Source organism: Pantoea sp. S62, assembly GCF_016658625.1.
GTDB classification, from domain to species: Bacteria; Pseudomonadota; Gammaproteobacteria; order Enterobacterales; family Enterobacteriaceae; genus Pantoea; species Pantoea vagans.
In genome coordinates this window covers 1-42,084 of sequence record NZ_JACVVI010000026.1, presented here as the reverse complement: position 1 = coordinate 42,084, position 42,084 = coordinate 1, and the positions used below count along the sequence as shown (strand labels likewise).

Below are 42,084 nucleotides of genomic sequence, written 5' to 3'. Positions count from 1 at the left end.
CGCGACCCCGACCTTGGCAAGGTCGTGCTCTACCAACTGAGCTATTCCCGCGCCTTGTACCGACACTAAATTCTTCACCGGTACGGGGTGCGCATTATACGAGAAATCGTTGCTGCTGCAAGCGTCTGAAAGCAAAATTTTTCGCTTTCCGCGCGTTTGCTGATTAAATCAGCAACCTGGTGATTTCATGCGCACCCGTCGTCGATTAAAGCTGCAAAAAGTGTTCGCGGTAGTAAGCCAGCTCCGCCACCGACTCGCGGATATCGTCCAGCGCCTGGTGCGTACCGCCTTTTTTGAAGCCGGGCAGGATTTCCGGTTTCCAGCGACGAGCCAGCTCTTTCAGGGTACTAACATCCAGATAACGATAATGGAAATACGCTTCCAGCTCAGGCATGTACTTAAACAGGAAGCGGCGATCCTGCCCGATACTGTTGCCACAGATTGGTGACGTGTTAGCCGGCACCCACTGTTTCAGGAATTCAATAGTCGCCAGTTCGGCTGCGCGATCGTCAATCTGGCTTTCCTTCACCCGCGCAACCAGACCGCTGTTGGTGTGGGTGCGGACATTCCACTCATCCATCAGCGCCAGCTGCGCATCGGACTGATGGACGGCCATGACCGGCCCTTCCGCCAGAATGTTCAGGTTGGCGTCAGTCACCAGGGTCGCAATTTCAATAATGCGATCGTGCGTCGGATCAAGTCCGGTCATCTCAAGATCAATCCAGATCAGATTCTGTTCATTTCCAGTAGCCATGCTGTTTCCTGCGGTTGCTGTAGTCGTCATTCACGATGAATAAGGTGTATCATAGACGTTTTGCCCAGCCGGGCGAAATCTGGCTAACGCTGTGAGGGTGAGTGAGTAAAAATAAACTGTCGAAGGGCCAACAACGTCGCGTAAGCGCTAACCACGATCGCCGTCTCAACCAGCGCAGAGAGCGTCCGGAAGCGGATGACAACCTGTTTGGTGAAGCTGCAGATGGGGTCGTTGTGAGCCGTTTTGGCATGCATGCTGATGTTGAGGATAGCGCAGGCGTCGCCCACCGCTGCAATATCCGCCGTACTATCCGTTCGCTGGTTACGGGCGACCGTGTGCTGTGGCGTCCGGCCACCAGCGGCGGCAAAGGCATTGTTGAAGCGGTGCATGAACGCACCAGCGTATTAACCCGCCCCGATTTTTACGACGGCGTAAAGCCGATGGCGGCGAATATCGATCAGATCATCATCGTCTCTGCGATCCTGCCGGAACTGTCGCTGAACATCATCGATCGCTATCTGGTTGCCAGTGAAACGCTGGACATCGAGCCGTTACTGGTCCTGAATAAAACCGATCTGCTGGATGACGAGGCGCGCGGCTTTGTTGATCAGCAGATGGATATTTATCGCGATATTGGCTATCGCGTGGTGATGGTCTCCAGCCGGGCGAAAAACGGCCTGGACGATCTGGAAGCGGCCTTAACCGACCGTGTGAGTATCTTTGCCGGTCAGTCTGGTGTCGGTAAGTCGAGCCTGCTGAATGCCCTGCTCGGCTTCGACAAAGATGAGCAGGTCGCGATTCTGACCAATGAAGTATCAGATGGCTCAGGCCTGGGCCAGCATACCACCACCGCATCCCGCCTGTATCACTTCCCGCATGGCGGCGATGTGATCGATTCTCCCGGCGTGCGTGAGTTTGGTTTGTGGCATCTGGAGCCGGAACAGGTTACGCGTGGCTTTGTCGAATTCCGCCCCTTCCTGGGCTATTGCAAATTCCGTGACTGCAAACATGGCAGCGATCCCGGCTGTGCGATTCGTGAAGCGGTCGAACAGGGAAAAATCAACCGGTCCCGTTTCGATAACTACCACCGTATTCTGGAGAGCATGGCGCAGGTAAAAACGCGTAAAAACTTCCCTGATGGTGAAAGTTAATCGGTGTAACCGCGTCTGAGCGGATGAGCTGCTGCATTTTGCGAGGTGGATTCCGATCAGGCGTCCGGAGCGTGCAGCGTGCCGGAAATCAGGTATAGTCGCCATCTGAACGGGGCACTGCTACAATCCGCCCCCTTTTTTACCATGTCCTGAAATAGCCAGGAGGCTAAGGTGTTTGATCGTTTAAAACTCGGCTTGAATCATATTCTCCCGAAGAAATGGCTGACTGAACTTGCCGGTTGGGGCGCCAGTCGCCGCGGTGGTTGGTTGACCAAACTGGTCATTGACATCTTTGTCTGGTTTTACAAAGTCGACATGGCGGAGGCGCGCAAGCCCGATACCGCCAGCTATCGCACGTTTAATGACTTTTTCGTTCGTCCGCTGAAAGACGATGCGCGTCCGGTGGATGCAGACGCCAGCCTGATCGCCCTGCCCGCAGATGGTGCTATCAGCCAGCTCGGCCATATTCATGGCGATCAGATTTTCCAGGCTAAAGGTCATCACTACACCATCGATGCTCTGCTGGCGGGTGATGAGCGGATGGCCGCTCAGTTTGTGGAGGGTGAGTTCGTCACCACCTATCTGGCTCCGCGCGATTATCACCGCGTCCACATGCCGTGCAACGGTATCCTGCGTGAGATGATTTATGTGCCTGGCGATCTCTATTCAGTTAACCCGCTGACCGCGCGTAATATTCCCAACCTGTTTGCCCGTAACGAGCGCGTCATCTGCTATTTCGAAACGGATATCGGACCGATGGTGCAGATTCTGGTGGGTGCAACGATTGTCGGCAGCATTGAAACTGTCTGGGCGGGCACCATCACGCCACCGCGTGAAGGTGTGATCAAACGCTGGCACTATCCGGCAGCGGATGATGAAGGCGCGGTAGTACTGCTGAAAGGACAGGAAATGGGCCGCTTTAAACTTGGCTCTACCGTCATCAACCTGTTCGCACCTGGCCGCGTCAAACTGGCTGAAAGTCTGGAAGCAGAAAGCAAAACCCGTCTGGGCCAACCGCTGGCGATCGCGCTGCCTGTGGCGACAGACATTTCCGACGTCATCGTCGACTAAATTGAGTGTCCTCTGTGCGTTCGATTCTCCTCCTGCTGCTGAGCCTGTGGCTCAGCAGCCCGGCCTTCGCGGCCAGTCTTCCTGACGCCAGCCAGCTCAAACAGCAGCTGGAAGAGATAAAATCGGCCAAAAGTTCTCCATCCCAGGCGGAACAGATCCAGACGATTGAAGCTGCCTTGAACTTCCTCTCTGAACGCGATGACTCGCTGGAGCGCGCGGCGCAATATCAGCAGGTGATTGATGACTTTCCGCGTCTGGCGCGCGAACTGCGTCAGCAGATCGCCGCGCTGAGCGACAGCGGAAAAACCGTACGCAGCAACATGAGCAGCGCCGAGCTGGATCAGGAGATTCTGCAGGTCAGCAGCCAGCTGCTGGAAGAGGGGCGTCAGGCACGCCAGGAGCAGGATCGGGCGCGGGAAATCAGCGATTCGTTGTCGCAACTGCCGCAGCAGCAGACCGAAGCGCGCCGGGCGATGACGGAGAGTGAACGGCGGCTGCAGGGCGTCAGTACCAGTTCACCGCAGGGCCAGCTGCAACTGGCGGCGCGTCAGGCGGAAAGCGCCGCAAATAAAGCGCTGGTCGATGAACTTGAGCTGGCCCAGCTCTCCGCTAACAACCGTCAGGAACTGGCGCGGATGCGGGCTGAAGTTCACCAGCGTAAAGCGACACAGCTCGATAACTACCTGCAGGCACTGCGCAATCAGCTTAATGACCAGCGGCAACGAGAAGCGGAAGTCGCCTTGGCCCGCACTGAACAGCTGGCGGAAAACAGTGGCGATCTGCCACCAGCAATCAGCGATCAGTTTCGGGTTAACCGCGAACTCTCGGTTGCGCTGAATCAGCAGGCGCAGCGTATGGATCTGGTGGCATCGCAGCAGCGGCTGGCCACCAATCAGATTATTCAGGTCCGTCAGGCGCTCTCTACGTTGAGAGAACAGTCGCAGTGGCTGGGCGCCTCTAATCTGCTGGGCGAAGCGCTTCGGGCGCAGGTCGCACGTCTGCCAGAGATGCCTAAGTCCCAGCAGATTGATAATGAGATGGCACAGCTTCGCGTACAGCGTCTCTATTATGAAGATCTGCTGGAGCGTCAGGAGACGCTGCGCAAAGGACGGCAGGCCGATGGTCAGCCCTTCAGCGCAGAACAGAAGCGCATTCTTGATGCGCAGCTACGCACCCAGCGTGAACTGCTCAATTCCCTGATCTCCGGCTGTGACACCCTGATTCTGGAGATCACCAAGCTCAAGGTCGGCAACACTCAGCTGCAGGATGCGCTGACGGAAGTCAAAGACGCGACGCACCGCTATCTGTTCTGGACCGCTGACGTCAGTCCGATCGGTCTGAGTTATCCGCTGGATCTGGCTAAAGACCTTTCCCGCCTGCTGTCGCTGGATACGCTGGGTCAGCTCGGCAAAGCGATGGCGATGATGTTTACCAGCCGCAACTCGGTGCTGCCGATTATTGGTGCGCTGCTGCTGGTCGGTTTCAGCATCAGCTCGCGCCGCCACTTCAATGCCTTTCTTGAACGTTCTGCCAGTAAAGTCGGCAAGGTCACCCAGGATCGTTTCCGTCTGACCATCCGTACCGTGTTCTGGTCGATTCTGGTGGCGCTGCCGCTGCCGGTGTTGTGGGGTGCACTGGGTTATGGCCTGCAGAACGCCTGGCCCTACCCTATCGCCGTGGCGATTGGCGATGGCATTACCGCCACGCTGCCGCTGCTGTGGGCATTTATGATCAGCGCCGCCTTTGCCCGTCCGAATGGCCTGTTCATTGTGCATTTCCGCTGGCCGCAGAACCGGGTGGCGCGCGCCATGCGCTACTACTCGCTGAGCATCGGGCTGATTGTGCCGCTGATTATGCTGCTAATCGCCTTTGGCAATCTGGAAGATCGGCAGTTCTCCTCGTCGCTGGGTCGCCTCTGTTTCATCCTGATCTGCGGAGCAATCAGCATTGTTACCGTCAGCCTGAAGCGGTCCGGTATTCCGCTCTATCTCGATAAAGAGGGAAATGGCGAGAACATAGTGAACCGGATGCTGTGGAACCTGATGATCGCCATGCCGCTGATGGCTGCCCTCGCCTCCGCTGTAGGGTATCTGGCAACCGCGCAGGCGCTGCTGGCGCGACTGGAAACCTCCGTCGCCATCTGGTTTCTGCTGCTGGTTATCTATCACATTATCCGACGCTGGATGCTGATTCAGCGTCGCCGTCTTGGATTTGACCGCGCCCGTCAGCGCCGTGCCGATATGCTGGCTAACCGGGCGCGCAGTGAAGAAGAAAAAGAGCAAAGCGCGCTGAATACCGACGCGATTGAAATCGAAGAACCGGTGATTGATCTGGATGCGATCAGTGCGCAGTCGCTGCGGCTGGTGCGTTCTATCCTGACGCTGATTGCCCTGGTCTCGGTGATCGTGCTGTGGTCAGAAATTCACTCGGCCTTCGGCTTCCTGGAGAATATTCAGCTGTGGGATGTCAGTACATCTGTACAGGGCGTGGAGTCGATTCAGCCAATTACCCTGGGTTCGGTGCTGATTGCTATTCTGGTGTTTATCATCACCACTCAGCTGGTGCGCAATATGCCCGCGCTGCTTGAGCTGGCACTGTTGCAGCATCTTAATCTGACGCCGGGTACCGGTTACGCCATTACTACACTGACCAAATATCTGCTGCTGCTGATTGGCGGGCTGATTGGTTTCTCGATGATTGGTATTGAATGGTCGAAACTGCAGTGGCTGGTTGCTGCGCTGGGTGTGGGACTGGGGTTTGGCTTGCAGGAGATTTTTGCCAACTTTATCTCTGGCCTGATTATCCTGTTCGAAAAGCCGATTCGTATCGGCGATACCGTGACGATCCGCGACCTGACCGGCAGTATTACCCGGATCAACACGCGTGCGACCACGATCACCGACTGGGACCGCAAAGAGATCATCGTGCCAAACAAGGCCTTTATCACCGAGCAGTTTATTAACTGGTCGCTGTCCGATTCCGTAACGCGGGTGGTACTCACTATCCCTGCCCCGGCCAAAGTCAGCAGTGAGCAGGTAACCACCATTCTGGTGCAGGCGGCCGAGCGCTGCAGTTATGTGCTTGATACGCCACCGCCGGAAGCGTTCCTTGTCGATCTGCAGCAGGGGATTCAGTTGTTTGAGATCAGGGTACATGCTGCAGAGATGGGGCACCGTATGCCGCTGCGCCATGAACTGCACCAGCTGATTCTGCTCGGATTTGAGCAACACGGTATCGAGATGCCGTTCCCACCGTTCCAGATGCGCATGGAAACGCTGGGTAAGAAGCTGCCTGCCAGCAACGGTGCGCCCGCGGCCCGCGCCTACAAATCTGGCGGCCTGTAATGCAAAACGCCCGGCAAAGCCGGGCGTTATTTCAGATCTGAGCCATCAGTTACTGTTTAACGAACTCTTCACCCTGAGCGATATCTTTATTCAGCGTATTGAGCATGCCTGACAGCGCCTGCTGTTCGTAAGCGCTAAGTGTGCCAATTGGCCTGCGTTCAGCAATGCCATTTTTACCGAGCAGCAGCGGCTGAGAGAAGAAGCGGGCATATTCGCCCTCGCCTTCCACGTAAGCACACTCTACAACATTCGCCTCACCCTTCAACGCGCGTACCAGCGACAAACCAAAACGCGCGGCCGCCTGGCCCATCGACAACGTAGCCGATCCGCCACCTGCTTTAGCTTCCACGACTTCTGTGCCAGCATTCTGAATGCGTTTGGTTAAATCAGCCACTTCCTGATCGCTGAAGCTGACGCCTTTGACCTGTGACAGCAGCGGCAGAATGGTTACGCCAGAGTGGCCGCCAATCACCGGGACTTCCACCTGATCCGGCTGCTTGCCTTTCAGCGCGGCCACAAAGGTGTTAGCACGAATAATGTCCAGCGTGGTCACGCCAAACAGACGATTTTTGTCATAGACGCCGTGCTTTTTCAGCACTTCTGCCGCAATGGCAACAGTGGTATTGACCGGATTGGTAATAACGCCAATCAAGGCTTTAGGGGCCGTTGTGGCAACCTGTTCAATCAGATTACGAACAATGCCTGCGTTCACATTAAACAGGTCAGCGCGATCCATACCAGGTTTACGTGCGACGCCCGCAGAAATCAGTACCACATCGGCACCCTGTAAGGCAGGCGTGGCGTCTTCTCCACTAAAACCTTCAATAGAGACAGCAGTAGGAATATGGCTGAGATCAACGGCGACGCCAGGCGTAACCGGCGCAATGTCATACAGTGAGAGTTCTGAACCTGCGGGAAGCTGGGTTTTGAGCAGAAGTGCGAGCGCCTGGCCTATGCCGCCAGCGGCACCGAGAACGGCAACTTTCATTCTTAACTCCTTATTAAGGTGGGGCAGAGATGGGCCGAAATTCTATCTGTGTCAGACCTTAATCAACTGCTCAGGCGATGATAAATATCCGCTGTTAATTCTACGTGTTTTCACACTTGCTCGCCGGATTCAAAAGTTACTTATCATTGCGCCTGAATGACCGACAACTTTGCCGTCGTCAGACAGAGAACGGCTATGTGCGTTTTCTGTTACTACTTCTGATACTACACCACCAATAATATAACAACTTTGCAACCTTCGCCTTTCGGGGCTGTGACGGGGGTTTTGGTCTGAGCGGATTTATTTGCTATTATCGCCGCCCGCTAGCCGCCCGAACTCTGCTCATCAATCGACCGATTGCATAAAAATGCATTTAAATGCATAATCACTACTCTGCCGCGGGCGGATGCGCGGTTATTCTCTCTATTTATTGGTAACCTATGCGAAACCCATCGAAACAAGACGATCTGATCAAGGCTTTCAAAGCCTTATTAAAAGAAGAAAAATTCAGTTCTCAGGGCGAAATTGTTCAGGCGCTTCAGGATGAGGGCTTTGAAAATATCAATCAGTCCAAAGTCTCGCGGATGCTGACCAAGTTTGGCGCAGTGCGCACCCGTAATGCCAGGATGGAAATGGTCTATTGCCTGCCCGCTGAACTGGGCGTGCCGACCACCACCAGCCCGTTAAAAAACCTGGTACTGGATATCGACTACAACGATGCGCTGGTGGTGATTCATACCAGTCCGGGTGCAGCACAGCTGATTGCACGTATGCTGGATTCGCTGGGCAAAGCACATGGGATTCTTGGCACGATCGCTGGCGATGACACGATCTTTATTACCCGTGCGCGCGACTTTACGGTTAAGCAGCTGCACAGCGCGATCCTCAACCTGTTTGAACAGGAACTCTGATCGCTGACTGACGGCCTGCTATCCTGCCCCGGGTCGTCAGTTTGTTCTTTCTACCCATCGTTTTGCGGCACACTGCCCCGCTGTTTAATACTAATAAGCCAGTTTTAATACACCTGACTCCTGGTCAGATCGCTTACTCTGCTTAACCTTCTGCGCTATTTTACACTGCTTTACATCAGTGATCCGGCACCATTGCCCGGATCCAGATCAAACTCCAGTCCAATACGCCTCATAGTTTCGCACTAAACGTTAAAGTGATCTATCTCACTGTTTTTCTGATTAAAATCACCGTAAAGGCTATTTTTTATGCTGTTTTTATAACGTTAAGTTATTAAAAGTAGGCATAAGGATAAAGAATCACAAAAAAACATTATTAGCCGGGTATTAATTTCTCTCGTTATTAGTTCTATACTTCTTTTCGTGATGCAAATCACACTAACTAGAAAGATAAAAATAGACGACGAGGAAATATCTATGAACGTAAAAACTACCATCGCTACCCTGAGCATTTTCTCTGCACTCTCATTTGGTGCAGTAGCAGCAGAATCTATCGATGCCGCACAGGCACAGGATCTGCAGGCTATTGGCACCATCAGTGTCAGCGGCGTCGCGGGTTCCCCGATGGATATCAAACAGAAGCTCAGTGACAAAGCGGATCAGCAGGGCGCAAAAGCCTATCGCGTGATCGAGGCTTACAACAACGGCAATTATCACGCTACCGCCGCGCTGTATAACTAAACCCAATAATGCCAGCGGCTCTCTGTCTGACGCGCCTTTTTGCGCTCCGGAGGACCGAAGCAAAATCTTCAGGAGAGTTGACCATGAAAATGAAATTAGCGATTGCTGCTCTTAGTCTGGCGTCCCTGTTCTCAGTGGGTGCCAGCGCCGCCAGCCTGATATCAAATGAACAGGCGCAGGGTTTGCAGCCCATGAATCAGACCATCAGCATTGGTGGACGTAACGGCGACCAGACGCATATCCGTCAGGTGCTGTCAGAGAAAGCGGATGCACAGGGCGCAAGCCATTATCGCATCATCGAAAACAACCAGGACAACACCTGGCATGTCACCGCTGAGCTTTATAAATAATTAACCGTGATGACGCCTGAAGGCGCATAACAAATATCGACGACCGGCCCTTACGAGTAACCGCAGGTTGTTGAATGTATTGAGGAGATAATCATGAATATCAAAACAACCATCGCTACAGTCAGTCTGCTTTCCGTTATGGCGTTCGGCGCATCAGCCGCACAGCTGGTCACCAGCGAACAGACGCAGAACCTGCAGCCTGCGGGCACCGTAAGCATCAGTGGAACCGGGGGATCCCCAATGGATTACCGCGCTGAGCTTTCACAGAAAGCGGATGAACAGGGTGCCAGCGCCTATAAAGTCATTGAAGCGCGCACCGGTGATAGCTATCACATCACTGCACAGCTTTATAAGTAATTCCTCGTCAGATCTATGACGAACCCTTTGGCCCCGCTCGCCGGGGCCTTTTTTCATCTGATGTATTATCTGACGTTAAAGTGCAGCCGGCCTTCCAGCTCCTCTTCCGCTTCATCAAATAACAGAATCAGCGCGCCATAGCGTCGTCGCTGTCCCCTGCCCAGATTGACAAACTCAATCTCCAGCGGCATCGGTAACAGATCCCCTGTCACGACATCCCACAATCCATCCAGATCGCAGATGCGGCGCTCCTCCAGTGCAAATCGCTCGCTGAACTGGCGAAAGAAATGGGACTGGTCGACTATTTCATTAAAATCAAAACGCTCGATTTTCATGCTGACGGCTCCCATGCTCCGTCTGCGGGCGACCTCTGCCGCCCGTTCATGACCGTTAGCTCAAACCGCCCAGGTGCAGCGCTTTGACCTCCAGATACTCTTCCATACCGAGTACCGAACCTTCGCGGCCCAGACCCGACTCTTTCACACCACCAAACGGCGCCAGCTCGGTGGAAACGGCGCATTCGTTAATGCCAATCATGCCGCTTTCCAGCGCCGCTGAAACGCGAAACACCCGTTGCAGATTCTGGGTATAAAAGTAAGCGGCAAGGCCGAATGGCGTATCATTGGCGCGGCGGATGACGTCATCTTCATCATCAAAGCGGAAACAGGCGGCTACCGGACCAAAGGTCTCTTCCTGCGCGAGCTGCATACCTTCGTGCGCCTCGGTAATGACGGTCGGCTGCCAGAAGTTGCCACCCAGCGCATGTCGCTCGCCACCCGCCAGTAATTTGCCGCCTTTGGCTACTGCATCTTTTACGTGCTGCTCAACCTTTTCCACCGCCGACGCTTCAATCAATGGCCCGACAATCACGCCTTCGTCCATGCCGTTGCCCACCTTCAGCTTGTTCACTTCGGCAGCCAGTTGCTGAGTAAACGCATCATAGACAGCGTTATGAATATAGAAGCGGTTAACACTGACGCACACCTGACCCGCATTACGGAATTTGTTGGCAATCGCACCCTGTACAGCGGCATCAATGTCGGCATCGTCGAACACGATGTATGGGGCATTTCCGCCTAATTCCATCGACACTTTTTTCATGGTTTCGGCAGCATTACGCATCAGCAGCTTGCCTACCTGGGTGGAGCCGGTGAACGAGATTTTACGCACCGCTTTGCTGGCCATGATCGCATCGCTGATGGCATGGGTATCACCCGCCACCGCATTCAGCACGCCATCCGGCACGCCCGCCTGCTTCGCCAGCGCCAGCAGGGCAAAGGCGGAGAGTGGCGTGTTATTAGCGGGTTTGATAATGCCGGTGCAGCCTGCCGCCAGAGCCGGACCCAGCTTGCGGGTCAGCATCGCCATCGGGAAATTCCACGGCGTAATGGCAGCCACTACGCCAATCGGTTCGCGGGTCGCCAGAATGCGGGATCCAGGTTTTGCCGGCGGAATGATCTCGCCGTTCGCCCTCTTCGCCTGCTCGGCGAACCACTGAATAAAGCTGGCGGCATATTCAACCTCTCCCTCCGCCTCCTTCAGGGGTTTGCCCTGTTCGGTCGTCATCAGCTCGCCCAGCCAGCGCTTGTTCTCAATGATCAGCTGGTACCAGCGAGTGAGAATTTCAGCACGCGCTTTTGCGGTCTGCGCCCGCCAGGCGGGAAAGGCGCGTTCCGCGGCGGCGATCGCCTGTTCCGTTTCCGCCTTACCTGCTTTTGCCACCTGCGCAATCACCTCGCCGGTTGCCGGATTGGTCACGTCAAAGGTGGACGCCGCCTGATGCCATTGGCCGTCCGCTAAATAGCCGGTCCGAAACAGTTCGCTCTCTTGCAGTGATTTCATTGATTCGCTCCTGTCAGTTTTGCTCTTCCGTCTGGAGAGTATAGTTGGCAAAAGCGACAGATTTTGTGATGGATGGGGATTGCACAGGCCGCTGCAGGTCGCAGCGGCCAGATTCAGATTTGGATGAGCGTGTTCTGGTATTTATCCAGCATCGTCGCCAGTCGTTTGACCGGTTCCGTTACGCTGACAGGAGCCTCGTAATGGACCAGTTTTTCCTGATAGACATCCAGCTCTTTGAGCAGACGTTCAAAGTAGTAACGGCGCTTGTCGTCGCTGCTGGCGGAGATCACCCGGTCGGCGGTGTAACGCAGCTGTCGGTGATACGCAGAGAGATCGGCGTTAACGGGCACTTCTGCGTCGCGTAATCGCTGATGACCGATAATCAGCGTCAGGGCGATGCGATATTTATTGATGTCGCCAGGAAACAGGTTCAGCAGCAGAAACAGTTGCTGATAGAGCGCCGGCAGATGATTTTCGCGCCGACGCGCCTGATTGGTGGTCATGGCCGAGACCGCTGCATACATAAAGCGGTTCAGCAGTTTGCGGCCGGTGCGCGCCTTCGATTTATCCCGAATCAGCAGAATAACCATCATCGCGACAAAGCAGCCGATAACCTGACCGAGCACATTATCGAGGAAAACGTTAATGTGAAACTCCATCGGATTATCAAGGACCAGAACGTTAAGCGTACCAATCAACGCACCCAGCGTGCCGAGCTGACGCCGCTGAATGAAGATGCCGCCGATAAATCCCAGTATGCCGATGGCGATGCAGAGCAGTAGCGCGCTCTGCTGCGTCGCGGGCAGAACATACATAAAATAGAGCGCCCCGAGTGGAACCGCGACCGTCATGCCGTAGAGAAAATCTTTGGCCATCATCAGCGGATTAGGCATACGCATCGCCAGCGCGGTAATAACGGCCAGCATGACCATACAGCCACTGCCAGACGTCCAGCCCGTATAGAGCCAGAACAGCGAACCCAGCGCGGTTGCAACGAAGGTACGGATGCCGTTAATCATTGCATGATGTGTTTCAGCCGAACGCGCCTGAATCACCACTTCGCGCTGCAGAATCTCCTCTTCCAGCGAGGTTATCCGGCTGTTGCTTTTGATGCCTTTAAGTAGCAGCAGATATTCGGTGGCGCTGCTTACCCAACTGGCCAGCGTGACCGGCGTTATTTTGCCCGTAGCGCCAATCACCCGCCGCATCACTTTCATCCGCTTATGCACCTCTTCAACCGTCGAGGCCGGTTTTTCAACCATCAACCGATACTGGGGCGGAATGTAGTCCGGACGGGAATTCTGAATGAGGAAGGTTTCGGCAGCCTGCGTTATCAGCGTCAGTGACAGGGTATTAAGCATCTGCAAACGGCGGTTGCTGTTCTTCCAGCGTGACGACTCCATCATCAGCTGGCTGCGCATGCTGTTCAGCGCCGTGGTGCGCCGTACCAGCGCGCTCCAGGCTTTATCGACCTCTTCCTTATCACCATGGGCGACGCAGAGTTGCAGCAACTGGTAGTGGGCCACCAGCAGCGAATCAACTTCCGCGTCGATCACTTTTTTAATCGAACGTGGCGAGAAGATCATGTCGGCCAGAATAGCGCACAGAATACCGAGTACGATTTCACTGCAGCGCTCAACCGCATATTGCGGCACCAGCGTCAGACCGCCGCTGGCGTTAGCCGTCACCACAATAATCAGCGCGGTATAGCCCGCCAGTCCCAGCGCATAGGAGTTTTCTACCTTAATCAGCGAAGAGAGCCAGACGCAAAGCCCTGCCCAGATGCAGCACAGCAGCAGCATCACAACCGGCGCACGCACGGTGGCGATCATGATGGCGAGTGCAGCGATACAGCCGATGAATGTCCCGATAATACGTAAAACGCCGCGATAGCGCAGTGCGCCGGAATAGGGATCGCCACCCGCTGCAAACGCGGTGCCGCCCGCCACGATCCCGGCGGTCATGACTGCCCAGCGTGGTGTTTCAAGGTTAAAGTGAAACCCTACCATCAGCGCTAACACCAGCGCGAAGGTCAGCTTTACCGGGAAACGCAGGAACTCGATCATATCGCCCTCTTAACCAAACTCACGCAGGCGATTGAACAGTCGGATCATGGGTGAAACCTGTTCAGGCTGGCGATCGGCCTGACCGGTAATCACCACGGTCGCGGTGGTTCCCGCCGGGAAGCGATTACCGGGCTGCTGATCAAGCCGGATGCGCACCGGCACACGCTGTGCCAGACGGACCCACTCCAGATTGGAATCTACCGTTGCCATGCCTTTACTGTCGACCGAGCTGCTGCTGTTGGTGACGCCCGCCGCGACGCTGTCGACGGTGCCACGCAGCACAATGTTGCTGCCAAGTGGCGTCACTTCCGCGCGGAAGCCCTTCTCAACGCCGTGCAGTTTGGTCTCTTCCAGGTAAGCCAGCACATAGAAAGAGTGCTGCTGAACCAGCGCCACCGCCACAGAACCACGGGTAATAAATTCGCCCTGATAGACGTTGAGGTTGGTGACCCAGCCATCGGATGGCGCTTTCACGGTGGTGCGCTCAAGATCGATCTTCGCCAGATCGCGCGTCGCCACCGATTTTGCCAGCTGATGCTCGCTGGTTTGCAGATCGTTGTTAGATTGCTCGATCGCCTCGCGCGACATTGCAGAGGTACCAAGCTGATTACGGCGGCCGGCTTCGCGACGTTTCTCACTCACCAGGGCCTGGTAATATTCAACATCCGCCTGTGCCTGATCGAGCGCCTTCTGATAGCGAGGGCGGTCAACCACAAACAGCGTATCGCCCTTCTTCACCAGCTGGTTGTCGTGTACCGGGACCTCAGTAATCAGGCCAGTGACGTCAGGCGAGATCGCCACCACGTCAGCTGCAAAACGTGCATCACGAGTCCAGGGTGATTCGGTATAGAACACCCAGGCGCGGAAGATGATAACCACTGCGATGATGACCAGCAGAATAGTGATCGCGTAGCGCGCGATTTTTCTTATGAGTGCTTTCACTTCAACCTCAGACTAATAAACGGGAGACAAGGTAAAACACACAGCAGTAAAGCGCTGTATTAAAAAGTGCCGGATGCCAGACAAGATCGTAGATGCCGCTCGGCGTCAGCACGCGTTTCACTAACCAGAACAGCATCAGTGAAATAATCAATTCGATGAAAACGGGCGGAAAAGAGAGCCCAAACATGACAAATACCGGAAGCACACTCATCACAAATCCTTAGTTCGACCTTGCCGGGATACTTCGTTGCCCTTTCAGATGTTGCAGGAAAACCCTCTGGCAGCGCTATCCGAACCGCAGCTGGCTTAATAATAGCGTATCATCGAAGAGTTTAAGGCAATGAAGAATCACCGGGAAATACCCCGGCGCGCTTATAATAACGCGCCTGACTATAAGTTTTCTACAGAATGTGATCTAAATCACTTTTAAGCCAGAGTAAATAATGGAACGACTGAAAGGTATGTCTGTCTTCGCCAGAGTGGTCGAACTCGGTTCGTTTACTGCTGCGGCGCGTCAGCTCCATCTGAGCGTCTCATCCATCAGCCAGATCGTCGCGAAACTGGAGGATGCATTGCAGGTTAAGCTGCTGAATCGCAGTACCCGCAGTATCGGGCTGACCGAAGCGGGTAAAATCTATTATCAGGGCTGCCGCCGTATGCTGGCGGAAGCGACGCAGGTGCATGAACAGCTCTACGCATTTAACAATACGCCGATTGGCGTGTTGCGGATTGGCAGCTCCTCGACCATGGCGCAGAATGTGTTAGCCGGTATGACCAGCAATATGCTGCGGGAGTATCCGGGGCTAAGTGTGAATCTGGTTACTGGCGTTCCGGCCCCGGATTTGATTGCGGATGGTCTGGATCTGGTGATTCGGGTGGGCGCATTAAAAGATTCCAGCCTCTTTTCGCGTCGTCTTGGCGCGATGCCGATGGTGGTGTGCGCCGCAAAAAGCTATCTGGCCCAGCACGGCACGCCGGAGAAGCCGGGCGATATCGATAATTTTTCCTGGCTGGAATATAGCGTACGGCCCGACAACAATTTTGAGCTGATTGCGCCAGAAGGCTTAGTCACCCGCCTCGCGCCACAGGGGCGTTTCGTGACCAACGATTCGCTGACGCTGATTCGCTGGCTCAAGTCGGGCAATGGCATCGCCTATGTGCCGATGATGTGGGTGATTGATGAGATCACCGCAGGCGAGATCGATATTCTGTTTCCGCACTATCAGTCCGACCCGCGTCCGGTGTATGCGCTCTATACCGAGAAGGATAAACTGCCGCTGAAGGTGCAGGTCTGCATCGATTATCTGACCGACTATTTTGAACAGGTGGCTGAACAGTATCAGCAGCACCGTAAAAGCTAACAACCCGCCGGGCGGCGGGTTGTTGAGGTCACATCAGGCGGTGCCGCCGATGGTCAGTTTATCCAGCTTCAGGGTCGGCTGACCGACACCGACCGGCAGGCTCTGGCCCTCTTTACCGCAGACGCCGACACCTTTATCCAGCGCCAGGTCATTACCCACCATTGAGATCTGCTGCATCGCTTCAATGCCGGAGCCAATCAGCGTCGCGCCTTTAACTGGTTTGGTGATTTTGCCCTTCTCAATCAGATAAGCCTCTGAGGTGGAGAAGACAAATTTGCCGGAGGTGATATCCACCTGACCGCCACCAAAGTTCGGCGCATAGATGCCGTACTCAACGCTCTCAATAATATCCTGCGGCGATGATTTGCCTGCCAGCATATAGGTGTTGGTCATGCGCGGCATCGGCAGATGCGCGTAGGATTCACGGCGTCCGTTACCGGTCGGGCTGACGCCCATCAGTCGCGCATTCAGCTTGTCCTGCATGTAGCCTTTCAGCACGCCGTTCTCAATCAGCATGTTGTACTGACCGGGAACGCCTTCATCATCGACCGCCAGTGAGCCGCGCAGACCTTCGAGGGTGCCGTCATCCACCACGGTACAGAGTTCAGAGGCAACCTGCTGACCGATTTTACCGCTGAACACCGAGGTGCCACGGCGGTTGAAGTCGCCTTCCAGACCATGACCGACTGCCTCATGCAGCAGCACACCAGGCCAGCCAGCACCCAGCACCACCGGCAACGCGCCAGCAGGTGCCGCCACGGCTGAGAGGTTAACCAGCGCCATACGCACCGCTTCACGCGCCCATGCATCAGCACGTACGTCGCCATTTTCATCTTCAAGGAAGAACGCATAGCCGGTACGTGCACCGCCGCCGCTTGCGCCGCGCTCACGCTTGCCCTGATCTTCAACCTGGACGCTGATAGAGAGGCGAACCAGCGGACGAACGTCTGCCGCCAGCGTGCCATCAGTGGCCGCCACCAGCACCTGCTCGTAAACACCGGTCAGGCTGGCATTGACTTCCTGCACGCGCGGATCAGCCGCACGGGCGACTTTATCGACGCGATGCAGCAGGGCAATTTTGTCTTCACGCGTCAGGCTGCTCAGCGGATCGACCGCCGAATAGAGCGAACGGTTCATCACGGCAGAAAGCGTATGGGCCTTGCCGTTTCCCTGTTCGCGTACAATGCTGCGAGCCGCTTCAGAGGAAAGACGCAGCGCATTCAGCGTAATCTGGTCGGCATAGGCGAAGCCGGTTTTCTCACCGCTGACCGCGCGCACGCCGACGCCCTGATCGATATGGTATGAGCCATCTTTAATGATTTTGTCTTCCAGCACCCAGGATTCGTGAAAGCTGGACTGAAAATAGAGATCGGCATAATCCAGACGACGTTCTGAAAGCTGCCCTAACAGGGAAAATAGGTCCTGCTGATTAATGCCGTTAGCAGTCAGTAACTGCTCACTTACCAGGTTCAGAGTCATCGTTTCTCACTCATTATGTGCTCAGATAATCATAGCCTGCGGTAATTCCGGTACGGCGTCAAATTCACTTGTTGTCTGTTTCACGCGGTTTACGCAGCACTTCATTGATTTCCGGTTTATCCAGCGGGCCACTGATGTGATAACGCAGCAGCGATATCTTGTTCCACAGGGGTCCCAGAACTTTACTGGCGGCAAATACCGCCGCGCCAATCACCGGATTAATGGCAAAGGCAGTCGCTACGCCGACAGAGGCAGAGATCTCAGGCGCAACCACCGCTTCCATATCTATCTGACGTTTCACCAGGTCGAGATTGCCCTGCATGGCGATGTCTGCTTCCAGTCCATCCACCAGCAGGTTATCGGTGCGCATAACGCCGTTTTCGATCCAGGCCGTGCCGTTAATCGAATCGAAATAGAACGAGTTGGTAAAGGTGTCGCTGAAGTCGAAGCGCAGCTTGCGCAGCAGCGCATCGAAGCTCACCAGTCGCAGGATTTTTCCCGCCGTGCCGGTGTTCACATCCGCGATCTGGCCTTTGCCAAAGTGGGTCTTAAGGGTGCCGCTCAGCGTCTCTGCCGAGGGCTGCCACGGTGCAGAGCGCCAGTGCAGGTCGTAAGCAATATCAAAAGGCGCATCGCGCAGCGGGGTATTCACGCCAAACCAGTTGGTCGCATTATTAATATTCGGCCCCTTAAGCGTGCCCTTCAGCGAGGTGCGCTGGTCGTCCGCGCGATTAACCCACTCACCGTTAATTTTAAGCTGCGAGCTGCCGGTATCCACTTTTCCGTTAGTAAGCGCTAACGTATCTCCTTTAGGCTGCAGCATCGCGGAGACCTGACCATATTTCTGGCCCAGTACCCAGCACTCTTTACAGCGCAGCTGTAAGGCGGGCCACTGACTGAAGTTAATGTTTGTGGTTTGCTGAGAAGACGCTTTGCCGCCCTTGCCTGCCTCGTTTTCCCATTGCGGATTGTAGTAGAGGTAATCGAGGTTCACCTGCCATGGCGCTCTGGGGGCCATCGCCAGTTCACCGCGCAGCTCTTTCGCATTGACGCTGACCTGACCTCGGCCACCTGAACTTTGTGCCAGCGTCGCCTCAACCTCATGCCATTGCTGTCCGGCCAGCGTAACCGCAGGACTGCGCAGCGTAATGTTACCCGGCAGTGTAACGCCACCGGTCTGGAAGTCGCTCCCGCCGCCCGACACACCCGCTCCCGCAGAGCCGCCTGCAGCCATCATCGCTACCCAGGCCTCACCATCCAGCGCGGGCAGATTCAGTACCATGCCCTCATGATCAGGTAGCGCAGGCGTTTTCTGTGCATCATTCAGCCAGATGCCACGATCAACGCGCAGCGTCGGCTCCAGCAACCAGCGGCTGTTAAAACGGTGGTTTGCATCGACGCTGCCGCTGAGATCGAAATGGTTCAGGTCGCCGCTGGCCTGAATGGCAACTGGCATCGCCTCACCGGCTTTTTTATCGAGTGGTGCAGGTAAGTGACTGCTTACTTCTTTGGCATTACCGTTCAGCGTCACGTCATAACGTGCCCCGCCATGATGCGGCAGCGTAATATTGACGTCCCCCTGCCACGGCAGATGCCCGCCGAGCTGCTTGCTGACAGCTGCCGGAACCTGGCTGATTTTCGCGGGTTGCCAGTCGCCCTGAAGTTTGACGTTAACGCCAAAGTCATCCGGATTCTCCCGGGTGCTGAAACGGACGCCCATCGGCTGCCCAAACCAGTTCGCCCGCAGGTCCTCACTGGCCAGATTGCCGTTGTCATAACGGAAGCGGCCAGAAAGATTGTTGATGGTGGTTTTTAACGGTTTGATAAACAGCGAATTGTTATTGAGATCGACATTGCCGCGGGCGTGGACCTGCTCTCCATCCAGTGGAATATCCAGATTCAGATGACCACCGACACGGCCTTTAATTTCCAGTTGCTCCAGCGCGGCACCCAGTGACGGCTTAAGCGGCGTCTGATCGAAATAGTCAGCGATCTGCTGGCCTTCACCACTGATATCCCCGTCGATGATCAGTTTTTCTTTCAGGTAGTCAGGGATCACCGCCGTGACGTTGCGAGCATCTACTTCGCCCAGTCTGGCCACTGGCGCTTTCATCCACAGACCGTCGTTCAGGAAATTGAGGTCGACATCGAGATTGCTCAGCGCCGGCCATTTGGGCTGAAATGCATAGGTCGCCTGGCGAAGCGGCACCCAGACCTGGAACATGCCATCATTGTGCTTGAAAGGGAACAGCGCCGGGTTACCGGCAAACAGCAGCGTGGCGTTGTCCACCCTGCCACCCTTCACCGCCCCACTCAGATAGTGCGTCAGGCTGTTACCCATCAGCGGCACCGGGAAGTAGCGCCAGGCATCGCCCGCATCGGTAAGCCGGATACCCGCCAGAATATCCAGACGGGGCTCGCCGCCGCTATTCTGCTGGTAGCTGAAGTCGCCGCGCGCCCAGAGTGAGCGCGCTTCGAGGTCAAGGTTTTCACCCGCCAGCGTCAGGCCATGTTCATCTTTAAGCCAGCGCAGTGCCCCGGTCACCCGCTTAATCTCTAAGGGTGCCTGGAACATGTCGCCATAGGGGACGGTTGCCGCGCCCATATCCACACTGACCTGACCATGGCTCAGGCTGCCGCGTGCTTCTCCACTCAGGTGACTGATGCCCGGCAACAGTTTCCAGTGCTGCCAGCTGAAATCACGCCACTTCACCTGTAAGCGGGTTTTTTCAGGCTGCTGTAATGGAATATCCAGCGCCAGGCCATCGATGGTGCCCTGCGGCTGCAGCGTCTGCCAGTTTTCAAACAGCGTCGGAGAGAGCGGCGCAAATAACGGAACGATCGGCGCAATATGACTCAGCACCAGCTGTGTGGCGCGCACCCGCACTTCCTGCTGACCATCCGGCCCCAGCAACTGCTTATCTTCAGGACGCCATAGCAGCGAGAAGTGACCGGCAGGCCAGGCCTCGCCGTCAGTACTGAGCCGCGTCTGCGGCACATTGACCACCCAGCCATTCTGGAAGCGTGACAGATGCGCGGTCAGCCCATCGACTTCTATGCGGTGTCGTCCGGTTTCGCCCTGCCAGCTGGCGCCGCCCTTGCGCAGCAGCAGATCGCCAGCATAGATGTCGCCATCACGCAGGTTAACCCAGGCCGCCAGGCTGAAGCGGGCGCTGTCCAGCCGGGTATTGTCGCGCACCCAGCGGCCCAGCCATGGACGCATGTCGACATCGTCGGCCTGCATCCAGATGCGGCCGTCATTAAGTAAACCGTTGCTGTCGTTAAGGTCGAGCCGCACCTGAACCACGCCGTGCTGACCGGTAAAGCTCGACAGACTGACTTCGCCTTCGGCGCGATGGCGGTTATCTTCATTGACCCAGGTGAGTCGGGGGATCGCCAGCTCAGCATGCTGGCCGGAAGGCGTACGGAAACGAATAGTGCTGTCGCGCAGGTCAAAGTGGTCAAACTGACGCAGGAAAAGTTCGTTAATCTGCGCCGGACGGAAACTGTTTTTCTCTTTGTCGTTGTCGAGTAAGGGGCGATTCGTGTCGAGGTGCAGCTGCCAGAAGGTCAGATCGCGGAACTGCCAGCGCCAGTGCAGCAGAGACTGCCAGACGTCGAGCGCCAGATTGATACGTTTAATCGTGAGTTTGCCGTTTTCATGCAGATCGACGCTGAGGTCACGAACCTGCAGGGTTGGGCCGAAATTCTCCCATTTACCCTGTAACTGGCTGGCGTTGACCGGCACATCCGTTTTGTCGGAGATGAATTGCAGAAGGTTGTTGCGATAGCTGTCGAGATGCGGCATCACCAGACGCAATCCGCTGACCAGCAGCGCGACAATCACGATGATTGCCGCGACCAGCAGTAACAAAATCCTCGGCAACTGCCTCACTCACGCCTCTCCTTGTGTTCCGTAAACGACGGATAGTTGGTTCTCATACCCGACCGTCTTCGAATAAAAGCGTTAAAGATACGCATTTTATCCCAAACAAGGGCGTTTATTCAGCCCGATTACGGGCTGACGTTACATCATTACCACGTCGAACTGCTCCTGAGTGTAGAGCGCTTCAACATGAACTTTCACCTGCTTACCCACAAAGATTTCCACTTCAGCCAGCGCATGAGACTCGTCGGTTTTTAGCGCCTCACCGACCGTTGGTGAAACATAGACCAGGAAACGGTCAGAATCATAAGCGTGATGAACCCGCACAATCTCACGCATGATTTCATAGCAGACCGTTTCAACCGTTTTCAGCGTGCCGCGCCCTTTGCAGACCGGGCAATCCTGGCACAGGACATGCTCAATGCTTTCACGGGTACGCTTACGCGTCATCTCCACCAGACCCAGCGCCGAGAAACCATTGATCCCGGTTTTAACCCGATCTTTACTGAGCGCGCTTTCCAGTGAATGCAGTACCCGGCGTCGATGGTCTTCATTGCTCATGTCGATGAAGTCGATAATGATGATACCGCCCAGATTACGCAGTCGCAGCTGACGCGCAATCGCCTGAGTGGCTTCAACATTGGTGTTGAATATCGTCTCATCGAGATTGCGATGCCCAACAAATGCACCGGTATTAATATCGATAGTCGTCATCGCTTCGGTCTGATCGATGATCAGATATCCGCCTGACTTTAGTTCAACTTTGCGATCCAGCGAGCGCTGAATCTCATTTTCAACGTCAAACAGGTCAAAAATAGGCTGTTTACCGTTGTAGAGCTCCAGTTTACCGGCCATCTCCGGAATATATTCGCCGGTAAATTCCACCAGCATGTCGCAGGTCAGACGCGAGTCGACCCGAATGCGATCCAGCGCTGCGCCCGCGAAATCACGCAGGATACGCTGCGCCAGGGCCAGCTCGCCATAGAGCAGACAGCGGGTCTGGTTGCGCTTTTTACGCTCGCTGACTTTGGTCCAGAGACGTTTGAGAAAAGCCGCGTCCTGCGCCAGCTCCTCTTCGCCGATCCCTTCTGCGGCGGTGCGGATGATAAAACCGCCCAGATCGTCGCAGTAATCCGCCACCACCGCTTTAAGCCGATCGCGCTCTTTCTCACTCTCGATGCGCTGAGAGACACCGACGTGCGATGCGCCAGGCATAAAGACCAGGTAACGCGAAGGCAGGGTAATGTCGGTGGTCAGTCGGGCACCTTTGGTGCCCAGCGGATCCTTGACCACCTGAACCACCAGATCCTGTCCCTGACGCACCAGCTCGGCGATATCGCGCACGATGAAATTTTTCTTTTCGTCGCCCGCCACACATTCCGTATGCGGCATGATGTCAGAAGCGTGCAGAAAGGCGGCTTTTTCCAGGCCGATATCGACAAAGGCGGCCTGCATGCCGGGCAGAACACGGCTTACCCGTCCTTTGTAAATATTGCCAACAATGCCGCGCCGCGCTTCACGCTCAATATGGATTTCCTGAAGGATGCCGCCATCAATGTAGGCAACGCGTGTTTCAGAAGGCGTGACGTTAACCAGTAATTCAGCCGTCATGTTGACCCCTTACGGCACGCAGTGACTGGAAATGGCTGAGCAGCTCCGCTGTCTCAACTAACGGTAATCCGACCACTGCATGATAACTTCCATTAATTTTGCGGACAAAGTTTCCTCCCCTGCCCTGAATACCGTATGCACCCGCTTTATCCATTGGCTCACCGGTCGCGATATAGTCGTCGATGTCGCTCTCAGTTAAGGTGCGGAATGTCACATCAGTCGTCACGATGCAATCCAGCGCCTGCTGGCTGTCGGCCAGCGCCACTGCCGTCATGACCTGATGCGTATGACCGGAGAGTTTACGCAGCATCGCGTGGGCATCGGCGGCATCGCGCGGTTTTTCCAGCACGTCACCATTCAGCACGACAATCGTATCTGCGCCCAGCACCGGCAGATCCTGCGCGGCCAGTTTTACGCCCGCCTGCGCTTTGTCATTAGCCAGACGGCGGACATAGCTCTCAGCCGCTTCATTCGGCTGACGCTGTTCTTCAACGTCAGTCACGATGCGCTCAAATGTCAGGCCAAGTTGAGTTAACAGCTCACGACGACGCGGTGAACCGGAAGCAAGATAGAGGGTTACCATAAATTTCCTTATTGAACAGCGAACTGACGACGAATTTTTCTCATAAGTAAGAATAGCCAGGGCCAGAGAATACCGTCGACGACACTGCTCCAGAAAATTTCAGGTCGGAATGAAACGTTGATTACCAGGAATTCAGCCCAGAAGACAATTACATCCATCGCCAGTGACAGCACCATAACCATTAACGCTTGCTGCCACAACGCTAAGTTGCGGAATAACTGGAACTTAAAGGCTATCAGGTAGGCGATGATACTGAGTGCCAGCGCACGTACGCCCAGCGTGGATCCGGCAATCAGATCCATGATAGCACCCAGCATAAATCCGCTGCCGACGTTGACCCGATGCGGCAGTGCGAGAACCCAGTAGATAAGGATGAGCAGCAGCCATGAAGGCCGGAACATATAAATTTCATCCGGCCATGGCATGATCTGCAGGACTAACGCGACCAGGAAAGAGAGCCAGATGACCCAACGTCCCTGGCTGCGATATCGACTCAAGGCTGCCCCCCGCGTGAACGCGAGGAGTTGCTCTGTCCGCTACTGCCACTGCTGCCTGTTGATGGAGCAGGCGGCCCCATCTGTACGGTGGGTGCAGGCGGACCCATTTCACCCGCAGGCGGTAAGACCTGCGGCATCATCTGCATCAGACGCTCATTCGCAACGCGATGAACCTCATCCTGCGGCAGCGGCATATCGCCATTACGATCTGCGCCCCACAGCAGCAGCAGATAACGCAGACGCTGCAGACCCGCGGTCGGATGCGCCTGAATCACCGTGTAAGCGCGCTGAGTATCCACTTTCACAGAGGAGACCACGCCCACTGGATAACCCTCAGGGAAACGACCACCGATACCTGACGTCACCAGCACATCGCCGACCCGAATGTCCGTATTACCCGGCAGATGCTCAAGCTGGAGATCTTCAGTACAGCCGTTACCCGCGGCAATCACACGAATGTCATTACGCAGCACCTGAATAGGCAGCGCATGTGACGCATCGCAGATCAGTAGAACACGGCTGGTGAGCTGTCCGACGGCGATAACCTGACCGACCACGCCTTTATCACTGATGACCGGCTGACCCTCATAGACACCGTTAACGCTGCCTTTGTCGATCACCACCTGGTCGGTGTAAGGATCGGTGCCGGTGGAGATCACCTGCGTCACCATCTTTTGCTCATCCTGACGCAGCGGTGAACCCAGCAGTTCACGCAGGCGTGCGTTTTCCTGCTTATATTGCCCCAGCATTAGCAGGTTACTGTTTTTCAGGAAGAGCTCACGACGTAACGCTTTATTTTCCTGCTCCAGCTGCTGACGCGACGCCAGCGACTCCGACACGCCATCCAGCAGCTGACGTGGCCCATTAGCCAGGAAGTAAAACGGACTGACCGACGTATCCAGATAGTTGCGTATTTGGGTGAAAGAGCTCACACGGCTGTCGGCAATGATAATGGCAATTGCCACAATGACCGCCAGGAAAAGACGCAACTGCAGGGAAGGTCCCCTGCTAAAAATCGGCTTCATATAATCTGCGTGATCCTCGACAACAGGAGAGGAAGCGACGGCAAAACACCGTGCTTCCCTGGGCTGAACGCACTGTACCGGCACAGATTTCGCCGGTTCACATGCCACTCCCTCGCATGATCATTGCGTTCTCAGCCGGTTGAGGCAATTATTCTTCGCTGAACAAATCGCCGCCATGCATGTCGATCATTTCCAACGCCTTGCCGCCACCGCGCGCCACACAGGTCAGCGGATCTTCAGCAACAACAACCGGAATACCCGTCTCTTCCATCAGCAGGCGATCCAGGTTGCGCAGTAATGCACCACCACCGGTCAGCACCATACCGCGCTCTGAGATATCGGAGGCCAGCTCAGGCGGACACTGCTCAAGAGCAACCATCACCGCGCTGACGATGCCGGTTAACGGCTCCTGCAGCGCTTCCAGAATTTCGTTGGAGTTCAGCGTGAAGCCGCGCGGTACACCTTCTGCCAGGTTACGGCCACGCACTTCAATTTCACGGACTTCATCACCCGGATAGGCTGAACCGATCTCATGCTTAATACGTTCTGCGGTCGCTTCACCGATCAGTGAACCGTAGTTACGACGCACATAATTAATAATAGCTTCATCGAAACGATCGCCGCCAATACGTACGGATGAGGAGTAGACCACACCGTTCAGGGAGATCACCGCTACTTCGGTAGTACCACCACCGATATCAACGACCATTGAACCGGTCGCTTCAGAAACGGGCAGACCTGCCCCGATTGCTGCAGCCATCGGCTCTTCAATCAGAAAGACTTCACGCGCGCCGGCGCCCTGAGCGGATTCACGAATCGCACGACGTTCTACCTGCGTAGCCCCGACGGGTACGCAGACCAGCACACGTGGGCTGGGACGCATAAAGCTGTTGCTGTGAACCTGCTTGATGAAGTGTTGCAGCATCTTTTCGGTCACGAAAAAGTCAGCGATAACGCCATCTTTCATCGGACGGATAGCGGCAATATTGCCTGGCGTACGGCCGAGCATCTGTTTGGCGTCATGACCTACGGCCGCGACGCTTTTCGGTGAACCGGCACGGTCCTGACGAATAGCAACCACGGAAGGCTCGTTCAGCACGATGCCCTGTCCTTTTACGTAAATCAGGGTATTCGCGGTACCCAGGTCAATGGACAAGTCGTTGGAAAACATGCCACGAAATTTTTTAAACATACTAAGGGATAATCCTGCAAGCTGGGGGCGGAAAATAAAATCCGCTTACTTTACCAACCACACGAAGCTGCCACAAGGCGCAAAAACGTTCTGCTTCGGTGAAAAAAGACGCCTGATTGCGTTTAAGTCATCTGAACCCGCGATCCGTAGCAGCAGAATGGCGACCAGACGCCATCAGTGCTGCATTTGCCGTGATTTCCGCTTGCCATGCCCGACATAAAATTTAACATTTCCGGCACGATGGTTATGGGTTCAGATGCGGCTTAACATTAAAAAAAACCGTCAATTTCTGTCATTACGACAGCAAATCATTAAATACGGTAACGTTGGGAATACTTCTTCACGTTACTGTTAACCGGAAGCGAAGGGGCAAAAAAGTCGCCCTGCCCGCCTGCCACACCTAGCGCCACTAATGTCTGCCACTCCGCTTTAGTGCGGACACCGGTAGCAAACACCTGAATACCCGTGGACTTACAGACCTCCAGCAGACTCTGTACAAACAGCTGATTGGCGGTCCGCCGTTCAATGTTGCGCACCAGACCCGCATCAAGCTTGATCAGTTCCAGCGGCAGGTGTCGTATATAGGCGCTGCTGACGACGGTTAAACCCGCCTGATTTACCGCTACCCGACAGCCAAAAGCCTTAAGTGCACGGAATACTGGCGTTAAATGGTCGATGTGTTGACAGACATCTGCCTCGGCAAGTTCAAATAAAAATCGTTTTCTTTGTGATTTGGGGCACTGCAGCAGCATATTCTGCAGCCAGAGGACAAATGAACGTTGCAGGAGAGAGGTTATCGTCACCGGCATCACCAGCGTCTCTTCCGGCCAGAGTTCAGAGAGTGCCGCGATGCGCGTGACCAGCTGACGATCCCAGCCATCAGCCATACCGAGCTGCTGCACCAGCGGCATATATTCTGCGGCCAGCACCTCTTTATCGCCATCGAAGATGCGGGTCAGCATGACCCGATGCTGTACCTTGCCTTCGGTATTCACGGTGGGTTTATGGTACAGCCGCGGACCGCCGCGACTAAGCGTGTTCTCCAGTAGGGTTCGCCAGCGCACGCTACCCCGCCCGGCGTCCTGAGGATTTCCTTCGCCATTAGTCCAGTTATTACCCCCCAGCAGTGCCGCACGTCGCGTGGCCATTTCGGCATTTTCTATCACCTGCAGGACGGTCTGCCCGCTGTGCCAGGCGGTGATACCGATGTGGATCAGATCATCGCGATTGACCAGGCGCATCGGCGGCAGAGAATCAACAGCATTGATCAGCTGATCGGCAATACTGTTTGCCTCTTTAAGACTGCGATGCGGCAGTAATACAGCAAAATCACTGCGAAAATAGCGTGCCAGCAAGGCGCCGGGATAGCGCAGCACAAAGGTAGAGAGCATGTTGACGAAATTGAACAGGTACTCCTCAACCAGCGCCGGCTCCAGTGAATCTTTCAGCGCGTCCAGATCGGGCAGGCGCACCATCATCACTACACCGTGGGTACCGACAGCTTCCTGATCTTCCAGCAGGGTCGCGAGCTGATTATCAAAGAACAGCCGGTTGTTAAGGCCAGTGCGTCCATCCTGCGCGGCAAAGGTGCGGATCAGCGTGTCGATACGCAGACGCTGTTCGCCCGCTTCCTGAAGATCCGCCAGCAGTACATCCATCGCGCGACTCGCTCTGGGTGGCCACTCATCCACATCCCGTTTCGGCACGACCCCGCGTTCGCCGTTGATAATCGCCTCTGCCCGTACTTCAAGATGCTCCATGCCACGCCACTGACGGCTGAGCCAGCGATGCATCATCAGCAACAGCAGACTCATCACCAGCATGGCCGTAAACAGAATGCCCAGCGTAGAGGTACCGGTGAATGAGCGCAGCCAGGTTTTGGCAGGATCAAGGGTGACAACCCGCAGCTGCAAACCGGTCTGATGCATCAAAGGCACATCGACCTGGATAAAACGATTGGGTTCGTCTTCCAGCATCTGGTTTTCGTGTCGGGAGAGTGTGAGGAAAGTCTGCCTGCCGTTATGAAGGGAAATCTGCTCGGCATTCATTATGGGCATCATGCGCGTAAGCCAGTTATGAAGCTGTTCTGGCGTCTCGGAGAACATCGCCTGATCGACCTCGGTCGCCAGCACCTGCGCCCGATGTTCAACCCGCTGATGACTGAACCAGAAAACACTGAATGCGCAGCCTGCCAGCATTAATGACATCGCCAGCAGGCTTAAAAAGGTAATAAACGCAGATAATTTTGTGGTTAATCGCATCCCTGTGCCTGTATTGCTGCGGTGATAACCGGATCACCCCACTTTGTACCGTCAGCCTGACGAAAACGCGAGCAAAATAGCATAATTTGCCGCTGCCGACAGCGCCGAGTCGCATGAAGCCGAAGTATATCGTCGGGACAGGATTGCTGATGTTGATCCCGACACTTTTCAGCGCATTCTCATCGCGCAGGCCAGCCAGGAAATTTCACATTTTCAGGGCGAAACTGGCTGATATCAGCGATAGTCATCATGCTGGTTGATGACATCCTGTCTGGAGAAGCCCCATGAAACGCATACCCTGTCTGACCGAAGCCGACGTAACGCCGGAAAGCATATTTAATATGAAGCGCCGCCAGGTGCTGAAAACACTGGGACTGAGCGCTGCGGCGATGGGTATGCCGGGCGTGGCAAATGCCGATATCCTCAGCTGGTTCAAAGGCAACGATCGCCCACCTGCCCCAGCAGGCCGGCCGCTCGACTTCACCAAACCGGCGCAATATCAGGCCGATCTGACGCTGACGCCTGCGGATAAAGTTTCTGGCTACAACAATTTCTACGAGTTCGGGCTGGATAAGGCCGATCCGGCTGCCAATGCCGGAACATTGAAAACAGAGCCCTGGAAACTGACCATTGATGGCGAAGTGTCGAAGCCCGTAACCCTGGATATGGATGACATCTTCAAACGCTTTGCTATGGAGCAGCGAATTTATCGCATGCGCTGCGTGGAGGCCTGGTCGATGGTGGTGCCCTGGGTAGGCTTCGAGCTGAATAAACTTCTCTCGCTGGCGGAACCCACCAGCAAAGCGCGCTTTGTTGCCTTTCAGACGCTCTACGATCCCGAGCAGATGCCGGGCCAGAAGGATCGCTTTATTGGCGGTGGCCTCAATTATCCCTATGTCGAAGGTTTGCGTCTGGATGAAGCAATGCATCCGCTAACCATACTGACCACCGGTGTCTATGGCAAAGCGCTGCCGCCGCAGAATGGCGCGCCGATTCGTCTGACGGTGCCGTGGAAATATGGCTTTAAAGGCATTAAGTCGATCGTCAAAATCACGCTGACCGACAAACAGCCGCCAACCACCTGGAACCAGATTGCCGCCGACGAGTATGGTTTTTATGCCAATGTGAATCCCCACGTTAATCATCCACGTTGGTCACAGGCGACAGAGCGGTTTATTGGCCCAGGCGGCAGTCTGAAGGTCGAACGTCAGCCAACGCTACTGTTTAACGGCTATGCCGAACAGGTGGCGTCGCTCTACCGCGGCATGGATTTACGGGAGAATTATTAGGTGGTGCGCCTGTCGATAAAACAGATCATGTGGCTCAAGGTGATTCTGCACCTGGCAGCCCTGTTGCCGCTGGTCTATCTGGTGCTTGCCGCGATGCAGGGTGGTCTGAGTGCGGACCCGGCAAAAGATATTCAGCATTTTACCGGCCGCATGGCGCTGAAGCTGCTGCTGGGTACGCTGCTGGTTTCACCACTGGCACGCTACGGCAGGCAGCCGTTATTAATCCGCACCCGGCGCCTGCTCGGCGTCTGGACGTTTGTCTGGGCCTCTCTCCACCTGCTGAGCTACTACCTGCTGGAATTGGGCGTGGATAATCTGCGTCTGCTGGGCAGCGAACTCATCTCCCGGCCCTATCTGACACTGGGAATTATCAGCTGGCTGATATTACTGGCTCTGGCGGTAACGTCGTTTCAGCGCGCTCAGCGCAGGCTTGGTAAACGCTGGCAAACCCTGCACAACGCGGTCTATCTTGTGGCGATTCTGGTACCGATTCACTATATCTGGTCGGTAAAAACCGTGTCCCCGCAGCCACTTATCTATGCCCTCCTTGCTGCATTGCTGTTAGCCTGGCGTTACAAAAAATTTCTCAAATGGTGGCCCCGCTAGCACTTCACCCGTTGTTTTCCTCTGCTGTTTTCTGATAAAAGATGTGGCCCGCAGGCCACATCCGATCATCTTCGCAGATAAGACCAGTATTTTGCTGCGAAATGACACGAAACGGATATAATACCCGGCTTTATTGCTCGTCGGGTCTTCTTTTTCAGCCTGAAAGGTGACAAATGAAGATTCGCAAGGTATTTTACGCGATGCCTCAATGATTGCGGGAGATGGCAGCACGATGGCGCATAAATTACATATTCTGCTTTTAAACGGGCCCAACCTGAATCTGTTGGGAACACGTGAACCTGAGAAGTATGGTCATTCCACGCTGAGTCAGATCGTTGATGATTTGACGCGTCAGGCAGACCAGTTGAATGTGGAATTGAGCCACCTGCAAACCAATGCTGAATTTCAGCTGATTGATCGCATTCATGAGGCCAAAGGCAATGTGGATTATATCATCATTAATCCTGCAGCGTTTACCCATACCAGTGTCGCACTGCGTGATGCCCTGCTGGCGGTAGAAATACCGTTTATCGAGGTTCATCTCTCAAATGTGCATGCCCGCGAGCCCTTCCGTCATCACTCCTATCTTTCTGATGTTTCTGCTGGCGTGATCTGTGGGCTTGGCGCTGACGGCTACACATGGGCTTTACAAACGGCAGTAAAACGCCTGTCTCAAACTAATTAATCAAACTGAGTACGGAACCCCACTCATGGATATTCGTAAAATTAAAAAACTGATCGAACTGGTTGAAGAGTCTGGCATTTCTGAGCTGGAAATCTCTGAAGGTGAAGAGTCCGTTCGCATCAGTCGTGCACCTGCAAACGTGGGTTACCCGATGATGCAGCAGGCTTACGCTGCGCCGGTTCAACAGCCTGCTCTGGCGACAGCCGTTGCCCCTGTTGCAGCCGTTGCCGAAGCGGCACCGGCTGAAATCAGCGGTCACATCGTGCGTTCACCAATGGTAGGTACCTTCTACCGTACGCCGAGCCCGGATGCGAAAGCCTTTGTGGAAGTTGGCCAGAAAGTGAATGCCGGCGATACCCTGTGCATCGTCGAAGCTATGAAAATGATGAACCAGATCGAAGCTGACAAATCAGGCGTGGTGAAAGCTATCCTGGTTGAAAGCGGTCAGCCGGTCGAATTTGACGAGCCACTGGTTATCATCGAGTAACGGGGCAGATCATGCTGGATAAAATTGTTATTGCTAACCGTGGTGAGATCGCACTGCGCATTCTGCGTGCCTGTAAAGAACTGGGCATCAAGACTGTTGCGGTACACTCAAGCGCGGATCGTGACCTGAAGCACGTGCTGCTGGCAGACGAAACCGTCTGCATCGGCCCGGCGCAGTCAGTCAAAAGTTACCTCAACATCCCGGCGCTGATCTCTGCAGCAGAGATCACCGGCGCGGTGGCGATTCACCCTGGCTACGGCTTCCTCTCTGAGAATGCCGATTTTGCTGAGCAGGTTGAGCGCTCCGGCTTTATCTTTATCGGCCCGAAAGCAGATACCATTCGCCTGATGGGTGACAAAGTTTCTGCAATCAATGCGATGAAGAAAGCAGGCGTCCCGACCGTACCCGGTTCTGACGGTTCGCTGACGGATGATATGGAAAAAAACCGTGCCTTTGCCAAGCGCATCGGTTATCCGGTCATCATCAAAGCGTCTGGCGGCGGCGGCGGTCGTGGTATGCGCGTAGTGCGCGGCGACAAAGATCTGGAAGAATCCATCAACATGACGAAAGCGGAAGCCAAAGCGGCTTTCAACAACGACATGGTCTACATGGAGAAGTATCTGGAGAATCCGCGCCACATCGAGATTCAGGTACTGGCTGACGGTCAGGGCAACGCGATCTATCTGGGCGAACGTGACTGCTCCATGCAGCGTCGTCACCAGAAAGTTGTCGAAGAAGCGCCAGGCCCAGGCATCACAGAAGAACAGCGTCGCTTTATCGGCAACCGCTGTTCCCAGGCCTGTATTGAGATTGGCTATCGCGGCGCAGGTACCTTTGAGTTCCTGTACGAAAACGGTGAGTTCTACTTCATTGAGATGAACACCCGTATTCAGGTAGAACATCCGGTAACCGAGATGATCACCGGTGTGGACCTGATCAAAGAGCAGCTGCGTATTGCTGCCGGTCAGCCACTGTCAATTAAACAGGAAGATGTGATCATTCGCGGACATGCGGTCGAGTGCCGTATCAACGCTGAAGATCCAGTCACCTTCCTGCCAAGCCCGGGTAAAATCACCCGCTTCCACGCGCCAGGCGGTTTTGGCGTGCGCTGGGAGTCGCATATTTACTCAGGCTACACCGTACCGCCTTATTACGACTCCATGATCGGCAAGCTGATCACCTATGGCGAAACGCGTGACGTGGCTATCGCTCGCATGAAAAATGCGCTGGCGGAACTGATCATCGACGGTATCAAAACCAACGTTGAACTGCAGATGAAAATCATGTCCGACGAAAACTTCCAGCACGGTGGAACCAATATCCACTATCTGGAGAAAAAACTCGGCTTGCACGAGAAATAATCGCAACGCTGAGTCAGTCTGAGGCCGGTTAATCCGGCCTTTTTCTTTTGCCGCTGGCGTTAAGGTTGAATCATGGATGCTCGTTTTATACAGGCACATAAAGAGGCGCGCTGGTCGCTTTACCTCACACTGCTCTGGCTCGCCGCCTGGGGGCTCTCTGCCTGGCTGGGTGGCAGTGAAATCGGTATTACCGGCCTGCCGCGCTGGTTTGAACTCTCCTGCCTGTTTGCTCCCCTGTTGTTCATTTTTCTGTGCTGGATGATGGTGCGTGTGATTTTCCGCGACATGCCGCTGGAGGATCAAAGTGAACAGTGAAATTATCCTGCCGTTACTGATTTATCTGGTGCTGATTGCCGCGCTGTCGGTATTTGCCGTCCGTAAAAAGCGTGAAGGCAGCTTCCTGACTGAATATTTCCTTGGCAGCCGTTCCATGGGCGGATTCGTACTGGCGATGACGCTCACTACCACCTATATCAGCGCCAGCTCATTTATCGGGGGTCCCGGTGCCGCCTACAAATATGGGCTGGGCTGGGTATTGCTGGCGATGGTGCAGGTTCCCGCCGTCTGGCTTTCGCTGGGTGTGCTGGGGAAAAAGTTTGCCATTCTGGCACGCAAGCATAATGCGGTAACGCTGAATGATATGCTCTATGCCCGCTATCAGAGCCCGCTGCTGATCTGGCTGGCGAGTCTGAGTCTGCTGATTGCCTTTATCGGTGCCATGACGGTGCAGTTTATCGGTGGTGCACGGCTGCTCGAAACCGCCGCTGGCATCCCGTATGACACCGGCCTGCTGATTTTTGGTGGCACCATCGCGCTCTATACCGCTTTCGGTGGATTCCGTGCCAGCGTACTCAATGACGCCATGCAGGGCATTGTAATGCTGATTGGTACTTTTCTGTTGCTGTTCGCAGTGATTCATCAGGCAGGTGGCCTGAGCACGGCGGTGCAGAAACTGCATGACATCGATCCGGCTCTGCTGTCGCCACAGGGGCCGGGCGAGATTATTACGCCAACCTTCCTCAGTTCGTTCGTTGTGCTGGTCTGCTTTGGGGTGATTGGCCTGCCGCATACGGCGGTGCGCTGTATCTCTTATAAAGACAGTAAGGCCGTCCATCGGGCCATTATTCTGGGCACTATTGTCGTGGTGGTGTTGATGCTGGGCATGCATCTGGCCGGTGCGCTGGGCCGCGCGGTACTGCCGAATCTGACCGTGCCGGATAGCGTCATTCCGACGCTGATGATCACTGTTCTGCCACCGTTAGCGGCCGGACTGTTTCTGGCAGCCCCGATGGCCGCAATTATGTCGACAATCAATGCCCAGCTGTTACAGGCTTCAGCCACACTGATTAAAGATCTCTACCTGCGTGTCGCCCCGCAGCAGCTGGAAAATGAGTCACGGCTGCGGCTGTTATCTGGCACCATTACCTTCGCACTGGGTATCCTGCTGCTGATTGCGGCATGGAATCCGCCCGATATGATTATCTGGCTCAACCTGCTGGCATTTGGCGGCCTGGAGGCGGTTTTCCTCTGGCCGCTGGTTCTGGGCCTCTACTGGGAACGTGCCAATGCCGCAGGCGCCATCACCGGCATGATAACAGGTGGAGGCTGCTACGCTTTTATGGCGAGCCTTAACCTGCAGATTCTGGGTTTTCACCCTATCGTGCCCTCCCTGCTTTTAAGCCTGCTGGCATTTCTGGTGGGCAACCTGTTTGGACGCGCGCCGCACGTGGCCGACGCGCCGCAACATTGACGGAAAGAGAGACGTTATGCCGTGGATTCAAATCAAAATTAACAGCTCAGGTGAACATGCGGAAACGCTGAGCGATGCGCTGATGGAGATCGGTGCGGTTTCAGTCACCTTTCAGGATACCAACGACACGCCAGTGTATGAGCCGCTGCCAGGCGAAACGCGCCTGTGGGGCGACACCGACGTTATCGGCCTGTTCGATGCAGAAACAGATATGGCCCTGATTACTGCCGAACTGGCGCAGCATCCGCTGCTGGGTGACGGTTTTCGTCACCGGATCGAACAGATCGAAGATAAAGACTGGGAGCGCGAATGGATGGAAAACTTCCACCCGATGCGCTTCGGCGAGCGTCTCTGGATCTGTCCGAGCTGGCGTGATGTGCCGGATCCTGATGCCGTCAACGTCATGCTCGATCCCGGTCTGGCCTTTGGCACCGGTACGCATCCCACCACCTCGCTCTGTCTGACGTGGCTTGATGGGCTGGATCTGGAAGGCAAAACGGTGATCGATTTCGGCTGTGGATCCGGGATCCTGGCGATCGCCGCCCTGAAGCTGGGCGCGGCTCAGGCGATCGGCATTGATATCGATCCGCAGGCTATTCAGGCCAGCCGGGATAATGCTAAACGCAACGGTGTCTCCGATCGCCTGTCGCTCTATCTGCCCCACCAGCAACCTGACAATCTGCAGGCTGATGTGGTGGTAGCCAATATCCTGGCAGGCCCGCTGCGTGAACTGGCACCGTTGATCAGGGTACTGCCGAAGTCTGGCGGTCACCTGGGTCTTTCGGGCGTGTTAGAGAGCCAGGCGGAGAGCGTCTGTGAGGCCTATGCCAGCGAGTTCACACTCGACCCGGTTGCGGTCAAAGAGGAGTGGTGCCGGATTACCGGGATTAAATCCTGATTTTAGCGCTTGTCCGTTTGCGCTGATATCGCCGTCGCCATAACAAAGCGGCTTTACAGAATATTCAGCCAGCCCGTAGCGTAAGTTGCGGGCTTTCCCGATTTGAAATGGATGCTTGTATCGTTAATCACGGCATGTGACGTTTTTTATCTGGCGAATTGACGTACTTTTCTGGAAAAACTTTTGCTCACAATTTCAGCATAAATAGCTAAATCATTGTTATTTAAGACTATTAATGAATAACACCGATCATCATCCGGATTTCATTGATCTTTCTTGCTGATTGTTCAAAGTTTGGCCTTTCATCTTCCTGCAAAAATGCGTAATATACGCCGCCTTGCAGACACAGTATGGCCATTCTGACTTCATGCGTATTGGAAACCTCCAGCTGAGAAATCGACTGATTGCAGCACCGATGGCCGGTATTACCGACAGGCCGTTCAGGACGCTGTGTCACGAAATGGGTGCAGGCATGGCAGTTTCTGAGATGCTGTCTTCTAACCCGGAAGTCTGGGCTAGCGACAAATCTCGATTACGTATGGTTCACAGTGATGAGCCAGGCATTCGCGCCGTGCAAATTGCCGGTTGCGATCCCAGTGAAATGGCGCAAGCTGCACGCATTAATGTTGAGGCTGGTGCACAGGTCATCGACATTAATATGGGATGCCCTGCCAAGAAGGTTAACCGCAAAATGGCGGGTTCAGCCTTGCTGCAATATCCCGCCGTGGTGGAGTCTATTCTCTCCGCAGTGGTTAATGCAGTGAATGTGCCGGTTACGCTGAAAATTCGTACTGGCTGGGATCCTGAAAACAGGAACTGTGTCGCGATTGCCCAATTGGCTGAACGCTGCGGTATACAGGCTCTGACGATACATGGTCGCACTCGTGCCTGCCTGTTCAACGGAGAAGCTGAATATGACAGCATTCGGACAGTTAAGCAGAGTGTCTCCATTCCGATTATCGCGAATGGAGACATAACTGACCCGCATAAAGCCAGAGCGGTGCTCGACTATACAGGGGCCGATGCTCTGATGATAGGACGCGCTGCTCAGGGAAGACCGTGGATCTTCCGGGAAATCCAGCATTATCTGGACACTGGGGAGTTGCTTGCCCCGCTGCCGATGGCAGAGGTCAAGCGCTTGCTTGTTTCGCATATACGTGAGCTGCACGACTTTTACGGTTCAGGCAAGGGATACCGTATAGCGCGAAAGCACGTCTCCTGGTACCTGCAGGAGCACGCCCCGAATGACCAGTTTCGGCGCACATTCAACGCCATAGAGGATGCCAGCGAACAGCTGGAGGCGTTGGAGGCATACTTCGAAAATCTTGCGTAACGAAATAAAGAGCTGAAAGAACTATGTTCGAACAACGCGTAAATTCTGACGTACTGACCGTTTCTACCGTTAACTCACAGGATCAGGTAACTCAAAAACCTTTGCGTGATTCGGTTAAACAGGCACTGAAGAACTATTTTGCTCAACTGAATGGTCAGGATGTGAGCGACCTGTATGAGCTGGTTTTGGCTGAAGTCGAGCAGCCTCTGTTGGACATGGTGATGCAGTACACCCGTGGCAACCAGACCCGTGCTGCCCTGATGATGGGTATCAACCGCGGTACGCTGCGTAAGAAATTGAAAAAATACGGCATGAACTGATTTTTAGTTCTGTCTGTTAATCACGCCAGCCTTCGGGCTGGCGTTTTTATTTGTGCGTCATCGCACAAAGTAACGGCAGGGAGAGTGAAACAGTTGCCTGTCGTATGGTAACTATAGTTGCAATCGCTGGCGTGATATTTCATCCCCTCGCTTTCGTCCGATCTGATTTGATTTAAGTAATGTCCTGCCTCCAGCTTTGCTGCCTATGCCCGTCACTACTGGGCATGTGACGTCCTGCGCATAAAAAAGCAACGTCTTCTCTTCATACATTTCTGCCTGAGCGAGCGCTCACACTGCTCTCATATAGTGAAACTATTTGCACTAAATGTGATCGGGTCGACTCGCATTGCTTCCTTTTGGTGCGCCATATTAGCGAAACTTTCCAGGTGCTTCTGATTATTAACCGTTCTTTCATACGAATTCAGGATTCTGCAAACCTGGCATCAGCTTTGCAGAGTCGTGGATGGCTGACCGCCACAGACAGGAAAAACGCACACCAAAGTGCGCAAACATAACAACATGATCCCGCCACACAGGATGCTTTATGAAAAAGATGATGCTCTCTACGCTGATCGCTGCCGCCTCGCTGGTTGCCATTACTCAGCAGGCACAAGCAGGCACCACACTGGATGCGATAAAGAAAAAAGGTTTTGTTCAATGTGGTATCAGTGACGGCCTGCCGGGCTTCTCCTATGCAGATGCTGGTGGCAAGTTTACCGGTATCGATGTGGATGTGTGTCGTGCTGCCGCCGCCGCGGTATTCGGCGATGCGACCAAAGTGAAATATACCCCGCTGACCGCAAAAGAGCGTTTTACCGCGCTGCAGTCAGGTGAAGTGGATGTACTTTCACGTAACACCACCTGGACCTCATCGCGTGATGGCGGCATGGGCTTCCTGTTTGCGGGCGTGAACTATTACGACGGCATCGGCTTCCTGACTCACCAGAAAGCCGGTCTGAAAAGTGCGAAAGAGCTGGATGGTGCCACCGTCTGTATTCAGGCGGGAACAGACACCGAGCTGAACGTGGCAGACTTCTTCAAAGCCAACAAAATGCAATATACGCCGGTGACTTTCGACCGCTCTGACGAGTCAGCTAAGGCGCTGGACAGCGGTCGCTGCGATACGCTGGCGTCTGATCAGTCTCAGCTTTATGCCCTGCGCATCAAGCTCGGCAAACCCGATGAATTTATCGTCCTGCCAGAAGTGATCTCCAAAGAGCCGCTGGGACCCCTGGTGCGTCGTGGTGATGATGACTGGTTCACCATCGTCAAATGGTCGCTCTACGCCATGCTGAATGCCGAAGAGATGGGCATCAACTCGAAGAATGTTGATCAGATGACAGCTAAGCCGACCACGCCAGATATGGCGCATCTGCTGGGTGCTGAGGGTGACTTTGGTAAAGATCTGAAGCTGGATAACAAGTGGGCCTATAACATCATCAAACAGGTCGGCAACTATCAGGAAAGCTTTGACCGTAACGTCGGTAAAGACAGCGCACTGAAGATCGCGCGCGGTCAGAATGCGTTGTGGAACCAGGGCGGGATTCAGTACGCACCACCGGTACGTTAACAGACCTCACCAATCGGGCACCGTATTCTGCGGTGCCCTACCCCAGCTTTCGTTACTGAGGTTTCAACATGTCACAACGCCCAACCGTGAAAAGGGATTTTTCATTTGGTAATCCCACGGTTCGCGCCTGGATTTATCAGTTCATCGCCGTCGTCGCGGTGCTTGGTGTGGTGGGTTATCTGGTGCATAACACCATTATCAACCTTGCCAATCGCGGCATTACATCAGGGTTTGGATTTCTTGAGCGCACTGCCGGTTTCGGCATCGTTCAGCATCTGATTGAGTACACGGAGGGAGATACCTACGCGCGCGTGTTTCTGGTCGGATTAACCAACACGCTGCTGGTCTCTGCACTCTGTATTGTTTTCGCGTCGATTCTCGGATTCGCGGTCGGTCTTGCCCGCCTTTCTGATAACTGGCTGCTGCGGAAGCTCTCGAATATCTATATCGAAACCTTCCGTAATATTCCGCCTCTGCTGCAAATCTTCTTCTGGTACTTCGCGGTATTACGCAATCTGCCAGGCCCGCGTCAGGCGCTGAATGCGTTTGATCTGGCCTATGTAAGCAATCGCGGACTCTACGTCCCGTGGCCGACCTATGCACCAGGCAGCTGGCCGTTTGTTATCGCACTGCTGCTGGCCGTGGCTGTCAGCTATGGCCTGTACCGCTTTAACCGTCAGCATCAGCTGAAAACCGGTGAGTTACGTCGTACATGGCCCGCCGCTGTTGCAATGCTGATCCTCTTTCCTTTACTTGCGCACCTTGGGTTTGGTGCAGCAACGCACTGGGATGTGCCGCAACTGCGCGGGTTCAATTTCCGTGGCGGCTCGGTGATGATTCCGGAGCTGGCGGCGCTGACCCTGGCACTGTCGATCTATACCTCGTCGTTTATCGCTGAAGTCATCCGCTCGGGGATTCAGTCGGTGCCGCATGGTCAGCACGAAGCTGCACGCTCGCTGGGTCTGCCAAATCCGGTGACGCTGCGTCAGGTGATTATTCCGCAGGCCATGCGCGTCATTATCCCGCCGCTGACCAGCCAGTATCTGAACATTGTGAAGAACTCCTCACTGGCAGCTGCTATCGGATATCCCGATATGGTGTCGCTGTTCGCGGGATCGGTGCTGAATCAGACCGGTCAGGCCATCGAGACGATTGCTATCACAATGGGCGTTTACCTGATTATCAGTCTGCTGATATCGCTGCTTATGAACTTCTACAACCGCAAAATTGCGCTGGTTGAGCGTTAAGAGAACGGGATAACTATGTCTGTCACTACGCATGAAACGCCCCCCGTGCCGACGACGCCTGTCAGTCGCGCCTGGCTTTGGGCTCGTAAAAACCTGTTTTCCAGCTGGTTTAACACGTTACTGACGCTGTTTTGCATCTGGGTTATCTGGCACGTCATTCCGCCTGCGCTGAACTGGCTGGTCTTTCAGGCAAACTGGATTGGCACTACGCGCGCCGATTGCACCAAAGAAGGTGCCTGCTGGGTCTTTATCCATGCGCGTTTCGGTCAGTTCATGTATGGGCTTTATCCACATGAGCTGCGCTGGCGTATTAACCTGGCGCTGGTGATTGGTCTGCTGTCGATTGTGCCGATGTTTCTCAAAAGCCTGCCCTATCGTGGACGCTACATTGCGGCCTGGGCCGTCATCTATCCGGTGATTGTCTGGTTCCTGCTGTATGGCGGCTATCTGGGACTGGAACGTGTGGAAACACGTCAGTGGGGCGGGTTAACGCTGACGCTGATTATCGCGTCGGTCGGTATTGCCGGTGCATTGCCGCTGGGCATCCTGCTGGCGCTTGGCCGTCGCTCACGGATGCCGGTGGTCCGCACGCTGTCGATTATCTTTATTGAGTTCTGGCGTGGCGTGCCCCTGATTACCGTACTGTTTATGTCATCGGTGATGCTGCCGCTGTTTATGTCTGAAGGCACCACCATTGATAAGCTGGTGCGTGCCCTGGTCGGTGTAATCCTGTTCCAGTCCGCCTATGTGGCGGAGGTGGTGCGCGGTGGCCTGCAGGCATTGCCGAAAGGTCAGTATGAGGCTGCAGAATCGCTGGCGCTGGGCTACTGGAAAACGCAGATGCTGGTCATTCTTCCCCAGGCACTGAAGCTCACCATCCCTGGCCTGGTTAACACCATCATCGCACTGTTTAAAGATACCAGCCTGGTCATCATCATTGGTCTTTTCGATCTGTTCAGCAGCGTCCAGCAGGCAACGGTCGATCCGACCTGGCTGGGCATGTCGACTGAAGGTTATGTCTTTGCTGCACTGGTCTATTGGATTTTCTGTTTTAGCATGTCGCGCTACAGCCAGTATCTGGAAAAGCGCTTTCACACCGGGCGTACATCGCACTGAGGTTTTACATGACTGACTCTATGACACACTCTTCCGACGCGTTGATGATTTCGCTTGAGAACGTGAATAAATGGTACGGGCAGTTTCACGTACTGAAAGACATCAACCTGCAGGTTAAACCCCGAGAGCGCATCGTGCTGTGCGGCCCTTCCGGCTCCGGCAAATCGACCACGATCCGCTGTATCAACCATCTGGAAGAGCATCAGCAGGGGCGTATTGTTGTTGACGGTATCCACCTTAATGACGACGTACGTAACATTGAGCGCGTACGCACAGAAGTGGGGATGGTATTCCAGCACTTCAATCTCTTCCCGCATCTGACTGTTTTACAAAATTGCACGCTGGCACCTTCCTGGGTGAGAAAGATTCCAAAGAAGGAAGCGGATGAACTGGCTATGCATTATCTGCAACGCGTGCGTATTGCTGAGCATGCGCATAAGTTTCCGGGTCAGCTTTCCGGGGGACAGCAACAACGTGTCGCCATCGCTCGCTCACTCTGTATGAAGCCTAAAATTATGCTGTTTGATGAGCCAACGTCAGCGCTGGATCCTGAGATGGTTAAAGAGGTGCTGGATACGATGATTGGTCTGGCTGAGGATGGGATGACCATGCTGTGCGTCACCCACGAAATGGGCTTTGCCCGAACGGTGGCTGACCGGGTGATCTTCATGGATCGAGGTGAGATCGTCGAAGTTGCGCCACCGCAGGAGTTCTTTGCGAATCCTCAATCGGAGCGTACCCGGGCGTTTTTATCGCAGGTTATTCACTGATTACCGACTCCGTTCATCTTACTACCCGGCCTGGTGCCGGGTTTTTTATGGCCTGACCAGCAGGTGCATTGAGCTGACTAACTGGATGCGATGATAAAGGTAAGGGACAGAAGGCTGATAAGAGGAGGTTTTATTGCAGATTATCGGCTTGCCACAACGAAAAAAGCCCTTCGCATATGCGAAGGGCTCTCTCTTATTTGATGCCTGGCAGTTCCCTACTCTCGCATGGGGAGACCCCACACT

At 54.7% G+C, this 42,084-nt stretch carries 37 protein-coding genes; 22 read left to right on the top strand and 15 right to left on the bottom strand.

The genetic code is table 11. From position 1 onward, the window contains the following. Positions 1-205 precede the first annotated feature (205 nt). Entirely contained in the window at positions 206-754 is a 549-nt protein-coding gene (gene orn / locus IBT54_RS23730; RefSeq protein ID WP_003855299.1) for an oligoribonuclease, read from the bottom strand. 101 nt (positions 755-855) lie between these two features. On the opposite strand from orn, the gene rsgA reads away from it, so the two are divergent. The 3 genes from rsgA to mscM all read left to right on the top strand — a co-directional run bounded on the left by rsgA (position 856) and on the right by mscM (position 6,320). After that, positions 856-1,905, top strand: a complete 1,050-nt coding sequence (gene rsgA, locus IBT54_RS23725; RefSeq protein ID WP_033784116.1) for a small ribosomal subunit biogenesis GTPase RsgA — start codon at positions 856-858, stop codon at positions 1,903-1,905. Between the two features lie 171 nt (positions 1,906-2,076). Beyond that, the gene (asd, locus tag IBT54_RS23720) at positions 2,077-2,976 is read left to right on the top strand and encodes an archaetidylserine decarboxylase (protein ID WP_013359189.1); all 900 of its coding nucleotides are present in this window, start codon (positions 2,077-2,079) and stop codon (positions 2,974-2,976) included. Positions 2,977-2,990: 14 nt separating this feature from the next. Next, a complete protein-coding gene (mscM, locus tag IBT54_RS23715) occupies positions 2,991-6,320 on the top strand; it encodes a miniconductance mechanosensitive channel MscM (protein WP_033784677.1) in 3,330 nt (1,109 codons plus the stop codon). A 49-nt stretch (positions 6,321-6,369) separates the two neighbouring features. Here mscM and mdh read toward each other — a convergent pair whose 3' ends face one another. After that, complete coding sequence (gene mdh, locus IBT54_RS23710) at positions 6,370-7,308, bottom strand: malate dehydrogenase (protein ID WP_013359191.1); 939 nt, start codon at positions 7,306-7,308, stop codon at positions 6,370-6,372. A gap of 440 nt (positions 7,309-7,748) precedes the next feature. Between mdh and argR the strand changes: the two genes are divergently transcribed. The 4 genes from argR to yhcN (IBT54_RS23690) all read left to right on the top strand — a co-directional run bounded on the left by argR (position 7,749) and on the right by yhcN (IBT54_RS23690) (position 9,664). Then, on the top strand, positions 7,749-8,219 hold the full coding sequence (gene argR, locus IBT54_RS23705) for a transcriptional regulator ArgR (RefSeq protein ID WP_013359192.1): 471 nt from the start codon (positions 7,749-7,751) through the stop codon (positions 8,217-8,219). 474 nt (positions 8,220-8,693) lie between these two features. Continuing rightward, positions 8,694-8,957, top strand: a complete 264-nt coding sequence (gene yhcN / locus IBT54_RS23700) for a peroxide/acid stress response protein YhcN (RefSeq protein WP_013359193.1) — start codon at positions 8,694-8,696, stop codon at positions 8,955-8,957. Positions 8,958-9,040: 83 nt separating this feature from the next. Beyond that, entirely contained in the window at positions 9,041-9,307 is a 267-nt protein-coding gene (locus IBT54_RS23695) for a YdgH/BhsA/McbA-like domain containing protein (protein ID WP_201253211.1), read from the top strand. Between the two features lie 93 nt (positions 9,308-9,400). Further along, positions 9,401-9,664 (top strand): peroxide/acid stress response protein YhcN, encoded by a 264-nt coding sequence (gene yhcN, locus IBT54_RS23690; protein ID WP_013359195.1) that lies wholly within the window; start codon positions 9,401-9,403, stop codon positions 9,662-9,664. 65 nt (positions 9,665-9,729) lie between these two features. On the opposite strand, the gene IBT54_RS23685 is transcribed toward yhcN (IBT54_RS23690), so the two are convergent. From IBT54_RS23685 to aaeX, 5 genes are all read right to left on the bottom strand, one after another. Further along, entirely contained in the window at positions 9,730-9,999 is a 270-nt protein-coding gene (locus IBT54_RS23685; protein ID WP_013359196.1) for a hypothetical protein, read from the bottom strand. 55 nt (positions 10,000-10,054) lie between these two features. Continuing rightward, positions 10,055-11,506 (bottom strand): NAD-dependent succinate-semialdehyde dehydrogenase, encoded by a 1,452-nt coding sequence (locus tag IBT54_RS23680; RefSeq protein ID WP_147789846.1) that lies wholly within the window; start codon positions 11,504-11,506, stop codon positions 10,055-10,057. Between the two features lie 113 nt (positions 11,507-11,619). Next, entirely contained in the window at positions 11,620-13,572 is a 1,953-nt protein-coding gene (gene aaeB, locus IBT54_RS23675) for a p-hydroxybenzoic acid efflux pump subunit AaeB (RefSeq protein WP_201253210.1), read from the bottom strand. A gap of 9 nt (positions 13,573-13,581) precedes the next feature. Further along, positions 13,582-14,514 carry a p-hydroxybenzoic acid efflux pump subunit AaeA gene (gene aaeA / locus IBT54_RS23670; RefSeq protein ID WP_013359200.1) on the bottom strand — a complete coding sequence of 311 codons (933 nt, stop codon included), beginning with the start codon at positions 14,512-14,514 and terminating at the stop codon, positions 13,582-13,584. Between the two features lie 7 nt (positions 14,515-14,521). Beyond that, positions 14,522-14,725, bottom strand: coding sequence for a p-hydroxybenzoic acid efflux pump operon protein AaeX (gene aaeX / locus IBT54_RS23665; RefSeq protein WP_003855277.1), 204 nt, complete (start codon positions 14,723-14,725; stop codon positions 14,522-14,524). A 232-nt stretch (positions 14,726-14,957) separates the two neighbouring features. On the opposite strand from aaeX, the gene aaeR reads away from it, so the two are divergent. After that, positions 14,958-15,875: an HTH-type transcriptional activator AaeR gene (gene aaeR / locus IBT54_RS23660; protein ID WP_201253209.1), complete on the top strand. Its 918-nt coding sequence runs from the start codon at positions 14,958-14,960 to the stop codon at positions 15,873-15,875. 33 nt (positions 15,876-15,908) lie between these two features. Here aaeR and tldD read toward each other — a convergent pair whose 3' ends face one another. The 8 genes from tldD to csrD all read right to left on the bottom strand — a co-directional run bounded on the left by tldD (position 15,909) and on the right by csrD (position 28,409). Beyond that, positions 15,909-17,354 (bottom strand): metalloprotease TldD, encoded by a 1,446-nt coding sequence (gene tldD / locus IBT54_RS23655; protein WP_033784121.1) that lies wholly within the window; start codon positions 17,352-17,354, stop codon positions 15,909-15,911. A 64-nt stretch (positions 17,355-17,418) separates the two neighbouring features. Then, positions 17,419-21,249 carry an AsmA2 domain-containing protein YhdP gene (yhdP, locus tag IBT54_RS23650; RefSeq protein ID WP_147789848.1) on the bottom strand — a complete coding sequence of 1,277 codons (3,831 nt, stop codon included), beginning with the start codon at positions 21,247-21,249 and terminating at the stop codon, positions 17,419-17,421. 132 nt (positions 21,250-21,381) lie between these two features. Continuing rightward, a complete protein-coding gene (gene rng / locus IBT54_RS23645) occupies positions 21,382-22,851 on the bottom strand; it encodes a ribonuclease G (RefSeq protein ID WP_003855268.1) in 1,470 nt (489 codons plus the stop codon). Continuing rightward, entirely contained in the window at positions 22,841-23,434 is a 594-nt protein-coding gene (locus tag IBT54_RS23640; protein ID WP_013359204.1) for a nucleoside triphosphate pyrophosphatase, read from the bottom strand. The genes rng and IBT54_RS23640 overlap by 11 nt, the downstream gene beginning before the upstream one ends. Before the next feature lie 8 nt (positions 23,435-23,442). Beyond that, positions 23,443-23,931 (bottom strand): rod shape-determining protein MreD, encoded by a 489-nt coding sequence (gene mreD, locus IBT54_RS23635; protein ID WP_013359205.1) that lies wholly within the window; start codon positions 23,929-23,931, stop codon positions 23,443-23,445. Further along, positions 23,928-24,956, bottom strand: a complete 1,029-nt coding sequence (mreC, locus tag IBT54_RS23630) for a rod shape-determining protein MreC (protein WP_201253208.1) — start codon at positions 24,954-24,956, stop codon at positions 23,928-23,930. The genes mreD and mreC overlap by 4 nt, the downstream gene beginning before the upstream one ends. A gap of 148 nt (positions 24,957-25,104) precedes the next feature. Continuing rightward, positions 25,105-26,148 carry a rod shape-determining protein MreB gene (mreB, locus tag IBT54_RS23625; RefSeq protein ID WP_003855260.1) on the bottom strand — a complete coding sequence of 348 codons (1,044 nt, stop codon included), beginning with the start codon at positions 26,146-26,148 and terminating at the stop codon, positions 25,105-25,107. Between the two features lie 311 nt (positions 26,149-26,459). Next, complete coding sequence (csrD, locus tag IBT54_RS23620) at positions 26,460-28,409, bottom strand: RNase E specificity factor CsrD (RefSeq protein ID WP_095706609.1); 1,950 nt, start codon at positions 28,407-28,409, stop codon at positions 26,460-26,462. Between the two features lie 284 nt (positions 28,410-28,693). On the opposite strand from csrD, the gene msrP reads away from it, so the two are divergent. The 14 genes from msrP to IBT54_RS23550 all read left to right on the top strand — a co-directional run bounded on the left by msrP (position 28,694) and on the right by IBT54_RS23550 (position 41,841). After that, positions 28,694-29,698, top strand: coding sequence for a protein-methionine-sulfoxide reductase catalytic subunit MsrP (gene msrP, locus IBT54_RS23615; protein WP_013359209.1), 1,005 nt, complete (start codon positions 28,694-28,696; stop codon positions 29,696-29,698). Positions 29,699-29,701: 3 nt separating this feature from the next. Next, positions 29,702-30,304, top strand: coding sequence for a protein-methionine-sulfoxide reductase heme-binding subunit MsrQ (gene msrQ / locus IBT54_RS23610; RefSeq protein ID WP_033784679.1), 603 nt, complete (start codon positions 29,702-29,704; stop codon positions 30,302-30,304). A 232-nt stretch (positions 30,305-30,536) separates the two neighbouring features. Further along, positions 30,537-30,989, top strand: coding sequence for a type II 3-dehydroquinate dehydratase (gene aroQ / locus IBT54_RS23605; protein ID WP_013359211.1), 453 nt, complete (start codon positions 30,537-30,539; stop codon positions 30,987-30,989). Positions 30,990-31,014: 25 nt separating this feature from the next. Continuing rightward, positions 31,015-31,476, top strand: coding sequence for an acetyl-CoA carboxylase biotin carboxyl carrier protein (accB, locus tag IBT54_RS23600; protein ID WP_013359212.1), 462 nt, complete (start codon positions 31,015-31,017; stop codon positions 31,474-31,476). A gap of 11 nt (positions 31,477-31,487) precedes the next feature. Beyond that, the gene (gene accC / locus IBT54_RS23595) at positions 31,488-32,837 is read left to right on the top strand and encodes an acetyl-CoA carboxylase biotin carboxylase subunit (protein WP_013359213.1); all 1,350 of its coding nucleotides are present in this window, start codon (positions 31,488-31,490) and stop codon (positions 32,835-32,837) included. A 72-nt stretch (positions 32,838-32,909) separates the two neighbouring features. Then, on the top strand, positions 32,910-33,152 hold the full coding sequence (locus IBT54_RS23590; protein WP_013359214.1) for a YhdT family protein: 243 nt from the start codon (positions 32,910-32,912) through the stop codon (positions 33,150-33,152). Beyond that, positions 33,142-34,587, top strand: coding sequence for a sodium/pantothenate symporter (gene panF / locus IBT54_RS23585; RefSeq protein WP_201253207.1), 1,446 nt, complete (start codon positions 33,142-33,144; stop codon positions 34,585-34,587). The genes IBT54_RS23590 and panF overlap by 11 nt, the downstream gene beginning before the upstream one ends. A gap of 16 nt (positions 34,588-34,603) precedes the next feature. After that, positions 34,604-35,485 (top strand): 50S ribosomal protein L11 methyltransferase, encoded by an 882-nt coding sequence (gene prmA, locus IBT54_RS23580; protein WP_013359216.1) that lies wholly within the window; start codon positions 34,604-34,606, stop codon positions 35,483-35,485. 367 nt (positions 35,486-35,852) lie between these two features. Continuing rightward, positions 35,853-36,818, top strand: coding sequence for a tRNA dihydrouridine synthase DusB (gene dusB, locus IBT54_RS23575; protein WP_013359217.1), 966 nt, complete (start codon positions 35,853-35,855; stop codon positions 36,816-36,818). A gap of 23 nt (positions 36,819-36,841) precedes the next feature. Then, entirely contained in the window at positions 36,842-37,138 is a 297-nt protein-coding gene (fis, locus tag IBT54_RS23570; protein WP_003855228.1) for a DNA-binding transcriptional regulator Fis, read from the top strand. A 544-nt stretch (positions 37,139-37,682) separates the two neighbouring features. After that, positions 37,683-38,708 carry an amino acid ABC transporter substrate-binding protein gene (locus IBT54_RS23565; protein ID WP_095706608.1) on the top strand — a complete coding sequence of 342 codons (1,026 nt, stop codon included), beginning with the start codon at positions 37,683-37,685 and terminating at the stop codon, positions 38,706-38,708. Between the two features lie 68 nt (positions 38,709-38,776). Continuing rightward, positions 38,777-39,955, top strand: coding sequence for an amino acid ABC transporter permease (locus IBT54_RS23560; protein ID WP_033784127.1), 1,179 nt, complete (start codon positions 38,777-38,779; stop codon positions 39,953-39,955). A gap of 15 nt (positions 39,956-39,970) precedes the next feature. Continuing rightward, positions 39,971-41,071, top strand: a complete 1,101-nt coding sequence (locus IBT54_RS23555) for an amino acid ABC transporter permease (protein ID WP_013359220.1) — start codon at positions 39,971-39,973, stop codon at positions 41,069-41,071. An 8-nt stretch (positions 41,072-41,079) separates the two neighbouring features. Beyond that, on the top strand, positions 41,080-41,841 hold the full coding sequence (locus IBT54_RS23550) for an amino acid ABC transporter ATP-binding protein (RefSeq protein ID WP_013359221.1): 762 nt from the start codon (positions 41,080-41,082) through the stop codon (positions 41,839-41,841). Positions 41,842-42,084: the final 243 nt, after the last annotated feature.

Excerpts from the sequence above, each read along its gene's own strand:
- argR (WP_013359192.1), top strand. The coding sequence starts at position 7,749 with ATGCGAAACCCATCGAAACAAGACGATCTGATCAAGGCTTTCAAAGCC.
- accC (WP_013359213.1), top strand. The coding sequence starts at position 31,488 with ATGCTGGATAAAATTGTTATTGCTAACCGTGGTGAGATCGCACTGCGC.
- orn (WP_003855299.1), bottom strand. The coding sequence starts at position 754 with ATGGCTACTGGAAATGAACAGAATCTGATCTGGATTGATCTTGAGATG.
- aaeR (WP_201253209.1), top strand. The coding sequence starts at position 14,958 with ATGGAACGACTGAAAGGTATGTCTGTCTTCGCCAGAGTGGTCGAACTC.
- mdh (WP_013359191.1), bottom strand. The coding sequence starts at position 7,308 with ATGAAAGTTGCCGTTCTCGGTGCCGCTGGCGGCATAGGCCAGGCGCTC.
- dusB (WP_013359217.1), top strand. The coding sequence starts at position 35,853 with ATGCGTATTGGAAACCTCCAGCTGAGAAATCGACTGATTGCAGCACCG.
- IBT54_RS23695 (WP_201253211.1), top strand. The coding sequence starts at position 9,041 with ATGAAAATGAAATTAGCGATTGCTGCTCTTAGTCTGGCGTCCCTGTTC.
- IBT54_RS23640 (WP_013359204.1), bottom strand. The coding sequence starts at position 23,434 with ATGGTAACCCTCTATCTTGCTTCCGGTTCACCGCGTCGTCGTGAGCTG.
- aaeB (WP_201253210.1), bottom strand. The coding sequence starts at position 13,572 with ATGATCGAGTTCCTGCGTTTCCCGGTAAAGCTGACCTTCGCGCTGGTG.
- rng (WP_003855268.1), bottom strand. The coding sequence starts at position 22,851 with ATGACGGCTGAATTACTGGTTAACGTCACGCCTTCTGAAACACGCGTT.
- csrD (WP_095706609.1), bottom strand. The coding sequence starts at position 28,409 with ATGCGATTAACCACAAAATTATCTGCGTTTATTACCTTTTTAAGCCTG.
- IBT54_RS23590 (WP_013359214.1), top strand. The coding sequence starts at position 32,910 with ATGGATGCTCGTTTTATACAGGCACATAAAGAGGCGCGCTGGTCGCTT.
- aroQ (WP_013359211.1), top strand. The coding sequence starts at position 30,537 with ATGGCGCATAAATTACATATTCTGCTTTTAAACGGGCCCAACCTGAAT.
- IBT54_RS23685 (WP_013359196.1), bottom strand. The coding sequence starts at position 9,999 with ATGAAAATCGAGCGTTTTGATTTTAATGAAATAGTCGACCAGTCCCAT.
- yhcN (WP_013359195.1), top strand. The coding sequence starts at position 9,401 with ATGAATATCAAAACAACCATCGCTACAGTCAGTCTGCTTTCCGTTATG.
- msrP (WP_013359209.1), top strand. The coding sequence starts at position 28,694 with ATGAAACGCATACCCTGTCTGACCGAAGCCGACGTAACGCCGGAAAGC.
- aaeX (WP_003855277.1), bottom strand. The coding sequence starts at position 14,725 with ATGAGTGTGCTTCCGGTATTTGTCATGTTTGGGCTCTCTTTTCCGCCC.
- mreC (WP_201253208.1), bottom strand. The coding sequence starts at position 24,956 with ATGAAGCCGATTTTTAGCAGGGGACCTTCCCTGCAGTTGCGTCTTTTC.
- accB (WP_013359212.1), top strand. The coding sequence starts at position 31,015 with ATGGATATTCGTAAAATTAAAAAACTGATCGAACTGGTTGAAGAGTCT.
- prmA (WP_013359216.1), top strand. The coding sequence starts at position 34,604 with ATGCCGTGGATTCAAATCAAAATTAACAGCTCAGGTGAACATGCGGAA.
- tldD (WP_033784121.1), bottom strand. The coding sequence starts at position 17,354 with ATGACTCTGAACCTGGTAAGTGAGCAGTTACTGACTGCTAACGGCATT.
- fis (WP_003855228.1), top strand. The coding sequence starts at position 36,842 with ATGTTCGAACAACGCGTAAATTCTGACGTACTGACCGTTTCTACCGTT.
- yhcN (WP_013359193.1), top strand. The coding sequence starts at position 8,694 with ATGAACGTAAAAACTACCATCGCTACCCTGAGCATTTTCTCTGCACTC.
- IBT54_RS23680 (WP_147789846.1), bottom strand. The coding sequence starts at position 11,506 with ATGAAATCACTGCAAGAGAGCGAACTGTTTCGGACCGGCTATTTAGCG.
- IBT54_RS23550 (WP_013359221.1), top strand. The coding sequence starts at position 41,080 with ATGACTGACTCTATGACACACTCTTCCGACGCGTTGATGATTTCGCTT.
- IBT54_RS23560 (WP_033784127.1), top strand. The coding sequence starts at position 38,777 with ATGTCACAACGCCCAACCGTGAAAAGGGATTTTTCATTTGGTAATCCC.
- IBT54_RS23555 (WP_013359220.1), top strand. The coding sequence starts at position 39,971 with ATGTCTGTCACTACGCATGAAACGCCCCCCGTGCCGACGACGCCTGTC.
- mreB (WP_003855260.1), bottom strand. The coding sequence starts at position 26,148 with ATGTTTAAAAAATTTCGTGGCATGTTTTCCAACGACTTGTCCATTGAC.
- IBT54_RS23565 (WP_095706608.1), top strand. The coding sequence starts at position 37,683 with ATGAAAAAGATGATGCTCTCTACGCTGATCGCTGCCGCCTCGCTGGTT.